General features: G+C 26.8%; 64 protein-coding genes (2 of these 64 only partly in view). 36 read left to right on the forward strand and 28 right to left on the reverse strand.

Annotated features, from left to right (window positions below):
• The first annotated feature begins 1,575 nt into the window (after positions 1 to 1,575).
• From NY022_RS06700 to NY022_RS06710, 3 genes are read left to right on the forward strand one after another with little or no spacing between them, the layout of a single operon-like run.
• Positions 1,576 to 1,827 carry a hypothetical protein gene (locus NY022_RS06700; RefSeq protein WP_324287469.1) on the forward strand — a complete coding sequence of 84 codons (252 nt, stop codon included), beginning with the start codon at positions 1,576 to 1,578 and terminating at the stop codon, positions 1,825 to 1,827.
• Between the two features lie 42 nt (positions 1,828 to 1,869).
• Entirely contained in the window at positions 1,870 to 2,244 is a 375-nt protein-coding gene (locus NY022_RS06705; RefSeq protein ID WP_267524654.1) for a hypothetical protein, read from the forward strand.
• Between the two features lie 23 nt (positions 2,245 to 2,267).
• The gene (locus NY022_RS06710; protein WP_267524656.1) at positions 2,268 to 2,411 is read left to right on the forward strand and encodes a hypothetical protein; all 144 of its coding nucleotides are present in this window, start codon (positions 2,268 to 2,270) and stop codon (positions 2,409 to 2,411) included.
• Between the two features lie 473 nt (positions 2,412 to 2,884).
• Here NY022_RS06710 and NY022_RS06715 read toward each other — a convergent pair whose 3' ends face one another.
• From NY022_RS06715 to NY022_RS06730, 4 genes are all read right to left on the reverse strand, one after another.
• Positions 2,885 to 3,067, reverse strand: a complete 183-nt coding sequence (locus tag NY022_RS06715; RefSeq protein WP_267524658.1) for a hypothetical protein — start codon at positions 3,065 to 3,067, stop codon at positions 2,885 to 2,887.
• Positions 3,068 to 3,423: 356 nt separating this feature from the next.
• Positions 3,424 to 3,999, reverse strand: a complete 576-nt coding sequence (locus NY022_RS06720; RefSeq protein ID WP_267524660.1) for a hypothetical protein — start codon at positions 3,997 to 3,999, stop codon at positions 3,424 to 3,426.
• 141 nt (positions 4,000 to 4,140) lie between these two features.
• Positions 4,141 to 5,271 carry a hypothetical protein gene (locus NY022_RS06725; RefSeq protein WP_267524661.1) on the reverse strand — a complete coding sequence of 377 codons (1,131 nt, stop codon included), beginning with the start codon at positions 5,269 to 5,271 and terminating at the stop codon, positions 4,141 to 4,143.
• 87 nt (positions 5,272 to 5,358) lie between these two features.
• Complete coding sequence (locus tag NY022_RS06730) at positions 5,359 to 5,979, reverse strand: hypothetical protein (RefSeq protein WP_267524662.1); 621 nt, start codon at positions 5,977 to 5,979, stop codon at positions 5,359 to 5,361.
• Between the two features lie 170 nt (positions 5,980 to 6,149).
• Here NY022_RS06730 and NY022_RS06735 point away from each other — a divergent pair, with 170 nt between their 5' ends.
• On the forward strand, positions 6,150 to 6,344 hold the full coding sequence (locus NY022_RS06735; RefSeq protein WP_267524663.1) for a hypothetical protein: 195 nt from the start codon (positions 6,150 to 6,152) through the stop codon (positions 6,342 to 6,344).
• A 200-nt stretch (positions 6,345 to 6,544) separates the two neighbouring features.
• Complete coding sequence (gene gltS, locus NY022_RS06740; RefSeq protein ID WP_267524665.1) at positions 6,545 to 7,846, forward strand: sodium/glutamate symporter; 1,302 nt, start codon at positions 6,545 to 6,547, stop codon at positions 7,844 to 7,846.
• Positions 7,847 to 7,858: 12 nt separating this feature from the next.
• On the opposite strand, the gene NY022_RS06745 is transcribed toward gltS, so the two are convergent.
• From NY022_RS06745 to NY022_RS06765, 5 genes are all read right to left on the reverse strand, one after another.
• Positions 7,859 to 8,164, reverse strand: coding sequence for an ArsR/SmtB family transcription factor (locus tag NY022_RS06745; protein ID WP_267524666.1), 306 nt, complete (start codon positions 8,162 to 8,164; stop codon positions 7,859 to 7,861).
• Between the two features lies 1 nt (position 8,165).
• Positions 8,166 to 9,188, reverse strand: a complete 1,023-nt coding sequence (gene arsB, locus NY022_RS06750; protein ID WP_267524667.1) for an ACR3 family arsenite efflux transporter — start codon at positions 9,186 to 9,188, stop codon at positions 8,166 to 8,168.
• Complete coding sequence (locus NY022_RS06755) at positions 9,178 to 9,576, reverse strand: arsenate reductase ArsC (RefSeq protein WP_267524668.1); 399 nt, start codon at positions 9,574 to 9,576, stop codon at positions 9,178 to 9,180. The genes arsB and NY022_RS06755 overlap by 11 nt, the downstream gene beginning before the upstream one ends.
• 9 nt (positions 9,577 to 9,585) lie before the next feature.
• A complete protein-coding gene (locus tag NY022_RS06760; protein ID WP_267524669.1) occupies positions 9,586 to 10,461 on the reverse strand; it encodes a permease in 876 nt (291 codons plus the stop codon).
• Between the two features lie 156 nt (positions 10,462 to 10,617).
• Positions 10,618 to 10,956 (reverse strand): TfoX/Sxy family protein, encoded by a 339-nt coding sequence (locus tag NY022_RS06765; protein ID WP_239803477.1) that lies wholly within the window; start codon positions 10,954 to 10,956, stop codon positions 10,618 to 10,620.
• Positions 10,957 to 11,048: 92 nt separating this feature from the next.
• Here NY022_RS06765 and NY022_RS06770 point away from each other — a divergent pair, with 92 nt between their 5' ends.
• From NY022_RS06770 to NY022_RS06805, 8 genes are all read left to right on the forward strand, one after another.
• A complete protein-coding gene (locus tag NY022_RS06770) occupies positions 11,049 to 11,234 on the forward strand; it encodes a hypothetical protein (protein ID WP_267524670.1) in 186 nt (61 codons plus the stop codon).
• A 32-nt stretch (positions 11,235 to 11,266) separates the two neighbouring features.
• Positions 11,267 to 11,419: a hypothetical protein gene (locus tag NY022_RS06775; protein ID WP_267524671.1), complete on the forward strand. Its 153-nt coding sequence runs from the start codon at positions 11,267 to 11,269 to the stop codon at positions 11,417 to 11,419.
• Between the two features lie 211 nt (positions 11,420 to 11,630).
• Positions 11,631 to 12,614, forward strand: a complete 984-nt coding sequence (locus tag NY022_RS06780; protein WP_267524672.1) for a DUF2156 domain-containing protein — start codon at positions 11,631 to 11,633, stop codon at positions 12,612 to 12,614.
• Positions 12,611 to 13,042 carry a GNAT family N-acetyltransferase gene (locus tag NY022_RS06785; protein ID WP_267524673.1) on the forward strand — a complete coding sequence of 144 codons (432 nt, stop codon included), beginning with the start codon at positions 12,611 to 12,613 and terminating at the stop codon, positions 13,040 to 13,042. Before NY022_RS06780 ends, NY022_RS06785 begins: the two co-directional genes overlap by 4 nt.
• Positions 13,043 to 13,107: 65 nt before the next feature.
• Entirely contained in the window at positions 13,108 to 13,548 is a 441-nt protein-coding gene (locus tag NY022_RS06790; protein ID WP_267524674.1) for a hypothetical protein, read from the forward strand.
• Positions 13,549 to 13,690: 142 nt separating this feature from the next.
• A complete protein-coding gene (locus NY022_RS06795) occupies positions 13,691 to 14,044 on the forward strand; it encodes a cation:dicarboxylate symporter family transporter (protein ID WP_267524675.1) in 354 nt (117 codons plus the stop codon).
• A gap of 40 nt (positions 14,045 to 14,084) precedes the next feature.
• Positions 14,085 to 14,978 (forward strand): dicarboxylate/amino acid:cation symporter, encoded by an 894-nt coding sequence (locus tag NY022_RS06800; RefSeq protein WP_267524809.1) that lies wholly within the window; start codon positions 14,085 to 14,087, stop codon positions 14,976 to 14,978.
• Positions 14,975 to 15,667: an aspartate/glutamate racemase family protein gene (locus NY022_RS06805; protein ID WP_267524811.1), complete on the forward strand. Its 693-nt coding sequence runs from the start codon at positions 14,975 to 14,977 to the stop codon at positions 15,665 to 15,667. Before NY022_RS06800 ends, NY022_RS06805 begins: the two co-directional genes overlap by 4 nt.
• Positions 15,668 to 15,869: 202 nt before the next feature.
• Here the strand turns inward: NY022_RS06805 and NY022_RS06810 are convergent, their stop codons facing one another.
• From NY022_RS06810 to glmS, 7 genes are all read right to left on the reverse strand, one after another.
• Entirely contained in the window at positions 15,870 to 16,649 is a 780-nt protein-coding gene (locus NY022_RS06810) for an ATP-binding cassette domain-containing protein (RefSeq protein WP_267524676.1), read from the reverse strand.
• Positions 16,646 to 17,497, reverse strand: a complete 852-nt coding sequence (locus tag NY022_RS06815; RefSeq protein ID WP_267524677.1) for an ABC transporter ATP-binding protein — start codon at positions 17,495 to 17,497, stop codon at positions 16,646 to 16,648. Before NY022_RS06815 ends, NY022_RS06810 begins: the two co-directional genes overlap by 4 nt.
• Positions 17,498 to 17,500: 3 nt before the next feature.
• Positions 17,501 to 18,343: an ABC transporter permease gene (locus tag NY022_RS06820; RefSeq protein WP_267524678.1), complete on the reverse strand. Its 843-nt coding sequence runs from the start codon at positions 18,341 to 18,343 to the stop codon at positions 17,501 to 17,503.
• Positions 18,343 to 19,347, reverse strand: coding sequence for an ABC transporter permease (locus NY022_RS06825; protein WP_267524679.1), 1,005 nt, complete (start codon positions 19,345 to 19,347; stop codon positions 18,343 to 18,345). Before NY022_RS06825 ends, NY022_RS06820 begins: the two co-directional genes overlap by 1 nt.
• 33 nt (positions 19,348 to 19,380) lie before the next feature.
• Complete coding sequence (locus NY022_RS06830; protein WP_267524680.1) at positions 19,381 to 20,973, reverse strand: ABC transporter substrate-binding protein; 1,593 nt, start codon at positions 20,971 to 20,973, stop codon at positions 19,381 to 19,383.
• Positions 20,974 to 20,989: 16 nt separating this feature from the next.
• Positions 20,990 to 22,570 (reverse strand): ABC transporter substrate-binding protein, encoded by a 1,581-nt coding sequence (locus tag NY022_RS06835; RefSeq protein WP_267524681.1) that lies wholly within the window; start codon positions 22,568 to 22,570, stop codon positions 20,990 to 20,992.
• Between the two features lie 177 nt (positions 22,571 to 22,747).
• The gene (gene glmS / locus NY022_RS06840) at positions 22,748 to 24,526 is read right to left on the reverse strand and encodes a glutamine--fructose-6-phosphate transaminase (isomerizing) (RefSeq protein ID WP_267524682.1); all 1,779 of its coding nucleotides are present in this window, start codon (positions 24,524 to 24,526) and stop codon (positions 22,748 to 22,750) included.
• A 92-nt stretch (positions 24,527 to 24,618) separates the two neighbouring features.
• Here glmS and mqnE point away from each other — a divergent pair, with 92 nt between their 5' ends.
• From mqnE to NY022_RS06860, 4 genes are all read left to right on the forward strand, one after another.
• Positions 24,619 to 25,683: an aminofutalosine synthase MqnE gene (gene mqnE / locus NY022_RS06845; protein WP_214116032.1), complete on the forward strand. Its 1,065-nt coding sequence runs from the start codon at positions 24,619 to 24,621 to the stop codon at positions 25,681 to 25,683.
• A gap of 215 nt (positions 25,684 to 25,898) precedes the next feature.
• A complete protein-coding gene (locus tag NY022_RS06850) occupies positions 25,899 to 27,248 on the forward strand; it encodes an NCS2 family permease (RefSeq protein WP_267524684.1) in 1,350 nt (449 codons plus the stop codon).
• A gap of 10 nt (positions 27,249 to 27,258) precedes the next feature.
• The gene (locus tag NY022_RS06855) at positions 27,259 to 27,699 is read left to right on the forward strand and encodes a phosphoribosyltransferase (RefSeq protein WP_267524686.1); all 441 of its coding nucleotides are present in this window, start codon (positions 27,259 to 27,261) and stop codon (positions 27,697 to 27,699) included.
• Entirely contained in the window at positions 27,696 to 28,064 is a 369-nt protein-coding gene (locus NY022_RS06860; protein ID WP_267524688.1) for an HIT family protein, read from the forward strand. The genes NY022_RS06855 and NY022_RS06860 overlap by 4 nt, the downstream gene beginning before the upstream one ends.
• On the opposite strand, the gene NY022_RS06865 is transcribed toward NY022_RS06860, so the two are convergent.
• Genes NY022_RS06865 through NY022_RS06880 form a run of 4 tightly spaced genes read right to left on the reverse strand, consistent with a single transcriptional unit; the run spans position 28,061 to position 32,327 of the window.
• On the reverse strand, positions 28,061 to 28,867 hold the full coding sequence (locus NY022_RS06865) for a metal ABC transporter permease (RefSeq protein WP_324287470.1): 807 nt from the start codon (positions 28,865 to 28,867) through the stop codon (positions 28,061 to 28,063). The genes NY022_RS06860 and NY022_RS06865 overlap by 4 nt on opposite strands.
• Positions 28,845 to 29,570: a metal ABC transporter ATP-binding protein gene (locus NY022_RS06870; protein WP_267524692.1), complete on the reverse strand. Its 726-nt coding sequence runs from the start codon at positions 29,568 to 29,570 to the stop codon at positions 28,845 to 28,847. Before NY022_RS06870 ends, NY022_RS06865 begins: the two co-directional genes overlap by 23 nt.
• A complete protein-coding gene (locus NY022_RS06875) occupies positions 29,567 to 30,874 on the reverse strand; it encodes a hypothetical protein (RefSeq protein WP_267524694.1) in 1,308 nt (435 codons plus the stop codon). Before NY022_RS06875 ends, NY022_RS06870 begins: the two co-directional genes overlap by 4 nt.
• Positions 30,840 to 32,327, reverse strand: coding sequence for a metal ABC transporter solute-binding protein, Zn/Mn family (locus NY022_RS06880; protein ID WP_267524695.1), 1,488 nt, complete (start codon positions 32,325 to 32,327; stop codon positions 30,840 to 30,842). The genes NY022_RS06875 and NY022_RS06880 overlap by 35 nt, the downstream gene beginning before the upstream one ends.
• A gap of 115 nt (positions 32,328 to 32,442) precedes the next feature.
• Between NY022_RS06880 and NY022_RS06885 the strand changes: the two genes are divergently transcribed.
• From NY022_RS06885 to NY022_RS06930, 10 genes are all read left to right on the forward strand, one after another.
• Complete coding sequence (locus NY022_RS06885; RefSeq protein ID WP_267524697.1) at positions 32,443 to 32,796, forward strand: Fur family transcriptional regulator; 354 nt, start codon at positions 32,443 to 32,445, stop codon at positions 32,794 to 32,796.
• The gene (locus NY022_RS06890) at positions 32,793 to 33,653 is read left to right on the forward strand and encodes a cytochrome-c peroxidase (protein ID WP_267524699.1); all 861 of its coding nucleotides are present in this window, start codon (positions 32,793 to 32,795) and stop codon (positions 33,651 to 33,653) included. The genes NY022_RS06885 and NY022_RS06890 overlap by 4 nt, the downstream gene beginning before the upstream one ends.
• On the forward strand, positions 33,650 to 36,304 hold the full coding sequence (locus NY022_RS06895; protein WP_267524702.1) for an EAL domain-containing protein: 2,655 nt from the start codon (positions 33,650 to 33,652) through the stop codon (positions 36,302 to 36,304). Before NY022_RS06890 ends, NY022_RS06895 begins: the two co-directional genes overlap by 4 nt.
• A 193-nt stretch (positions 36,305 to 36,497) precedes the next feature.
• Entirely contained in the window at positions 36,498 to 37,523 is a 1,026-nt protein-coding gene (locus tag NY022_RS06900) for a GGDEF domain-containing protein (protein WP_267524703.1), read from the forward strand.
• A gap of 8 nt (positions 37,524 to 37,531) precedes the next feature.
• Complete coding sequence (locus NY022_RS06905) at positions 37,532 to 38,353, forward strand: DUF3298 domain-containing protein (RefSeq protein ID WP_267524705.1); 822 nt, start codon at positions 37,532 to 37,534, stop codon at positions 38,351 to 38,353.
• Entirely contained in the window at positions 38,353 to 40,056 is a 1,704-nt protein-coding gene (gene ilvD, locus NY022_RS06910) for a dihydroxy-acid dehydratase (protein WP_267524707.1), read from the forward strand. Before NY022_RS06905 ends, ilvD begins: the two co-directional genes overlap by 1 nt.
• Before the next feature lie 185 nt (positions 40,057 to 40,241).
• The gene (locus NY022_RS06915; protein ID WP_267524708.1) at positions 40,242 to 41,618 is read left to right on the forward strand and encodes an anaerobic C4-dicarboxylate transporter; all 1,377 of its coding nucleotides are present in this window, start codon (positions 40,242 to 40,244) and stop codon (positions 41,616 to 41,618) included.
• A gap of 212 nt (positions 41,619 to 41,830) precedes the next feature.
• A complete protein-coding gene (locus tag NY022_RS06920; protein WP_267524710.1) occupies positions 41,831 to 41,959 on the forward strand; it encodes a hypothetical protein in 129 nt (42 codons plus the stop codon).
• A complete protein-coding gene (locus NY022_RS06925; protein ID WP_267524712.1) occupies positions 41,934 to 42,926 on the forward strand; it encodes a hypothetical protein in 993 nt (330 codons plus the stop codon). Before NY022_RS06920 ends, NY022_RS06925 begins: the two co-directional genes overlap by 26 nt.
• 1 nt (position 42,927) lies before the next feature.
• Positions 42,928 to 43,452 carry a hypothetical protein gene (locus tag NY022_RS06930; RefSeq protein ID WP_267524714.1) on the forward strand — a complete coding sequence of 175 codons (525 nt, stop codon included), beginning with the start codon at positions 42,928 to 42,930 and terminating at the stop codon, positions 43,450 to 43,452.
• Between the two features lie 46 nt (positions 43,453 to 43,498).
• On the opposite strand, the gene creD is transcribed toward NY022_RS06930, so the two are convergent.
• The 8 genes from creD to NY022_RS06970 form a co-directional block, all read right to left on the reverse strand.
• Positions 43,499 to 44,791 carry a cell envelope integrity protein CreD gene (creD, locus tag NY022_RS06935; protein WP_267524715.1) on the reverse strand — a complete coding sequence of 431 codons (1,293 nt, stop codon included), beginning with the start codon at positions 44,789 to 44,791 and terminating at the stop codon, positions 43,499 to 43,501.
• Entirely contained in the window at positions 44,791 to 45,216 is a 426-nt protein-coding gene (locus NY022_RS06940) for a hypothetical protein (protein WP_267524717.1), read from the reverse strand. Before NY022_RS06940 ends, creD begins: the two co-directional genes overlap by 1 nt.
• A 58-nt stretch (positions 45,217 to 45,274) precedes the next feature.
• Complete coding sequence (locus NY022_RS06945; protein WP_267524719.1) at positions 45,275 to 46,051, reverse strand: complement resistance protein TraT; 777 nt, start codon at positions 46,049 to 46,051, stop codon at positions 45,275 to 45,277.
• A gap of 84 nt (positions 46,052 to 46,135) precedes the next feature.
• Positions 46,136 to 47,575, reverse strand: coding sequence for a pyruvate kinase (gene pyk / locus NY022_RS06950; RefSeq protein ID WP_267524721.1), 1,440 nt, complete (start codon positions 47,573 to 47,575; stop codon positions 46,136 to 46,138).
• Positions 47,572 to 48,927, reverse strand: coding sequence for an FAD-dependent oxidoreductase (locus NY022_RS06955; RefSeq protein WP_267524814.1), 1,356 nt, complete (start codon positions 48,925 to 48,927; stop codon positions 47,572 to 47,574). The genes pyk and NY022_RS06955 overlap by 4 nt, the downstream gene beginning before the upstream one ends.
• Positions 48,928 to 48,968: 41 nt before the next feature.
• A complete protein-coding gene (locus NY022_RS06960) occupies positions 48,969 to 49,580 on the reverse strand; it encodes a type III pantothenate kinase (protein ID WP_267524723.1) in 612 nt (203 codons plus the stop codon).
• The gene (locus NY022_RS06965; RefSeq protein ID WP_267524725.1) at positions 49,577 to 50,494 is read right to left on the reverse strand and encodes a hypothetical protein; all 918 of its coding nucleotides are present in this window, start codon (positions 50,492 to 50,494) and stop codon (positions 49,577 to 49,579) included. Before NY022_RS06965 ends, NY022_RS06960 begins: the two co-directional genes overlap by 4 nt.
• A complete protein-coding gene (locus tag NY022_RS06970) occupies positions 50,491 to 51,000 on the reverse strand; it encodes a hypothetical protein (RefSeq protein ID WP_267524727.1) in 510 nt (169 codons plus the stop codon). The genes NY022_RS06965 and NY022_RS06970 overlap by 4 nt, the downstream gene beginning before the upstream one ends.
• 136 nt (positions 51,001 to 51,136) lie before the next feature.
• Between NY022_RS06970 and gatC the strand changes: the two genes are divergently transcribed.
• Entirely contained in the window at positions 51,137 to 51,415 is a 279-nt protein-coding gene (gatC, locus tag NY022_RS06975; protein WP_267524728.1) for an Asp-tRNA(Asn)/Glu-tRNA(Gln) amidotransferase subunit GatC, read from the forward strand.
• A gap of 51 nt (positions 51,416 to 51,466) precedes the next feature.
• On the forward strand, positions 51,467 to 52,522 hold the full coding sequence (locus NY022_RS06980; RefSeq protein ID WP_324287471.1) for a type IV pilus twitching motility protein PilT: 1,056 nt from the start codon (positions 51,467 to 51,469) through the stop codon (positions 52,520 to 52,522).
• A complete protein-coding gene (locus NY022_RS06985; RefSeq protein WP_267524730.1) occupies positions 52,519 to 53,085 on the forward strand; it encodes a CvpA family protein in 567 nt (188 codons plus the stop codon). The genes NY022_RS06980 and NY022_RS06985 overlap by 4 nt, the downstream gene beginning before the upstream one ends.
• Positions 53,086 to 53,087: 2 nt before the next feature.
• Positions 53,088 to 53,558, forward strand: coding sequence for a Fur family transcriptional regulator (locus tag NY022_RS06990; RefSeq protein WP_267524733.1), 471 nt, complete (start codon positions 53,088 to 53,090; stop codon positions 53,556 to 53,558).
• Between the two features lie 13 nt (positions 53,559 to 53,571).
• Complete coding sequence (lysS, locus tag NY022_RS06995; RefSeq protein WP_267524735.1) at positions 53,572 to 55,056, forward strand: lysine--tRNA ligase; 1,485 nt, start codon at positions 53,572 to 53,574, stop codon at positions 55,054 to 55,056.
• Between the two features lie 58 nt (positions 55,057 to 55,114).
• Positions 55,115 to 56,350: a serine hydroxymethyltransferase gene (gene glyA / locus NY022_RS07000; protein WP_267524737.1), complete on the forward strand. Its 1,236-nt coding sequence runs from the start codon at positions 55,115 to 55,117 to the stop codon at positions 56,348 to 56,350.
• Positions 56,344 to 56,889 (forward strand): DUF1882 domain-containing protein, encoded by a 546-nt coding sequence (locus NY022_RS07005; protein WP_267524739.1) that lies wholly within the window; start codon positions 56,344 to 56,346, stop codon positions 56,887 to 56,889. The genes glyA and NY022_RS07005 overlap by 7 nt, the downstream gene beginning before the upstream one ends.
• A 10-nt stretch (positions 56,890 to 56,899) precedes the next feature.
• Positions 56,900 to 57,671, forward strand: partial view of an SPOR domain-containing protein gene (locus NY022_RS07010; protein WP_267524741.1) — the 5' portion only. It continues 20 nt past the right edge of the window; 772 of the gene's 792 nt are visible here — the first part of the coding sequence; the start codon lies at positions 56,900 to 56,902; its stop codon lies beyond the right edge, outside the window.
• On the forward strand, positions 57,666 to 57,671 hold the beginning of the coding sequence (locus NY022_RS07015) for a shikimate dehydrogenase (RefSeq protein ID WP_267524743.1). It continues 768 nt past the right edge of the window; only the first 6 of its 774 coding nucleotides appear in the window; it begins with the start codon at positions 57,666 to 57,668; the stop codon falls past the right edge of the window. Before NY022_RS07010 ends, NY022_RS07015 begins: the two co-directional genes overlap by 26 nt.

The following is a 57,671-nucleotide window of genomic DNA, read 5'->3' on the forward strand; positions in this document are numbered from 1 at the left end:
TTTTTTTATTATTATATTCATTTATTACTTTAAAAACTATTTATTGGTTAGCCTTTTTAAAACCTTTACTTTAAATAATTTGCTTAATTATGTTTTTTAGTATGAGATTATAAAAATAGATATTTTAAATGATACTTATACAATATAGCTCTTACTTTTTTATATAGGTTTTTTATTTGCTTTAAGTAGTTTTAGTATATGCTAGAAGTATTTATAAGTTATATGTATAAAATATTTATATGAGTATGCTTATTTAATTTAAGTAGCTTTATATGTTTAAAGAATTATGTATTTAATAAGCTTAGATGATTAATTGTTTTTTAGGTAGCTAAAGTTAAAGCAATATGATAATAATATTTAGACATAAGCCATAATCTCATATGAAAACATCATTAAGGTAATATGAGTGGTTGAAAAATAATATTGGTAGTGAAGGATTGTAATTAAATATTATTTTTTCCAATTTTAATTAAGTAATATTATTGGTAGCAAATTTCTTATTTATGCTATCAAATCTTTATCTTTAATAAGCAATATTAGTAGTAAATGAGGTGTTTATACAATTAGGTTTATTTAAATAGAGTTTATTTAAAACAAAGTTTTTAAAAAACGAAGTGTCTAAGTTTTTAAAAATTAAGCTTATATAAAATTTGGATTTAAATTCTTTTGCAGTAATTAGGGCTTAGATTGTTTTTAGAAGATAAGTAATTAGTACTAAAATGTTTTTATGCTAAGTTTAATCAGTGATTTAAAGTAATAAAAATTAAACTTAATTAAATACTTTAGAGTAAGTTAATACCTAAGCTTAGTAAGTAATTAAATTAATTAGATTGATTATATAAAAGTATTTATTACGCATATAAAACATAATTAGGATATAAGTTTTTAGTGTTGGGGGGGGGTAGATTAAGTTTTATATAGGTTCAAAATATTTGAATAATAAAACTATATAAACTAAATTTATACCTTTACAGGATAAATAATGTTTTTAAAAGCTTTTTTAATGAAATAAATAAGCTGTGGATAATATAGATTTAATGATGTTGGGTAGTGAATTTAGATAAAGACATGTAAGAGCAGTTTTTAAAAGTCCTTGAAAATTCAAATTCTTATGAAGACGCTATGAATAAGCTTTTAAATCAAGATATAAAACAAGACAAGCTAGAAAACATAATGGCTCAAGTTTTAACAAATATTAGTTTAAAAGGCTTAAGTGATGAATGATTTAAGCGATGTATTTAAACTAAACCCTTTAACGCAATTAAATACTTTAATGATGAATTACCTAAAGATTATGATTTAGATAAACTTCGCTTTAGTGCATATAATCACACATTTTTAATAAGTGGGATAAGTGAGATAGAAATGCTTAAAAGAATGCATAGCATACTTAAAAAGGCTTATTTAATGGTGCAAGCTTTAAAGATTGCGTAAAAGAGCTAGAAAGCATTAGCGGACTTCATAAACACCATTTAAAAGTTGTCTTTAATCAAAACCTAAGATAAGTATATGGTTTGGCAAGATTTAAAAAAATAACTTATAAGCGATAAGCCTTACTTAAGATATGTAGCGATTATGGATAATAGGGTTAGAGTTGCCCTTAAAGTCTTTTACGGGTTAATTTTACCTAAGGAGCATTATTGTTGGCGTAATAATTATCCACCGAATGGCTGGGGTTGTAGGTGTAAAACACAGGTTTTAAGTCTTGATGAAGCAAAAGATAATGAAGCTATAAATTTTTATAAAATATATTATTTTATAAATATTTTTATTTTAAAAATAATACAAGCTAGTTTAAATGTGAAATTTTATTTTATGTATTATTAAATTAAGCAAATATATAATTTACAAAAACAAATAGGAAAGTTTATGAAAAAATTATTTTTTATATTTTTATGTTTTATGATTTTAAATGCTGATATAAAAAGCTTAAAAGATAGCTGTTATGATGGAGATTTTGAAGCTTGCGGGACTTTAGCTTTAATGTATGCTAAAGGTGATGGTGTGAGTATGGATAAAAAAACAGCAGCATTTTTTTATGCACAAGCTTATAATATTTTATCCGAAGAGCCTAAAAGTGAGTCTAATTTTCATAAACAAAACGCAGCTAATTTATCAATAATAATTTCTGATATTTCTGCTTTTTATGTAGCACAAGGTAGATTTGCTAAGATTAGCGATATGACTTATGCACCTATAAATCCTAATGGAGAGTTTTTAATAAATGGTATTGTGCTTGTATAAAAGTAAGTGCTAAAAATAGTATTTTGCGTATTAAAAATATAAATGCAAATGATAAAAATTGTAAAGAATTTTTCGCAAGTGATGAAGCAAAAAAGCTGCTAGATAAAGATTTAAATGAAGTTAGTGAGATTGAATATGACTTTAGTGATAATAAAATCTTATTTTAAGAATTATTATAAAAATTATGATTGTATAAATTTATAAAAGTAGATTGTTACTCTTTAAAAATCAAATTCCTAATTGAAATTCTAGAGCATTAAAAGTATTTAAAAGCTAAGTTTAGCTTAATTTTATTGTTAAAATAAATTAGACACTAAAATGTTTGAAATTCCTTAATATGTTTTAAGGTAAAATTTTAATTTTTAAGAGTTTAAGTTATTGCATTTTATTAATGAAGCTTGGAATTTATCCTTAAAATAAATTCCAATAAATCTTAAATTGTAATAACTAAAATTAGCGTTCCATATACCAAGTATTATTTATCTTTATAAGGTTCATTTCTTTAGAAAAACTTTCACCATTATTAAATGTTACTTTAATCTAACTCCAGCTTCGCCTCCTAACTCATAGTCTAAGCTTGTTTCTATTGATTTAATACTACCCATTTCTTTAATGCTCTTTGCTTTATAAGACATTTTTTCTAATAAATTTTTTTATCTTCTGATTTAAAATTAAAGCACTTAACAGCTTGTTTATCTTCTTCAATCACTAACTTCAAACATTTTTTAACTACAACATCTGGAGTATCATCAGCTTTAGGAGTATCACTCCCACAAGCAACTAACATAGATGCAAATATTGCAAAACTTAATAATTTTTTCATTTAATCTCCTTTTGATTTGGTTTAAAGCTTAATGCTTTTTGTAAAATCAGTATAATACACCCTCCCCCATTCTTAATTTTTGTTTAAATTGTATTTAAATTTATTTTTTTGTATTTTAAATGTATCAAGTATAAAAGTTAATTATTTTAAATATGGGTATTATTTATAGTATGAGCATACATTGATATTAAATAATAAATTATATGTTTAATTATAGGTGTATTTATTTAATTTTAAATAATTAGCAAAATTATTAAAACAATTTCAATTACCCTAAATTTTCTTATTTATATAGGTTATTAGTAGTATAAGAGATTAAATTAATTACACAAGTAGTTATACAAACTTTCTCCTTATTAATGTTTGCTTCTATCAACTTTAATTGCGATTTTTGTAAAATCACCCCTTATATTATCATCATCTATTAGATTTGTAATGACTGCTTTATATGTTTTATTTTCAGGTATAAAGTAAAATCCAAGATATCTTATTGCTACATGAACCTTTTCATTTTTAATATTTATACTTATTCTACCACTTACTCTTGTATTTTCATTTGGTGTAGCGACTTTATCAAATACTAATATCTCATCACCATCTTTAGTAAGCTCATATATTTTAATATCGAGAGCAAGTGGATAATAAGGATTATTTCGTATATCATTTTCTAGTTTTTCATCGTATAAATGAACTGAGTAAAAATTCTTACCTACTTTACCATATTCAAAACGCAAAGGATAAAAAGCATAAAGTCCTAAATGCTCTCCTATATCTTTTCTTTGTGGCTTAAAGATTATTTCAAATTTAGTGCCTTTTTTGCTTAAATCAAATAAAGTATATATGGGAGTTTTTGGTATTTTATCTTTATGAACAAATTCAAAAGCATTTAAATTAAAAACTAGCATAAGTAATAAACAAATTTTTTTAAGCATTTATTCTCCTTTATTTTTTTCATATCATAGCATTATTTAAGAATATTTTTTGGTTTGTAAATGTATTTTAGAGTTGAAATATAATTTTTAAATTCTTAGAATTTAAATATTTTTATTGCTTTATTTTGCTATATGTAAAAATTACTTATTTTTCATCTCATTATTATTAATAAAATTGTCTATAAATATATCATTGCATTCTTCACCACCACGCACACTTATATTTTTATTGCATAATTCTACACCAGCTGCTCTCTGAAATGGAGAAGTTTTGTCAAAGATTATAGCATATAAAGAAAAAGGTGTGCCGGTTTTATAAGCGAGAATACTCTGAGCTATTTTTTTATTATTAATCCTATCTTTTATATAAGCAAAGTATTCAAATTTAGTCCAAAGTTTATCTTTTATATCAGGATAATCACATATATATTCATAATCAGAATTTGTGCATTTTACATATTCATATCTTGATAATTCATTTTTATCTATCTCTACTCTTGCTATACATTTACCTTTGTAGAATTCTTCAATTTTGACACTCTTTTTTCTATAAGCTTCCATCATATCTATAATTAGATATCTTATTCTAACTTCTGGCATATTATGTTTTTGTATTAAATATTTTATTAAATCTTTTATTTCAGTAGGAATTTTTTCATGAAACATATTTTTTCTTAAATAATCTTCCCAAAAAACATTACTATTACCTGCTAAATATTTTTTATAATATTTATTATATAGTTCTAAAAATTCTTCATACTCTACAAAACCTTTAGTTCCATCGCTTCTATCATATTCCAATGTAAACAATAGCTTATACTCTAAATCTTTTGAAACCATACAATTTTTATCATCTTCATTGCTTGAATAAAATCTAAAATATTTTCCATTATTTATAGGATGGTCGCTTATTTCCTTATATTCAATATATTTTATTTTATTATCCAAAAGTGATAGCATATAAAAATCTGGTAATATAGAGCCAATCCATCCTCCTATATAATATTCGCTTATTTTATATCTCTCTTTATCCATAAGATTAACCTTATATTCACCAATATATAGCGAATTTCCTTTAAAAGTCTCAAGGTATGTATTTGTAGCATATTTATTAGCATTGTAATAAAAAACAACATTTGTTATAAATATATCACCAAAAAATGCAAAAAACCAAATAGCAAACCACATTAGTTTTCTTTTAAAACCTTTTGGTTTAATTAAAACAATAAAAAATGTAATAAGCACAATAATATGCAATAAAATAAATTCCATTTTCAACACCTAATTATTTTTCATATCATAGCATTTACTTAAATAAAAATATCAAAGTTATAGAATTTAAATTAAGTATTTTCGTTTTTAAAGCTTTTCATAAATATAACCATATTTATCAAAATAAATTTTAAGCTCTTTTATATTGATATTATGATTATCTTTAAAATACTTTTCAAGCTCGTGATATTTTTCAATGCTTAATATATTTATAATCTTTTCATCTTGCAATAAAATTACCGAATCCATTACCTTATAGTATTTTAGTTTAAGCGTAAATATGTAATAAAATAATTTAAGAATAAAATTTATAAAGTATTGTAAGATAGTAGCAGGTAGCAAAAAAATCCATAAAATTTGAATTACTTCATGGGGTTTTTGTGATTTATGATGAACTACCGAAAAGCTTTTGTATATCTTAAAAGGCTTATTTAAATCAATACTTTCTAAAACTTCGCCATTATTTAGATAATTAATGGTATTTTTAGTAATTATGATTTCTCTTTTACACTTTATAAAAGGTCTTATGTAAGGTAGTGCTAAAAATGGCATAATTATAAAAACATTTCTATAAAGTGAAGAGCTAGGATTATCTGTTAGAAAATACGCAATATAACTTATTATCATACAAACAAAAGCAGGTAAAAAATCAAAAAATGCATTAATATCCTTGATAATTAGCGGCTCTTTATCGTAATCTCTTTGCAAGTCATATTCCTAAATTCCTAATTTAATATAAAAATTATAGTGAATTAAATTATTTATTTGTTTTTAATTATAATCTTATTAATTTTCTTTTAAAAAATATTTTTTTTAAGTTTATTTTAATGTTTTCATACTAGAATTACGCCACATTTTTAATTTAAAAGGAGAAAAAAATGAAAAAGTTATTATTTTCAACAGTTATTTTAGGTGCATTATTTTCAGTAAATGCTATCGCAGAAGAAAATGCTGAAGCAGCTCAAGCTCCAGTTGTAGAACAAACTCAAGCAGTAGAAAATACTGATGCAAATGCACAACCAGCAGCAGAAGAAGTAGCTCCAGCAGCAGAAGAAAAAGCAGAAAGCAAATAATTAATTTTTTAAGCTATCGCATTGCGATAGCTCTTCTAATTCTTAACAAAATATTAAAAATAACACTAAAAATAAAAAATAATCTTAAAGCTTTACGAATTTACACAGTTGAGATATTTTTTTATAATTTATTATTGTATTTTATATTAAATTTATTATTTTAAGACAAAATTAAAAGATTTTCTTAATTAAGGAGAAGTATGGAAAAGGTAAATTTTGGTATTGCTGCACTACTTAATAACAGCAATGGTTCTAGTGTGCTTGAGCTTAATTTTTATAGCACATTTATTTGTATTATGTTGGTTCTTATTTTAGGAAGAGTTGTAACAAATTGCTCTAGCTTTCTAAGAAATTATGATATCCCAGAGCCTGTAACTGGTGGTATCATAGTAGCATTTATTTTATTCTTATCTAGTTATTATGCAAATTTTACTGTAAAATTCGCAGAAGATATAAAAACCCCACTTTTATTAGCATTTTATGCAACGGTTGGGCTTAGTGCTGATTTTAATAGTATTAAAAAAGGTGGAAAATTGCTAATAACTTTTGCGATTGCTGTTTTTGCTCTATTAGTAGTTCAAAACGCAATTGGTGTTGGAGTAATGAGTGCTATGGGTGAAAATCCATTAATAGGCTTACTTGGTGGCTCAATCACACTTAGTGGTGGACACGGAACTGGTGCTGCTTGGGGAGCTACATTTCAAGAATCACCTTATAATTTCGCACAAGCAACCGATATAGCAATGGCGTGTGCTACTTATGGACTTATTGCAGGTGGTTTAATTGGTGGTCCTATGGCTAATTACTTAGTAAAGAAATTTAATCTAAAAAGCGATGAAATAGAAAGTAGTGAACAATCAAGTGATGAAGCATTTACAAGTCCGCAAAAAGTAAGATTAATTACAAGCTATAGTTTTATTACAAGCTTAAGTTTAATTGCTCTTGCTTTAGTGATTGGTAATGCGATTGATTATGCGTGTCAAGCAGCAAATGTAGCTACAAATAAAGAAAATGGCTTTTTAAAATTTTTAGATAGCATGCCAACATTTGTATGGTGCTTATTTTCAGGTATTATTATTAGAAATGGCTTTAGCTCACTAAATATTCATAAAGTATTTGATAGAGAAGTAGGTGTGATAGGAAATGTGGCTTTATCATTATTCCTTGCTATGTCAATTATGACTTTAAATATCGTTGAACTTATAAAATTAGCTGTTCCTATTACTATTTTATTGGTAATTCAAACGATAGCAATTATTATTTATGTAAGATATGTAACCTTTGTTATTTGTGGCAAAAACTACGCAGCAGCTTGCCTTGTAGCAGGACATTGTGGCTTTGGTATGGGTGCAACTCCAACTGCGATTGCAAATCTTCAAGCAGTAACAAATCACTTCGGACCTTGCAAAATAGCATTTATTATCGTTCCTATTATGGGTGGATTTTTAGTAGATATTGTAAATGCTCTTGTTGTTAATGGCTTTGTTGGATTTTTATTTTAATTCCTAGATTTTCTAGGAATTACATTCTTTTGGGGTTTTTAAATCAGGTAAAGTAAAATTAGCCTTTTTTAAAAGCTCTAAAATCTCTTTAGTATTTTCATAATTTATCTCATAATAAATAAACGCCCCACTTCTACTAGCTATCAATAAATCAGCATCTTTTAATATCTTTAAATGCCTTGAAATCCTAGACTGAAGCATTTCAAAACTCTCACATATCTCACATACGCAACATTTTTTGTGAATATCTAAAAAAGCTAATATTTTAAGCCTAGTTTCATCATTTATAGCTGCTGTATAATTTAATAACTTCTTCATTTTAATCCTTAAATTTATTTTTATTAATATTAACAATTTTTACCAAAACTAACATTAAAGGCACTTCAATTAAAACCCCTACAACACAAACTAAAGTAGCAAAAGAACCAAGTCCAAACAAAGCAATACTAACTCCAACAGCAAGTTCAAAGAAATTTGAAGCACCTATTAATATACTAGCTGAAGCAATATCAAAAGGTAATTTTAATTTTAGTGCTAAATAAAATCCTAGTAAAAATACTAAAAAAGTTTGAATAAGTAAAACTACCGAAATTAGAATAATTAAAATAGGATTATTTATGATATTTTGCCCTTGAAATACGAAAATAATTATTAAAGTTAATAAAAGTCCTAAAATCGTAAATTTATCAAATTTAGGCAAAAACAAATTCTCATAATAATTTAAGCCTTTTTTGTTGATTATTTTATTTCTTATAAAAATACTTATAAATAATGGTAAAAATACATATAAAATAGTAGATAAAATAAGCGTTGTAAAAGAAATACTAATATCATTACGACTTAATAAAAATGAAGCTATAGGCACAAAAGCAAACAAAATTATCAAATCATTACTAGCAACTTGTATTAAAGTATAATTAGCATTAGCACGAGTTAGTCTAGCCCATACAAATACCATAGCAGTGCAAGGTGCAACCCCAAGCAACACAGCTCCAGCTAAAAGTTCATAATAATTTTCAAATTGATAAATATATTTAAAAAATAAAATTGCTATTAAATACATTGAAATTGGTTTAAATATCCAATTTATAAACCAAGTTAAATATAAACCTTTTGGATTTTTAAAGCTATGTTTTAAACTTGCAAAATCAATCTTTAAAAACATAGGAATTATCATAATCCATAGTAAAACTAACATTACAAAAGATATATTTGCATATTCAAATGATTTTAAAAAACTTGCGAAATTAGGTAAAAAATAGCCTAATAAAGTGCCAATTATCATACATATAATCACCCAAAAACTTAAATTTTTTTCAAAAAAACTAATATCATTTTTCATCTAAAACTCCTATATTTTTTAAAAACTCATCAATTTTTTTATCAATTTCATAAATTGTTTTAATAAAATCTTTTTTACTATAATCACTCGGATCAGCTATACCAAAATCATATCTTGCAATATTATGCTTTAAGCTAGGACATTCTACATTACACCCCATAGTTATCACATAATCAATATCAGCAAGGCTATCAATTAGCTTTGATTTTTCTTTGCTTATATCTATATTAAATTCGCTTTTTAAATACCTAATAGCCTTAGGATTAATAGGCTTTAAAGATGTTCCTGCAGAATAAAACTCAATATTATTTAATCTTTTTGATTTTGCTAGAGCTTCGGCGATTTGACTTCTACAAGAATTATGCACGCAAATGAAAGCTACTTTCATAAAAACTCCTTAGTAAAATAAATAAAGTAAAATTCCAAAAATATTTGCCATTGATAAAATACTAAGTATAAATATTATCATCATACGAATTTTAAACATTGACTTAAGTAAAATTAATTCAGGCAAAGAACAACCCCCACCAGCTATTAAAAAACTAAAAAATATACCGATAGGAAACCCAACATTTATTAAAGTTACTCCCAATGGAATAATCAAGCAAGTTTGTATATAAAGCAACAAACCAACAAAACTAGCCAAAAATATACCATAAATTCCAAAACTAGATAAATAATCTTTAATAAATTCAACAGGCATAAAATTATGCAAAAAAGCACCTATTAACATACCAAATAATACATAATAAAAAATATCCTTATATGATTTTAAAGACTTGTATAAACATTCATACAAATTAAGCTTGGTATTTTGATTAAATTGAAATTCTTTAGTTACAATATCTTTTAATAGCAATCTTGCAGGTATTAAACCTATTAAATAGCTTATAATAAATACAAATATAACTATATAAATAATGTAATAAAAAGTTATGCTAAAACCAAATGCACTAAGTAGCATAGTAATTAGCATAGGATTAATTAATGGCGAAGTTAGTAAAAAAGCACTAGCTACTCCGTGATTAATATTGTTTTTAATTAAAGAATTAAAAACAGGTATAGTTGAACAAGAACAAAAAGTAGTAATTGAGCCTAAAAATATTGCTATAAAATATGAAAAAACATTATTTTTTAAATATTTATTAAAGCTATATCTTGAATTAATATAAAACATAATCATATTGATAAAAATAAATAAAAAGCTTATTTCAGCAGTTAAAAACAAAAACTCATAAAAAGTTTCTAATAATTTCTCACTTGTAAATTCCATAAAAATCCTTTTTCAAAATAAAATAATTTTGAAAATTTATTATAGTATTCTAAATATCAAGTTATCTTGATATATTATAAATATATTAAATACTTTTCACAAGATTTCAATCAAAATAGCTATGAGAATTTAAAATTAAGAATTTTTATAAATATTTTAATTACTAATACAATTTTTACTATTTTTAAGCTTCTTTTTAGGATTTGGCAATTCATCAACCATTGCTATTACAATCATACTCAAAAGCTCTTTATCTTCTTTATCAAACAAAACCATCTCATTTTTTGCACCCTTAAAAGGCAATAAAAAAGTAGGTTCATTTAAGTATTTCAACACTGATTTTGTAGGTTTTAATAGTAATTGATTATCAAAAATACCACCTATAACCTTATCTTTATAATACAGCATATATTCACTAAACATATATTTATATCTTATATTCAATCCATCAAACAAGTCTAAAACATACTCCAAATAATCCTTACTTGTAGCCATCAAAACTCCTTTAATAATTTTATATCAATTATATAAAAATTAATATATTTTTAAGAATGGGGGGGGGGTAAAATCTAATTTTAGGAGAAATTATGAAAATTTTATTATGGACTATTTTAATTTTAGTGGTAATTTTGGGATTAATATATATTTTTGGTTATTGGGATAAATTTATTGAAAATTTAATGTTTGTAGTTTTTTGCATACCTTTAGCATTTTATTATGGATTTGGGTATCTTATGGATAGTAGGTGTAAAGAGTGTAAGAAATTTTTGTAGTAAAATGTATTGATAGCGAAATTATAAAAGAAATGCATAGGTCAAAAGATGTAAAAATCAAAGAAAACGGAAAAGAAAGATATGTAAGAAAGGTATTTAGGATACGTAAGATTAAAGAATATTGTGAATGTAAAAATTGCGGGTATGAATTTATTAGATATAAAGATAAAAAAGAAGAAGTATAATGAAAACACAATATTTTAAATTTAATTAAAATTATTTTAGATTAATTTTTTTTGTTTTGTAAAAATAATAAAAATTGAAAAATTTGATATTTTACGATAAATGGTAGCTGTAAAAATACTCAAAAAGAGCATTATTAAATTTTATGAAATTTTGACTTGAAAACTTAAATTTAAAAGCTATAATTCGTGCATTTTTAATAAAAGGAAAGTTGTGGCGGAAATTAAAATTCAAGATTATACTTTAAAGGCATTTGATTTAAATACTAAAGATATTATGCAAAAATATTTAAATGAATTTGATATAAATGTGAGTGATTATTCTTTTTGTGCTAATTATATTTGGCTTTCTAAAGCTAGTGGATTTTATACTATTATTAACAATACTTTTTGCTTGTTTGTTATGAATGGCGGTGAGTTATCTATGCTTTTACCACCTTTAGGAAAGCCAAAAGATTGCTATGATACCATACCAGAATGTTTTAATATAATGAACGCTAATAATTCATCAAATTATTATTCTAAAATAGAGTATGTGTGCGATTCTTTTTTGGAGGGTTTTATAACATATACTCAAGAAGGCGAAGTAATTTTTAGTTCTTTGGATAATTATATTATAGAAAAAAAATTAGCTGATTATATTTATATAAGTGATGATTTAATAGAGTTAAAAGGTAATTCATATCATACTAAAAGGACAGAAATTAATAAATTTAAAAGAGTTTATCCAAATTATGTCATAAAAGAATTAGACCATAATGAACATTCAAATGATATTAAAATTCTTTTTGACAAATGGGTCAGTGATAGAATAAAATATGTTCCTAAAGCAGAAGTAGATGCATTTTTAGATGGAATTTATCAAGAAAGATTAGCTATAAAAAGATGTTTGCAAGATTATGAAAAATTAGAATTGGTTGGTTTAGTAATTTATATTGATGACGAATTAAAAGGTTTTACAATAGGTGAAAAAATTTGTAGTGATACCGCTAGTGTGTTAATTGAAAAAACAGATTTTGAAACTCTTGGTTGTGCTCAATTTATTTTTAGAGAATTTTCTAAATTTTTGAAAGATAAATATAATTGTAAATATATAAATGTTGGCGATGATATGGGTTTTGAAAATTTAAAAAAGGTAAAAATGTCTTATCGTCCTGAAAAGATTATTCCAAAATATACAATTTATCAAAAATTATGATAATTTTAGCTGATAAATCACATATTAATTCATTACTTGAAATAGAATATGAATGCTTTCAAAATGATTGTTTTAAATTAAGTAAGGATAATTTTTTATACCACATAAAAAAGCAAAATATCTTTGTTTTTTTATGTGATAATGTAGTAGCTGGTTATATATTGATATTAAGATATAAAAAATCTATTAGAATATATTCAATAGCTGTTAAAAATAATTATAAAAATATGGGTATAGGCAAAACATTATGTGATTATGCTATAGAATATTCTAAATTAAATTTAAAAAATAAATTATATTTAGAAGTTAGGGTGAGTAATTTTTCAGCTATTAAATTATACGAAAAGTTAGGGTTTAAATTTTACAAAAAGCTACAAAATTATTATTGTGATGAAGATGGTATAAAAATGTTTTTAAATATTTTTTAATATATATTTAAAGTTATTTATAAAATATCATTAGAATATAAACAAATTTTAACAAAAGGATGATTATGAAAAAAGTATTATTAAGTTTAACATTGGTTTCATCGTTATTTGCAGCAACTAATTGTGATAAAGTTTTAGATAAACTTGACACACAAATTGAAAAAGTTAAATCTCAGAAAAAACCAAATCCATTAAGGTTAGAATATTTAGAAAATCAAAAAAATGAGATTAGCAAAAATTGTGTTGATGGTAAAATAGATAGTATTAAATTAAAACAAATCAAAGCCGATACTAAATATGATTATGAAAGCAAAAAATTAAAAATCAAAGAAGATAAACTTGAAGCTAAAAAAGCTAAATTAAATGATGATTATAAGAACGAACAAGATAAGATAAAAGCTAAACAAGATAAAGAAGAGAAAAAATTAATTCAAAAAGAACAAAAAGCTAAGAAAAAAGCTGAAAAAATCGAGAATAAAGATATTAATAACGAAGTAGAACAATAAAATATTTCTAAGCCACTTTAATAAGTGGCTAAATTTACACACATTACTAATAAAAAATATAAAAAAATATAAAAGTATCATAATATTTATTATAATAAAATTGGTATTTAACAAAATACTTAATTTATTTTTAGGAGTTTTTATGTGTGCTAAAAAAGGTATATTTTCTTTTTATTTTCATACAAATTTATTGTATAGAATATTGTTTGCACTTGTTTTAGGTTCGTGTTTGGGTATGTTTATTGATAAAAACGATACTCTAATTAATTTTATATCTTTATTCGGTGATTTGTTTATTAGATTATTAAAGATGATTATGGTTCCTATCATTACTTTTTCTTTAATTATTGGAACATCTAGTATATCACCTGCAAGACTTGGGAAAGTCGGTTTAAAATCAATTTTATTTTATTTTTTTACATCACTTTGTGCTATTATCATAGGACTTGGTTGTGGTTTAGTTTTTAATACTGGGGGGGGGCTTAGAACTATCTAATGATATACAAGCTGTTGCAAAATCTTCAAACGCTCCATCAATAAGTCAAATTTTATTAAATATAATTCCTACAAATCCTTTTTCATCTATTGCACAAGGTGAAATTTTACCTATTATTTGTTTTTGTTTATTCTTTGGTATCGGACTTGCATATTGTAAGGATAGTGATGATTTAAGAATTAAAAATTCAGCAAGTATTGTTTATGATTTTATAGATGGTTGCGCTGAAATTATGTTTAAAATTGTTAAGTGGGTAATGCAATATGCACCTATAGGAGTTTTTGCTCTTATGTTTGTAGTATTTAATAAAAATGGTGCCGAAGCTTTTGGCTCGTTAGCAAATGTTACCATTTCGCTTTATGTAGGTTTAGCTTTACAAATATTTTTGGTATATTGTGTAATTTGCTTATTTATAAAAATTAGCCCATTAGATTTTTTAAAAAAAGTTCGTCCACCTATGATTACAGCTTTTGTTACTAGAAGTTCAAATGGAACTCTTCCTATATCTATGCAAACAGCTGAAAATGATATGGGAGTTCCTAAAAGTATTTATGGTTTTGTTTTGCCAGTAGGTGCTACTGTTAATATGAACGGAACAACTGTTTATTTAGGTGTGTGCTCATTGTTTATGGCAAATGCTTGTGGAGTAGATTTAACTTTTAATAATTATATAACTATTGTTGTTACAAGCTTATTAGCGGCTATAGGAACTGCTGGAATTCCTGGTGCCGGTGCTATTATGTTATTGTTGGTGTTAGAATCAATTGGTTTAAAGGTTGAAGGCATTGTTGCTATTGCTTATGGAATGATTTTTGCTATGGATGCAATACTTGATATGGGTAGAACATCTATGAATGTTGTAGGCGATATGATAGCTTCAGTATATGTAGCAAAAAGTGAAAATGAATTGGATATGAGCAAATGGCAAAAATGAAAACCATAGGAATTATTGGTGGAATGGGTGCTTTAGCTACTGCTGATTTATTTTATAAAATCATTAATGAAACAAAGGCTAGTAAGGATGGTGAAAATATCCCATTAATAATTGATAATAATACACAAATACCAGATAGAACAGAGTTTATTTTAGGTAATGGAGAAAATCCATTACCAGAATTGATAAAAAGTGCAAAAAGGTTGAAAAATTCAGGTTGTGAGCTTATTGTTTTAGCTTGTAATACAGCACATTTTTTTGCCGATGAGATAATAAAGCAAGTTGATATACAAATACTTCATATTGCTAAAAATACCATAAATGTAGTTAATCATAAATTTAAAAATGTAAAAAAAGTAGCAGTAATTGCTACAACAGCTACTAAAAAAACTGGTATTTATGATAAAGAATTAATCAAATTTGGATTTGAAAGTGTATATATTGATGATATTATGCAAAATGATATAATGTCTTGTATTTATGATGGTGCAAAAGCGGGTAAAATTACAGAATATTTGCCTAAATTTGAATCAATTTTAAATAGAATAAAAGCTGATATTTATATAGCAGCTTGTACTGAAATTCCATTATTTTTACCTTATTTAGAAAATAAATTTAATTTTATAGACCCTACGCTTGAACTTGCAAAGGAGATAATAAAATATTCTCGTGATATTAAAATTATTTAATTTACAAAATTTATTAAAATTGAATGAAGTTATTAGCCAAGGATAATTTACTTGGCTAAAATTGTAATTTATTTAAAATTAAAAAAATATGTAAGTTTAAAGCAGCAAAAACAACTAAAAAATTTTAATATAAAATTAATTATATATTTATAGTTTTGTTAGTATTAAAATAACCTATTATAGGTTATTTTAATAAAAGATTTTAGTTAATTTTTGGGATAGAATTAATAAGTTTTTTACTGAAATTATCTTTAGGGTTTTTAAAAATTTCTTCTACATTACCACTTTCTACAATTTTACCTGCGTTCATAACCAACATTCTATCACTTATGTGGCGAACGACACTTAAATCATGGCTAATAAAAATATATGTAAGTTTAAATTCATCTTGTAAATCTAATAAAAGATTTAAAACTTGTGCTTGAATGCTAACATCAAGAGCGCTTACAGGTTCATCACAAATTATAACTTCAGGTTTCATAATCAAAGCTCTTGCAATACCTATTCTTTGGCGTTGTCCTCCGCTAAATTCATGTGCAAATCTTTTTGAATATTCAGGTTTTAGTCCAACTTTAAGCATTGTATAATCTATCAAATCATTTCTTTCGTTAAGATTTAAATTTGTATTTAAAAGCAAAGGCTCTTCTATAATTTTTCTTATATTCCAACGAGGGTTTAAACTTGAATATGGATCTTGAAAAATCATTTGAACGCTTTTTCTGTAATTTTTCCAATCATTTTTGTTAAATTTTGTTATATTTTGATTTTTAAATAAAATTTCTCCATTTGTTGGTTTATCAATTCCTACTAAAAGTTTAGCTGTTGAACTTTTACCACAACCACTTTCACCGACTATTGCTAAGGTTTCGCCTTTAAAAACGTCAAAATCTATACCATCAACTGATTTTATTAAATCATATTTTAAAAACCCAGTCTTAATTTTATGATGGATTTTTAAGTTTTTTATACTAAATAATTTCATCTTAACTCTTTTTTAAATTTTAGATAATCTATATTTTCATCAACAAAACTAAGCCTACTTTTAGGAATTTTATTTATTGGATTTGCACCTAATAGTGCTTGTGTGTATGGATGCTTAGGATTATTTAATACAACTTGGCAGCTACCACTTTCAAGTGCTACACCTTTATATACTACTAAAATATCATCTGCTATTGTATTTACTACTCCTAAATCATGTGTTATAAATAATATTGACATTTTATATTCGTTTTGTAATTCTTTCATAAGTTCTAAAACCTGTGCTTGAATGCTAACATCAAGTGCTGTTGTAGGCTCATCAGCTATTAATAATTTTGGCTTACAAATTACAGCCATTGCTATCATAACTCTTTGTCTTTGACCACCACTTAATTTAAAAGGATAATCTTTTAGTCTTTTTTCAGGCTCTTTTATACCAACTTTATTTAGTATATTTATAATTTTTTCAATTCTATCTTTTTTATTTAAATTTGGTTCATGCTCTTTTAAGACCTCTTCTAATTGATAACCTATAGTTAAAACTGGATTTAAACTTGTCATAGGTTCTTGAAAAATCATAGCAATTTCTTTACCACGAATATTTCTTAATTTTTTTTCTTGTAACTTTAAAAGGTCTTCATTATTATATATAATTTTACCACTATTAATGACAGCGGTTTTTGCTAATAATCCCATAATTGCTAGACTTGTTACACTTTTTCCACTACCACTTTCTCCAACTATGCAAAGTGTTTTATTTTCTTTAAGTTCAAAAGAAAAATCTTTAATTGCATGAATTAATCCATAATCACTCTTAAAAGATATGCTTAAATTTTCTACCTTTAACATTTTTTATACCTTTGGATTTAATGCGTCGCTTAATGCGTCACCTACTAAGTTTATGCCTAAAACGGTAAGAAATATTGCTAGACCTGGATATAAAATAAGCCAATATGCCGTACTTATATATTCAAGTGAATTTGTTAACATACTTCCCCATTCAGCCATTGGTGGTTGTGCTCCTAACCCAAGAAAACTAAGTCCAGCAGCTTCAAGTATAGCACTAGCAAAACCCATTGTAGCTTGAACTATAATAGGGCTTAGACAATTTCCTAATATTACATTTAACATTAATCTAATATCACTTGAGCCATTTAGTTTAGAGGCAATTACATATTCTTTATTTTTTTCAGCCATTACTAAAGCTCTAATTATTCTTGCATAAGTTGGAATTCCTACAATTCCTATAGCTATCATTGCGTTATTAAGGCTTGGTCCTAATATTGCTACAACTACGATTGCTAATAAAATAGAAGGGATTGTTAGCATAATATCAATTAATCTCATAATTAAATTATCAATAAAACCACCATAAAATCCAGCTAACATTCCTAAAATAAGTCCAAATATTAATGATATTCCAACGCTAATAAAACCTATTTTGATAGATACACTAGCACCATATATTAATCTACTTAAAACATCTCTTCCAAATTCATCAGTCCCTAAAATATGTGTAAGTGAACCACCTTCGTTATAAAATGGAGGGATTAATCTATTTGCTAAGTTTTGACTAGCTTCATCAAAAGGAGCTATAAATGGTGCAAAAATAGCACAAAATATAAGAACCATTGTTATAAAAAGTCCAAAACAAGCAAAATAATTCTTTTTAAATTGTAAAATTATTCTATCCATCATTTTAGCCTTATTTTAGGATTTACAACTGCATATAAAATATCAGTAATTAAATTTATACTTACATAAATAATTGCAATAATTAAAGTTGTTCCTTGGATAATCGGAAAATCCCTTTGATTTACTGCATTTACGAGCCATTTTCCTATACCTGGCCAAGAAAATGTTGATTCTGTTAATATAGCCCCTCCTAAAAGTGTGCCCATCATAAGTCCTATTATTGTAATTACAGGTATTAGTGCATTTTTTAATGCGTGAATTAAAATAACTCTAATTCCACTAAGTCCTTTTGCTTTTGCTGTTTTTATATAATCTTCTTTTAATACCCCACTCATGCTTGCACGACTCATTCTAGCAATTATTGCCATAGGAATTGTTCCTAGTGCAAAAGCTGGCATCAAAATATGTTTAAATGCATCAAAAAAGGCTGGATAATCTTTGTTTAAAAGAGTATCAATTAGATAAAATCCAGTAATTTCATCAACCCAAAATTCATATCCAAGTCGCCCTGAAACAGGTAAAAGTTCTAAATAAATGCTAAATAAATATATAAGCATAAGTCCTAGCCAAAATACTGGCATAGAAACACCTGTAAGTGATATAAAAGTAGATAAATAATCAAATTTAGAATATCTATAAACAGCTGATATTACACCCATAATAACGCCAAAAATAATAGCGAAAAACATAGCTACAATTGCAAGTTCAGCAGTTGCAAAAAATCTTTCTTTAAATTCAACTAAGACAGGTTGCTTTGATTTTAACGAAACCCCAAAATCACCTTTAATTGCCTTAGAAATAAAATTTATATATTGTTCATTTAGTGGTTTATCTAGCCCCATTTCTTTATTAAATTTTTCTATGCTTTCAGCTGTAGCATGTTCGCCTAAAATCGCTAAAGCAGGTTCTCCTGGTGTTAAATGCAACATAGAAAAAACCAATAAAGAAACACCAAATAAAGTTGGAATTACCCATAAAATTCTTTTTATTAAATAGCTAATCATTATAATCCTTAAACTAGGCTAAAAGCCTAGTTTTTATTTTTCTATCCAAACGGTATGAAATCTTCTTTTACCAACAGGGTCAATTTCAAAACCTTGAATTTTTTTAAGCATAGGAACAACATTCACAGCATTTGCAATTGTTACCCAAGGAGCATCTTTAGCAAATATTTTTTGAGCTTCTTCATATAGTTTTACACGTTCTTCTTGATTTGGAGTTTCTTTTGCTTTAGTTACAAGGTTGTTAAACTCATCATTTTCCCACGCTGAATAGTTATTTGCTGGTAGTTTTGCTGCTGCTTTGCTTAATAATGCGTATAAGAAATTATCAGGGTCCCCATTATCTCCTGTCCAACCACTAAACATAATATCGTGTTCTAAATTTTTAGATTTTTCTAAGTAGGTTGTGTAATCATATGTAGCAATCTTTGCTTCAATTCCAATTTTTGCTAAATCAGCCTGAACAACTTCCGCAACTCTTTTTCCATCAGGCATATAAGGTCTTGAAACTGGTAGAACCCACATATTTGTTTTAAATCCATTAGGATATCCTGCTTGTACTAATAATTCTTTAGCTTTTTTAGGGTCATAATCATATTTTGCAATATCATTTGTATAACTCCACATACTAGGTGGGATAGGAGAATCAGCCACACTTCCTAAACCTTCATAAATTGCATCAACTATTGCTTTTTTATTAATAGCGTGATTAATTGCTTGACGAACTAAAGGATTTTTAAATTCAGCTCTTTTTTGATTCATAGCCATATATCCTACATTCATACCTTCTTTTTTCATTACTTTTATATTTGGGTTTTTTTCTAGATCTTTTAATTCTGCTGGATTTGGAAAATCCATTACTTGAATTTGTCCTGCTTTAAGCTCTGCTGCTCTAACGCTAGGATTTGGAATTACACGAATAATTAGTCTATCAAGATGAGGTTTTCCTCCCCAATATTCTTTGTTTGCATTGAATATCATTTTGTCATCTTTCTTCCAATCAACTAACACAAATGGTCCTGTGCCTACTGGAAGTCTTGTGATATCTTGAGCTTTATTTTTAGCTAAAAGTTCATTTGCATATTTTTCACATAAAATACTAGCAAAATCCATTGCCATATTTGCTAAAAACGGAGCTTCTCTTTTCTTTAGTGTTACTTTTACTGTATATTTATCTATTTTTTCTACATCTTTTACGATATTATCCATATCCATAGCACTCCAATAATCGTGTGGACCATTTATTTTATTATATGGATGTTTTTCATCAAATTGTCTTTTTAGCGAGAATACAACATCATCAGCTGTCATTTCAACTTTTTCATTAAAATATTTTGTCGGAGCAAAATATACTCCTTCTCTTAAATGAAAAATATATGTAAGCCCATCTTCACTTATCTCATAACTTTTTGCAAGTGCAGGTTCTATTTCTGTACTACCCAATTTAAATTGAACTAAAGTATCATAAACCTGTGTAGTTCCATAAAAACTTTCACCATCTGTAGCTTTTGATGGGTCAAGTGTGCTTGAATCTCCACTTCTACCAAAAACTAAAACACCACCATCAACTGGATTAGCATAAAGCATATTAAAAGCAACTAATGAGCTTAACAAAAACATTTTTTTCATTTTTTCTCCTTTTAAATTATTTTTTAATCCAAACTGTATCAAATCTTAAACCTCCGATATTATTTACTTCAAAACCTTCAATATTTTTTTGCATAGGATAAATATCGTAAATATTTGCTAAAGTAACCCAAGGCGATTCTTCTCCAAATATTTCTTGTGCTTTTTTATACAATTCTTCACGTTCTTTTTGATTTGAAATTTCTTTTGCTTTTGTAATTAATGCATCAAATTCATCGTTTGACCAAGCAGAAAAATTACCAGCAGGTTTTATAATTGCATTTTTACTTAACATTATATATAAGAAATTATCAGGGTCTCCATTATCTCCTTGCCAACCATTCATAGACATATCGTGTTCTAAATTTTTAATTATTTTTAAATAAGTTGTAAAATCATAGTTTTGTATTTTTACATTAATTCCAACTTTTGCTAAATCAGCTTGTATTGCTTCAGCAGCTTTTTTGCTATCTTGCGATGGTCTAGATAATAAATTTATACTAAAACCATCAGGGTATCCTGCTTTTATTAGCAATTCTTTTGCTTTTTTTGGGTTATACTCATATTTTTTTATATTTTCATTAAAACCCCACATTGATATTGGAACTGGGGAATAAGCTACTCTTGCATAATCTTCATATACTGTTTTTATTATTGCTTCTTTATTGATAGCATGGTTTATAGCCTGTCTTACAAGTGGATTTTTAAACCATTCTTTTGTCATATTCATTGACATATAATATACATTTACACCAGGCTTTTTTTCAATTTTAATATTTTCTATTTTTGCTAAATTTTCAAGTTCAGTAAAATTTGGTTTATCCATAATATGAATTTGCCCAGCTTTAAGTTCGGCTGCACGAACACTTGCATTAGGAACTACTTTTATTATCAATCTATCTAAATAAGGTTTTTTATCATCCCAATAATTTTTATTAGCCTGTAGTACTATGGCGTCATCTTTTTTCCAACTAACAAATACAAAAGGACCAGTTCCAACAGGATATCGATTTAAGTCAGTAGCTTTATTTTCAGATAAAAGCTTATCAGCATATTTTTTGGAAACAATACTCATAAAGTCCATTGCCATATTCGCTAAAAATGGAGCTTCATTTTTTTTAAGAGTTATTTTTACAGTATAATTATCAATTTTTTCTACATCTTTTACTACATCATTCATACCCATAGAAACCCAATAATCATAAGAACCAGTAATGCTATGATAAGGATTATTTTCATCAAATTGTCTTTTTAGCGAGAATACAACATCATCAGCTGTCATTTCAACTTTTTCATTAAAATATTTTGTCGGAGCAAAATATACGCCTTCTCTTAAATGAAAAATATATGTAAGCCCATCTTCACTTATTTCATAACTTTTTGCAAGTGCAGGTTCTATTTCTGTTGAACCTTTTTTAAACCTTACTAAAGTATCATAAATTTGTCTTGTTGCATATATACTTTCAGCATCAGTAACATGTGCAGGGTCTAGCAAACTAGCATCTGAAGTTCTAGCAAATACCAATGTTCCACCATAGTTAGGGTTTGCGTAAAGCATATTAAATGCTATTAATGAACTTAACAAAAACATCTTTTTCATATTTTTTCTCCACCTATTCAATATATGTTTTAAATTTACTTTAAAAATGATAATTTGCATAGCATATTATAAGAAAAATAAATTGTATGTGTAAATTTGTAACATTAATTAAAATATATTATTAAATTATGTTTAATTTTAATGTATTTAAAATTTATGGTTGCAAATTATTAATAACTATTCAACCGTTACGCTTTTTGCTAGATTTCTTGGCATATCTACATTTGCACCAACACGATTTGTAATTTCTAGTGCAAATAATTGCATAATTACCATCATTTCAAAAAACTCGCTTAGATAATGTTCTTGTTCGCTTGTTTTTATAAAATCATCAGCTTCGCTAAACTCAATAGGAGAAATTGCTAAAATATTTGCATCTCTTGCACTTAATTCTAAGACATTTGAGCGAGTTTTATCATATAAAATATTTTTTGGCATAAATGCAATTGTAAATAATTCGCTATCAGCAAGTGCGATAGGACCATGTTTCATCTCTCCTGCTGCATAGCCTTCTGCGTGCATATAGCTTATTTCTTTTAATTTTAATGCTGCTTCAAGTGCAAGTGGATAAAATAAATCTCTACCTATAAAGAAAAATCCGTGTCCGTGTAAGTATCGCTTGCTTAGGCGTTTTAATTTATCGTGAGTATTTTTATTTACTTTTAATACATTAGATAAATCCTTAATAGCAAGTAATTCTTTTTTAATATCTAAATTAGGATTTTTATTTAAATACAATGCTAGTAGCCATAGATTTAGCATTTGAGCGCAAAATGCTTTAGTGCTTGCTACACTTTTTTCAATCCCTGCACGAATTAAAATACAATAATCAGCTTCTCTTGCTATGCTTGAATTATCAACATTGCATAATGCTAAAGTTTTAAGCCCAGCATTTTTTGCTATTTTTAAAGCTTCAAGAGTATCAGCTGTCTCGCCGCTTTGAGATATACAAACAAATAAAGCGTTTTTATCTAAAAAGCCATTTTTATATCTAAACTCACTTGCTATTTCTACACGGCATTCAATATTAGCACTTCTTTCAAAAATATAGCTAGATGCTAATGCTGCGTGATAGCTAGTGCCACAAGCACAAATTATGATTTTACTAAAGTCTTGATTTAAATTCTTTAATTCATCAAAACATACTTTATCATTAATAATTCTTCCTATTAATATATTTTGAACGATTTGACTTTGCTCGTAGATTTCTTTTTCCATAAAAGTATCAAACCCATCTTTTAAAGCACTTTCTTTATCACAATTTAATTCTTTAAACTCAACAACGCCATTTAATAAATGAATTCCATTTTTATCTAAAAAGCCAAAATCTCCATCGTTTAAATAAGCAACTTGTTTGCAAATTCCAACCAACGGAGCATCACAAGATGCCATATAAAACTCACTATTATTTGAGCCTTTTCCTATTATTAGTGGTGCGTTTTTCTTAGCAAAAAATATAGTATTCGGAGCTTTTTTTGTGATTAGTAATATTGCATAAGCTCCATCAATTTTTTTAATAACTTCACTAAAAGCTTTTTCAGGACTTAAAGTATTTGCGTATTTTTCAAATAAATGAACAATTACTTCTGTATCTGTTTGCGAATTAAAATGTGTGGTTTTTAGTTCTTCTTTTATTTCTTTATAATTTTCTATAATTCCATTATGTATTACGCAAGAATATTCGCCGTAATGTGGATGAGAATTTGTATCATCAGGTTTTCCGTGAGTTGCCCAGCGAGTATGACCTATAGCTACACCTTCATCATGAAAGTTTAGATTTTTCATAAAATTTGCTAGGTTCTCTAGTTTTCCAGCTTTTTTAAAAAAACTCAATTCGTCTTTTTCCAACACAGCCATACCAGCACTATCATATCCACGATATTCAAGCTCTTTTAATCCTTTTAATATAATTTCTTTTTTTTCTAATTGTCCTAAATACCCAACAATTCCGCACATTTTTAATCCTTTAATAATAAAAATTACGCTAATTTATAGTAAGTTGTTAAACAAAGATAAATATAATCACTTTTCTTTTTTAAGGATGGTAAATGGATATTTTAGAAGCGTTAGACGAAGGTAAAAGATTAAGCGAAGAAGATTGTTATAAGTTATACGATTTAGATTTGCAAGTCTTAGGATTTTACGCTAATAAAAAGAGATTAAAACTTCACGGAAAAAAAGTTTATTTTAATTGTAATCGTCACATAAATCCTACAAATATGTGCGTTGATACTTGTGCTTTTTGTGCATTTTCAGCTCATAGGCACAATCCAAATCCATATCATCTAACACACGAAGAAATCTTAAAAATAGTTGATGATACCGTTACTCGTGGGACAAAAGAAATACACATTGTTTCAGCTCACAATAAAAAAGGTGGTTGGGAATGGTATTTTGAGATTTTTAGAAAAATTAAAGATAAATACCCACATTTACATATTAAAGCAATGACAGCTGCTGAAATTAATTTTATTGCAAAGAGTTTTTTTGATGGAGATTATTCTGCAGTAATTGACAAAATGCTTGAATATGGAGTTGATTCTATGCCGGGTGGCGGTGCTGAAATTTTTGATGAAAAAGTTAGAAATGAGCTTTGTGCTAGCAAAGTTAGTTCTGATAATTGGCTTAAGATTCATGGGCTATGGCATCAAAAAGGAAAACAAAGTAATGCAACTATGCTTTTTGGACACATTGAAAGTCGTGAGAACAGAATTGACCATATGCTAAGACTAAGAAAACAACAAGATATCAGCAAAGGATTTAATGCTTTTATTCCGTTAGTATGGCAAAAAGACAATTCATTCTTAAAGGATTTAAAACCGCTTGGAAGTATAGAAATTCTAAAAACTATTGCAATAGCAAGGCTTGTTTTGGATAATATTTCTCATATTAAAGCTTATTGGGCGACTTTAGGATTAAACCTTGCAATGGTGGCTCAAGAATACGGAGCAAATGACCTTGATGGAACAATAGAAAAAGAAAATATCCAAAGTGCAGGTGGTGCAAAAAGTGCGAATGGCATTACGCTACAAGACTTCATAGACAATATCAAAACATCAAATTTAATTCCAATAGAAAGAGATAGTTTATACAATGAGATTAAGGAATATTGATTGGAATTAATATACTACTTATGGTTGTATTTTAAGAGGATTAAACTTAGCTTATATTCAATTGAAAAAATAAATTTATATAACAATATTCAAAACTTACACAAAATTAATACAAATCACAAAACAAGGAAAACAAAATGAGTTAGTTTAATTTTAAATTTTGTAGGATTTAGTTGCGTTATGCTAGAAATTTATTTTTTAAAGGAATTATCCAAATGGACTTTTTTAAATTAAAAGAAAATAATACAAATGTCAAAACCGAGTTTAATGCTGCTTTAGCAATATTTTTATCTATGATTTATATTATTCCTACAAATGCTTTTATAGTTCATAATGTAGGAATTAGTATAGAAGCATTGATGATAGCTACTACCTTAGTAACTATAATAGCAACCGCATTTACAGGACTTTTTGCTAATACTCCAGTTGCTATGAGTACTGGAATGGGGCTTAATGTTTATTTTACATTTTCAATGTGTATAGGACAAAATATACCTTGGCAAACCGCTTTAGGTGCTGTTTTTATTAGTGGTTTTATATTTTTAGTTCTTTCGTTTACAAATTTTCGTATTTTTATTTTACAAAGTATCCCAGAAGATTTTCGCCGTGCTATTAGTGCTGGTATAGGTTGTTTTATTGCATTTATGGGAATGAATCAATCAAAAATAGTTCAAGGAGATTCAGTAACACTTATTAAAATAGGAAATTTTGCTGACCCTAATGTGCTTTTTTGTTTATTTGTTTTATTTTTAATATTATGTTTTTGGGTATGGAAGGTTAAAGCTGGATTTATTTTAGCGGTTTTAATAGGAAGTGTTGTTGCTTGGACTTTTAACATAGGTGGTGCGACTTTACCTAAAGAATTTGTAGCTATGCCAAATTTTAGTAGTAATGGTGGTTTAATGGAAATTTTTGCAAAACTTAACATAATGGATGCTTTAAGTTTATCTATAATGCCAGCAGTAATGACGCTTTTTGTAACTCAATTATTTGATAGCATAGGGACAATCACAGGCATAGGTATTAGGGGTGGTATATTTAAAAATAAAAAAAGAATTGATGGTAGTGTAGATAAAGTAGGAGATAAAAAAATAGGAAGAACTTTAATAGCTGATGCTGCTGGAACTTGTGCTGGTGCTATTATAGGGACTTCAACAGCTACTGCTTTCGTTGAAAGTACTGCAGGGGTTGAAGCGGGTGGTAAAACTGGACTTACAAGTGTATTTGTAGCCTTATTATTTTGCCTTTGTATATTTTTCTTGCCATTTTTTAAAGCTATTCCAGCAAATACCATTTATCCTATTTTGATAATGGTTGGAATTTTAATGTTTATGGAAGTTAGCAATATTGATTTTAAAGATCCAGCAAATAGCGTTGCAACATTTTTTACAGTAATTATGATGCCGTTTACTTATTCAATTACCACAGGTATTGCTTTTGGTTTTATTTCTTATGTATTAGTTAGATTATTAAGAAAAGAATTTAATAAGTTAAGTGGTGGTATAATCATCATATCAATTATTTGTATGGCAGTATTTTTGCTACAATTTATGAAATTTAATTAAAGGAAAAACTATGTATCAATATACTTATGATGAATTTAAAAAGGATTTTGTTCCATTTGCAAAACGTATTAAGGATGAGTTTAATCCAGATGCTTTTGTAGGGGTTGCTCGTGGTGGTCTTACACTTACTCACGCATTAGCAACTGCACTTAAAAGTAGAAATGCTTATATTTTAAACAGTATTCATTACGATGGACAAAAAAAGTTAGATACTATTGAAATAACAAATATTCCAGACCTTAGTAATGCTAAAAAAGTTTTATTAATAGATGATATTGTTGATAGTGGTGAAAGTCTAGACGCTATTAAGAAAAAAATTTTAAAACTTTACCCACATTTAGATATTAAATTAGCTGTTGTATTTTATAAACCTAAAGCTATCATAAAACCTGAATTTTGTATAAAAGAAGCTAAAGAATGGATAAGCTTTTTTTGGGATTTTGAAGAATGATTTATGAAAATAGTTTTTGCTATATTAAACGCCATGAGAGTTCTATTCCGTGGCTAGAAATTCATGCAAAAGATGGATATAAAGAACTTAGTGATAATGAAGAAATAAGTTTAAAAATCTTTAAATTAGCTATTCTTATAGAAAAAGAAATGATTAAATTTTATAATCCAACTAAGATTAATCATGCATCGTTTGCAAATTACTTGCCTAAAGCTCACTGGCATATAATGGCTAGATTTAGTGATGATGGATTTTATCCTGAAAGTATGTGGGGAATTAGACAAAATGATGGCAAGGACTATAGTAAAGATTTTGATAAATTTATAAATATTTTATTAGATGAGGTTAAAAAACAAGGCTTTTAAGCTTTGTTTTTTAATATTTTTATTAAGTATGCAATAGCAAAACCAAAACAAGCTAACATAATGATACAAGCACCGCTACTAAGGGCATAAGCTACACTTAAAATTAATCCACCTAGACAAAAAATAAGTGATAAAATACTTGAACTTATCATCATACTAGCTAAACTACTACAAAACATTGACGAAATATAACTTGGGATACAAAGCAAGGCTAAAATTAAGACCATTCCAACAACTCTTAAGCTAATTACTATACAAACAGCTGAAGCAACGATTAGCATATAATAGATAAAATTTGCATTTACACCACAAACTTGACAAAATTCCTTATCAACACTAACACCAACTAATTGTTTATAAAAAATAATTGTCATTAGTATAAATACAATATTAGCGATAAACATTGTTATTAAATCAATATTTTCAACAGCCACAATGGCACCGAATAAATAGCTAAAAATTATAGTATTTGAATTTGGGCTTAAATCGCTAAGTAATATTCCAACACTCATTCCAAATGCCCATACTACGCCTATTACAGCATCTTGATTTTGATAATTTTTTGATAAATATGCTATTAAAATAGCACAAAACACTACAAACCCTAAGGAGCTTAGCATTGTATTTATTCCAAAATATAAAGAAATTCCAAGCCCACCATAAGCAGCGTGAGAAATTCCACCTACCATTGCTACAAGACGATTGGTAAAAACTAACGAGCCAATTATCCCACATGCAATACTAACTAAAATTGTAGCTAATATCGCATTTTGTATAAAATCAAATTTTAGATATTCCATAATTTTTCCATAGTTCTAATTCACATAAATGTTCTTTATGATTTGCTAAATGTAATAAGCGATTTTTATCAATTCCACAAATATCATTATGAATGTAACAGGTTTTTTGTATATTTATTATTTTATTTGCATATGAGCTAAGCAACATTACATCATGACATACACAAAGAATACAAATTCCATTATCATTTAATTTTTTTAATAATTCAAAAATTTCAATTTGTCCTTTAGCGTCAATACTAGCAGTTGGTTCATCTAATAATAACAAATCACAGCCACTTAAGATTGCTCTAGCTATTAATACGCGTTGTTGCTGACCACCGCTAAGATTTGTAAATTTTTTATTGACATAATCTTTCATTCCTACTAATTCTAAACACTTTGTTGCTTCAAGTTTATCTTGCTTTGATGAAAAAAAGAAAGCAAATTTATTTAATTTTCCAGTTAAAACTAAATCAATTACGCTAATAGGAAATGTTGGGTTTATTTTGTGTGCTTGAGGGACATAGCTTGTTTTTTTTGCATTTATAGTAATTTTTCCGCTATTAGGTTTTAATATACCTAATATTAGTTTTAACATTGTGCTTTTACCACCACCATTAGCACCAATAATTCCAGCAAAATCGTTTTTTTCTATCTCGTAATTAATGTTTTCTAATACTAATTGATTTGAGTATGAGAAATTTACATTTTCTATTTTTATCATTGTGACAATCCTATAAATAATCCTAAAAAGAATACAAAAACTAAACTTAAAATTTCTATTTTTTTAGAAAATGTAAATCTAGTTACTATAAATGCACTTAAAAATATAGCCAAACTCATTCCTAATGCAATTAAAATAGCACAAATGAATGCTTTAGCACCTAGGCTAGATAATAAACCTAATACTAAAATAAGTCCAGGGCAAGGCATTAAACCTATTATAAATGCTGAAAAATTATCTAATGTATTAGGGCTTTTAATTATTTTTAAAATTTTACTATCTTGTTTTTTAATGCTAAAATTTTTTAAATTTGTTATATTGTTTGATTGTGTAATTTTAGTTGTTTTTATTTTATGAATTTTAATATATAGTAAAATCAATGCTAAAAAAGATATCAATAATCCTGAAATTCTACCTAGATTAAGTAGGTCAAATATTGATAAAAAGCTAGATATTATAAATGCTGAAATAAGATGAAAAAATCCAACTTTTAAAGCAAAGCCAATTATTTTTCTTTTTGAATTCATAAAATAACTAGCACTTAGAGTTTTTCCATGACTAGGTAATAAAGCGTGTAAAAATCCATATATTAAAGCTAGTGGATAAAATAAAATATTATTTTCTTTAAGTAATAAAATTAATTTTTCCTGTAGTAAAACTAAAAAATCTAATATATTTTTATATATTTTTTTTAAGCTTTGTATTAATTCATTATTAGTTTCTTTTTGCACTATTTTAATTATTTGTTTTTTATCTTTAATTTGTGTTTTATTTGATACTATTTGATAATAAGCAGCGTTTAAATTTATATTTTCATCAATTATAAAATTATCTAGTTTATAGGTATTTTCCTTAATTAAAAAATTAAAAAATCCGTCCTCATCTTTTATATTAAACACTAATACTCTATCAATTTGTGGTGTAAAATCATAATCTAAATCGTATTCTAAGAATAAAACTTTATCAAATTTAACATTAACATTTTTTACATTAAAATTTATTTTTTGAGTTTCACCTAATGGTAAATCATAATATTTTAATGAGGTTAAAAAATTTTTAGGTATTAAATAATCAAGTAAATTTACTCTTATTTCTATTAATTCTTTTCCATCTAATTTTTTATCATTATTTTTATCAAAACCATCTAATAATGTCTGTGAAAAATTAGATGAAAATTCCCATTTGATTGATTTTCCCATAAAACTTACATGTGCTGTAGGTGTATATAAAGCACACAAAGCACATGCAAATATTTTTAAATTTAAAAAATTAATTAGAACAATTATCTTTAAGAATTTTAGCAAATTTTATAAGCTCCTCTAGAAAATTAGGTGCAAGCGGGTCTATTTGTACTATTTTTAAACCACTTTCTTTGTGAATTACATTTATTAGTTTATCACTAAATTGTGGAGCTTTTAAAACAAGACAAATCTTTTTATCTTTCGCAGCCTCCACTATTTTTGCTAATTTGTTTGCTTTTATCTCCTTACCTTCAAATTCTACGGTATATTCTGATAAATTATATCTATTAGCAAAATACCCCCATGAAGGATGCGCACTCACAAAACCTTTCGTTTTTAAATCTTTTGTTAAATCATAAAGTTTTAAATTTAACTCATCAAGTTCTTTTTGAAATTTTTCTAAATTTATATCTATTTCTTTTGTGTTTTCAGGCATTGCTTCTTTTAGAGCATTAGCTGAATTTTGTGCTATTTGTTTTAATAAAATAGGGTCAGTCCAAATATGTACATCTAAGCCTGAGTGGTCGTGATGATGACCCTCGTGTCCATCGTCTTTATCGTGATTATGTTCATGATGATTTTCATGATGATCGTGATGATTATGTTTGTCATCTTTTTTATGTTCTATATGATGAATTAAATCTTCTTTTATCTCATCAATATTCATATTTTTAGGATAGTATGTAGGCCAATTTATCATTTCTTCTAATAATTTTTCTTGGCTTTCATCTCCAAAGAATATATGAAAATGTTCTAAATCTTTAGTTGGTGCTATATTATGGTCGCTAAATTGAACAAATTTAGGAGTACCATTATTTTGTGTAGCTTCAAATAAATATCTTACACCTTTTTTACCTGATTCGTAGGTTAAAATTTTATATCCTACATATTTGTATTGTGATTTTTTGCTAATTCCATTTTTTATAAATTCCATTCCATCTTTATTGATGATTATTTTTTCTACATCGGTTTTATAGCCATCTAAATAGTAATTTTTATAATAATCTTTAGTTTTATTTTCACTTGCATTAGCTTTTAATTCAAAAAAATCATCTAGTGAGCCATCAAGTGCATAAGGATAAATTGATTTCCAATCACCATACCAATCGCTTAAATCTCTATTTTTTACATCTTTATCATCAAATTTTCCATTATAAACATCATCGTTATGATTGTGATGATGGTGTTCATCTAATTCTATTTGAGAATATTTATTTTTTTTGATACCTTCGTTTGTATGAGCTATTTTTATATTTGTATTTTCAGCAAGTCTTTTAAGCCAAACATCTTCAACTTCAACACCTATTCCTAAAAAAACTTTAGCTTTGCTAAGTTCTATCATTTGTGCTGGTTTTGGTTCATATGTATGAGGGTCAGCTCCTGCTGGCATAAGTACTGTAACTTTTGCATCTGGTAGTAATTTTTTTACTATCATTTCTTGTGGTAATATACTAACTCCTACATTAGTTGCTAAAGCATAGCTCGTAACAATGCTTAAAAATAATATTTTTTTCATAATAAAGCCTTTCATTTTTAATGATTTAAAGTGTAGTATAAAGTTGCTTAAATGCAACTTAGTTGCATTAATGTAAGATAGTTTATTTTTAAGTTTTTTATGCTATTATTCCGAAATGAATTCATTAAAATTATTAAAAGAACATGATATTAGTATTACAGAATTTAGAATTTTATTGTTAGATGAGCTTTTGAAAGCTAAAGAACCTATGTGTTTTGATGAATTTAAAACAAAAGCTAATAAAACTACATTTTATAGAACTATGGAACAATTTTTGCAAAAAAAAATAGTACATAAAGTAGAACTTGATGGTAAAGGGTATTATCAAATAAATAAAGGCAATAATGCTTTATTTATTTGTGATATTTGTCATCATACTCAGGATTTGCCACTTCCAAAAATTGATAAGGTAGAAGTAAATTCTGTGCTTGTAAAAGGAGTTTGTAAAGATTGTAAAGGTAGTGAATGAGAAAAATTATATTATTGTTTTTTTGCATTTATTTATTTGCAGCAAATATTTATAAACCACTTAAAGAAATTCCATATGATGAAGATTTAGCATTAATTGGTAAAAGGATGTTTTTTGATATAAATTTAAATTCTTCAAAAGTATCTTGCAATACTTGTCATGACTTAAATTTAACTGGTTCAGGTTCTAATAATTCAGGTATAAACACTGATAATTTATTAAACCCACCGACTGTTTTAAATATTGCATATTCTAATTTATTTTTTAAAGATGCAAGTGTTAATAACTTATACGAACAAGTAGAACAAACTTTATTAAGGGATATGCACTTAGATAAAAATGACCTTGATAATATATTACAAAATAATGTCACATATAATGTTTTATTTGAAAAAGTCGGCTTAAAGGCAAATACAAATAGTGCTATTTTAGCTCTTGTTGAATTTGAAAAAGCATTAGTAACACTAGATTCACCATTTGATCTTTTTTTAAAAGGAGATTCTTTGGCTATTAGTGAGAGAGCTAAAAATGGTTTAAAATTATTTAATAAATATGGTTGTTTAGCATGTCATAACGGTGATAATTTTGGGACTAATATGATATCTAGTGTTAATAATGATTTTTTTCAGCACTGTGAATTTAGTGATAGTGAAATGGTAAAAATACCTACATTAAGAAACATAACATTAACAGCACCATATTCTTATAATGGTGGTTATCATTATTTAGAGGATATTATAAGAGCAAAAACTGCTTGTCAATTAGGAATTATTATGCCTGATAAAGATGTGGATGATATAATAGAGTTTTTAAAAACACTAGAAGGAAAAAGACCTAGGATTTTGGATAAACAATGAATAAAGAATATAGAGATATAGAAGTAAAAACATTTGCACTTAATATTTTTAAAATTTTGACATTTTGTTTGGTTGTTTCTTTACTTATATGTAGTGGTTTATTTTTTTATAAACTTAATAGAATTAATTTTAACAATTTAATAGACAAAAAAATTCAAGATATCATAATAGAACAAAAAGAATTAATGTTAGATATTGAAAAACCTAGCGTATATACTAATTTTGATATAAGTGGAAAAAGATTATCTAGCCTTAATGTAAAAAGTGTAGATTTGATACAAACATTACAAGGTAGGGATAAAATTACTGATGAGCAGTCAATTAAATTAGAAAAATCTTTAGATGATTTAAAAAAATACATAACAGATTTTAATGCTTTATTAGGAATTAGTTTTAGCGATTTTAAAAGTTTTAATGTCATATATTCTCAAGTAAAATTAATGGAAATAAAGCAGGGTGTTTTGGAATTTGTATTTACAAGCAATGTTGATTTAACAATGCTTAATGAATATGTAAAAGAAATAGAACATTTAATTTTAGAAAAAGATAATTTAATTAAAGAAAATAATGAAAATATATTTAAATTACAGGGTAGTAATGATAAAAAAAATATAAATAAAATAGATGATTATATTTATAAAAATGACATTTTAGATAATGAAAAAATGTTTTTACTACTTTCTAAAAAATTATTGCTGGGAGTAAAACAATTAAGATTACAAAAAGAGAAAATTGTAAATTTTAAAGATTTTATTAACACTATAGAAATAATACGAGATGATATTATAAAAAGTAGTGAAAGATTACAAAAAACTAAAGAACAATTAATTTTAGTATATTTGGTTATTTTTATATCTTTAATTTTTGTTTTAGGAGTATATTTTAAATTCAATTATGAATTAAATTTGTTATTACAGATTTTATATAAGGCTTTTTTAAATTCTCCAATTCAACAGGTTTTAATTAATAGAAAAAACAATGTAGTTACTCCTGATTTTGTTAATGATAATTTTAGTTTCAATTCATTTATATTGACTGAACAAAGTGATGATACTAAAAAAACTCAAGCTATAAATTTTTATGATTCACTTAGCAATATTATAGATATTAGTGATAATAAAGGATTTGATTTTGGCACATTAGTAGAAGAAAATCACAACAATATTCAATTATATGATGAAAATAGTGTGGTTAGTAGAAGGGATACTAGGTATTTTTCAGTTTTTAGGAAAGTTATAGATCGCAATTATGAATTGATAAATAAGGTTGATGTAACTAAGAAAATTTTGCAGATTAGAGATTATAGAACTAAACTTTACAATATGCAAACAAAACTTGATACTGATAGTTTAACCGGATTATTATCTTTACAAGCTTTACAAGATAGAGAATTAAAAAATGATAGAGCTAATAAAAACAATATCTTTTTATATTTGAAAATTGATAATTTTAATGATTTTAGGTTAAATTATTCTACTATATTAATTGATGAAATTATAAAAGTTTTTGCAAATTCTTTAAAAAATGCTTTAAATATCAAGGATAATGATGAGGTATTAAAAAGTATAGATATTTATCATTTACACATAGACGAATTTTGTATAGTTTATAAAAATCAAGATGAAGCTATCAAAGCAGCCGAACTTATACAAAAGCATTTTACTATTAATAGTTATGGTGTAGATAATTTTTCTTTAGGTAAAAAAAATAAATTTGAATTAAAAATTAGTTCAGGGGTTGAACTTAAAGATTTAGAATTAAATATTGGTATATCAAGTGATAGGGATATTAGAAAATCAAATCAAGAAATTATCAATCGTTTAGCTCAGGCAATGTTAGCAAGTTATGAAACTATTAGAACAAAAGAGCCTTATTGTATTTACAAAGAGGGTTTAAATATTGAAAAACAACATGTAGAACAGCAAAAAATAGTATCTCGCATTAGACATGCACTTGATAATGATAAAATTTTTGTTGTATGTCAGGGCGTTCATAATTCTTTGACTAGAGATATATCTTATTATGAAGTATTAGTAAGAATTAGGGGTGAAAATAATGAGATAATATACCCTAGTACATTTTTAGATGTAGCAAGAAAAGTAGGTCTTTATAAAGATATACAAGAAGTTGTTATTAATAAAGTTTTTGATTTGATAGATATTTATCCTAATGAAAATTTTAGTATAAATTTAGCTAATTCTGATATTACAAATAAGGAAACTAATAAGTTATTTAGAAGAAGATTAGAAAAATGCTCTCGTCCAGAGGCTTTATGTGTAGAGATATTAGAAAGTGAAAGTATTGATAAATATGATGATTTATCTAATTTTTTAGAATTTATATCTTTTTATGGTTGTAAAATCGCAATAGATGATTTTGGTAGCGGGTATTCAAATTTTTATAGGTTATTAAAAATTAAATTTGATTATTTAAAAATTGATGGTTCAATTATTGAGAGTTTAATAGTTGATGAAAACGCTAGAACGGTTCTTGAAACTTTGGTTAGTTTCGCACATAAGCAAGGCTATGAAGTTGTCGCTGAATTTGTTAAAAATCAAGAAATTTTAAAAATAGTTCAAGATTATGGAATAGAAAAAGCTCAAGGTTATGAATTAAGTAAACCTGAGGAGCCACATAATATTTTTGTTTAACTTGATTTTATAATTTATAAACTGTATAAAGATAGTAAAATATATTTAAGTTGGATAAAAATTTATTTTTAGTATTTTATATAAATAAAATATATTTAAAAAATAATATTTTTTCTATATTTTAAATATTTATTTTTTTAATTAAGTTTTTTATATTAGTATGTATAATGCTATGAATTTTTAAGGATACAAGATGAATTATTCTTTGTTAAATGAAATTTTATATTCATTACCAGTCGCTACTTTAGGTTTTGAAATACTTGTATTCATAGGTTCTATTTATTTTAGAAAACATAATATAACTTTTCTAGTTTTGTTATTTTTGTCATCTAGAATTATTTGTATTTTTTTGGCTAATAATTTAGCTCACGCATATATATCAATATTTTCACCAATTGTTTTTGCAATATTAGTTAGTCTTAAGAAAGATTATTTAAATACAAAAAGTCTTTTACCAGCTTGTTTGATAGTAATTTTATATATTTTATTAGCATTATTTATTCAAAATTTTGATTTTATTAATAAATTACATGAACTTAAATTTATAAATCAAACTTTTGCATATTCTGATTTTTCTTTTGCTTTATTTTTCTTTTTGATGATTTATGTGGTTATTTTAAGAAAAATTAATAATTTTGAATGTTTTTTACAAGGTGCTTATATAACGGCTTATACGCATTTTTTATTTTATGAATATTTTAATAGTTTTAATTTAAGTTATTTTGAATTAGGTTCTTTTGTATTTTTAGTGGCTATTATTTATCAGGGGTATAAGTTAGCTTTTTACGATTCTCTTACTAATGTTTATAATCGTAGGGCTTATGATGCTTTGCAATTATATTCAGGTGATATTATTGCTATAATAGATATTGATTTTTTTAAAAATATCAACGATACTTATGGTCATGAAGTAGGTGATATAGCATTAATGAATTTATCAAAAATTTTAAAAAAATATTCTAAAACATATAGATATGGTGGTGAAGAATTTATTTTAATTTTCAGAGGAAAATCATACGACGAATGTATAAAAAAATTAGAAAATTTAAAGAATGAAATTGAAAATAATAAATTTTTTATTAAAGATAATGTAATAAATTTCACTATTAGTATAGGGGTTTGTATGGTTTCAAATTCTAAATTTGGAGCTTTTGAAAATGCTGATAATAGATTATATCAAGCTAAAAAAGATGGTAGAAATAAAATAATATTTAATTAAGAGGATATATGAAATTTATATTTTTGATTATTTGTAGCTTGGTTTTGAATGCTGCTAGTTATATTTTTGAAGATGATGAAAAATATGTCTTATTTAATGATGACGCTATACTTTCAATTACCAAAAAACAGAGTTTTGATAAAACAGGGCTAGTTTATAGAGCTGCTAGTGATATTTATAAAGAACAATCACAAGAAAATCTTAATCTAATAAAAGAGCTAAAGTTTCATGCAAAAAAGCTAAAAAATGAATTTAAAGTGCTAAATAAATATTATTATTACTGTTTTGATACTGATTTTAAAGGATGTGAAGAATCTTACAAATATTATGATGAAAAAGCTTATTTTGATGAAGAAGGATTAAAAGAAGCAAAAGAACGAGAATATTATATAGAAAATGTAGTTTATATTAATTATTTAAAAGATGATTTGATAACTTATTGCTACGAACATAGTGACTATTTAGGCGGTGCTCACGCTCAGTTTGGCTATGGGTGTGAGAGCGAGTTTGATGGCAAGGTCTTAGGAACTGATGTTTTTAAAGACACAGATAGCGTTAATAAATTTACTAGATTAGTTGCTAATGAGCTTTTAAAAGCACATAATGATGGAAAAATCAGCATATTTAAAGATACAATAGAAGATGTTAAAGCAAATAAAAGCTTTTTACATTCTTTGCCAGTGTTTTATCAAGATGGCATAATGGTATCTTTTTCGCCTTATGAAATCACACCTTGGAGCGATGGTGTGATTATAGTTTTTATACATAAAGATGATTTAAAAGGTATTTTAAAAGATGAGTATTTTAAATATTTTAAAAAGGAGCAATAATGAGAAGTGATACTATTAAAAAAGGTTATACAAAAGCACCAAGTAGGTCATTATTAAGAGCCGTTGGGCTAAAAGATGAAGATTTTGCAAAGCCATTTATTGGGGTTTGTAATAGTTTTATAGAGATTATTCCAGGGCATTTTTATTTAAACAAATATGCTGAAATTATCAAAGATGAAATACGCAAAAACGGCTGTGTGCCATTTGAATTTAACTGCATTGGTGTTGATGATGGTATTGCTATGGGGCATAGCGGAATGCTTTATTCGCTTCCTAGTCGTGAATTAATAGCAAGTAGTGTTGAGACGGTTATGAACGCACATAGCCTAGATGCAATGATAGCTATTCCAAACTGCGATAAAATTACTCCAGGTATGATTATGGGGGCTTTAAGAGTGAATGTGCCTACTATTTTTGTAAGTGGTGGAGCGATGGCTGCAGGTAAGCTTAAAGATGGTTCTCAAATTGATTTAAATACAGCGTTTGAAGCAGTTGGCGAATACGAAGTAGGTAAAATTGATGAAGCAAAATTAAAAGAAATTGAATGTGCCGCATGTCCTGGAGCTGGAAGTTGCAGTGGAATGTTTACTGCAAATTCAATGAATTCTTTAATGGAAAGCCTTGGCATTGCGCTTAAAGGAAATGGAACTATTTTAGCTTTAACTTCTGAAAGAGAAGAATTATTAAGAAGTGCTGCAAGAAGAATTTGTGAGATTGCAAAGAGCGAAGAGCTAAGCGAAAAATACAAAATTAGAAATATTTTAAATAATAAGAGTTTAAAAAATGCTCTTGTTTGTGATATGGCAATGGGTGGTAGCACGAATACAATTTTACACACTCTAGCAATTGCAAAAGAAGCTTATGCTGATGAGATTGATTTAAAATTAATGCACGAAATCGCTCAAGATACACCACATATAGCTAAGGTTAGCCCAAGTCTGCCAGGAACTCATATGCAAGATGTAGGAAGTAGTGGTGGAATATATGCAATAATGAATGAAGTTAGCAAAAAAAGTAAATTCTTTAGCAAAGATGCACTTACTATTAGTGGAGATAGTATAGGAGAACTGATTAAAGATAGTAATCCTGATGGAAAGGCTATAAAAACTTTAAATAATCCATACTCTGAGCGTGGTGGATTATGCGTATTATTTGGCAATATCGCAAGAGAAGGTGCGGTAATAAAGGCAGCCGGTATCGTTGGTGATAAGGTTTTCCGTGGTAAATGTGTTTGCTTTAATTCTCAAGATGAAGCAATAGCAGGGATTAGCAGTGGAAAAGTGGTTGCTGGAGATTGTGTAGTAATTCGCTATGAAGGTCCAAAAGGTGGTCCTGGAATGCAAGAAATGTTAAGCCCAACAAGTCTTATTATGGGTAGGGGCTTAGGTGCGTCGGTTGCATTGCTTACTGATGGTAGATTTAGCGGGGCGACTCGTGGTTTTAGTGTAGGGCATTGCTCGCCTGAAGCTGCTGAAGGTGGCGAAATAGGGCTTATTAAAGATGGAGATTTAATAGAAATTGACACTATTAAATGCACTATAAATCTATTAATTGATGATGAAGAAATGGCTAGAAGAAGAGCAGAATTTAAGCCTATTAAAAAAGAGCTTAATTCAAGATGGCTTAGAATGTATCAAAAGCTAGTTAGTAATGCTAGTAGCGGCGGTGTTTTAGACCTTGATGGTTTGAATGAAATGAAATAATTGATTTATTCTATTTTTATTAATCACCCACTTGTTTTAATAAGTGTGTGATTAACTATTATTTGCTTAAATACTATAAATATTTTTTAAATAAAAAATTACAACTATTCAATTAAAATTTAATTATTATCAAATTTAGCTTAGTTTAAAATATTAATTAATATAATTTATTTAAAGGAGAAATTATGAAAAATAATATCTATTTATTATCAGCAATAGCACTTGTGGTGTGTTTTGTTGCGTATTTATTTGGCTTTTTAGATTTGGCCATTGTTTTAGTTGCTATTTTTCTAGGTGTTAGACTTGGTGGAATTGCTATTGGTTATACAGGTGGTATAGGAATTATTGCTTTAGGGATTTTTTGTGGTTTAAAACCAGGCGAAATTCCAACTTCGGTAATTTTAATCATTATGTCAGTAATTGCAGCAATTTCGGCTATGCAATTAGCAGGCGGGCTTGATTATTTGGTGCATATTGCTGAAAAAATACTTAGGAAAAATCCTAAAAAAATCAATTATTTAGCTCCTAGTATTACTTATTTTTTAACTATTTTAGCAGGGACAGGGCATACTGCGTTTTCTATGATACCAGTAATTGTTGAGGTTGCAAAAGAGCAAAATATTAAGCCAAAAGCTCCACTTAGCCTTGCAGTTGTATCAAGTCAAATAGCAATTACTGCAAGTCCTGTTAGTGCAGCTGTTGTTTATCTTAGTGGTGTTTTAGAAGGGTTTGGATATTCATATTTGACATTACTATGTGTGTGGATAGGTAGCACTTATTTAGCTTGTATGCTTAGTGCGTTTTTAGTAACTAAGTTTTCAAATTTAGACCTTAGTAGTGATGAATATTATCAAGAGTTATTAAAAAAAGGTGAAATTGTAAAAAAAGAAAGTGCTAAAAAAGAGATTATAAAAGGTGCAAAAGAAAGTGTAGCTATATTTATAATCGGCGTTTTAGCTGTGGTTTGTTATGCTACATATATTTCAGGTTTAAAAGCTGATGAGATAATCATTTCAAGAGATAGTGCTATTATGTGTGTAATGCTAAGTATCGCAACATTAATAGTATTAACAACGAAAATTAACACTTCAAAAATTATTGATACAAGTGTATTTAAAAGTGGTATGAATGCTTGTGTTTGTGTTTTAGGTGTTGCGTGGTTAGGAGATACTTATGTAAGTGCTCATTCGGCTGAGATTAAAGAATATGCAAAAAATTTAGTAGAGCAATATCAATTTTTATTAGCCTTTGCATTTTTCTTCGCTAGTATGCTTTTATATTCTCAAGCAGCAACTGCTAAAGCAATAGTTCCATCAGTAGTGGTTGCACTTGCTTTAAATGAAAATCCAGAAAATGCAAAAATAATCATCGCTTCTTTTGCGGCGGTATCAGCGTTATTCGTACTACCAACTTACCCAACCTTACTTGGTGCTGTGGGAATGGATGATACAAAAACTACTAGAATAGGAAAGTATGTATTCAACCATTCTTTCTTTATCCCAGGCGTTTTAATGATTGTTCTAAGTGTTGCTTTAGGATTTTTATTTGTGAGATTTATTTAATTTTTTATCGCAGTAAAAACTGCGATAAATTATTTTTAAATTTATTGAAGTAACAATTTTAAATCATTTGCTTTTATTATATGTTGTTAGATTTGAAAAATTTTGAAAAATTATAATAAATTTATAATTTATTTATATAATTATTAATATTTTTTTAAATTTAATTAGTATTTAAATAATATAATAAAAATACTTTATAAAAAAGGAGATGCATGAAAGGAAGAATTACTTGTTATTTAGATAGTAAGAATTTAGGCTATATTTTAGGCGAAGATGATAAAACTTACGCTTTTAAAACTAGCGATTTGTTAAATTATGAGTTGGGGGGGGGCGTTAGATAATATAGAAGTTGAATTTAGTGAAGATTTAAGCCCGAGTGGTTATATAGCCACAAATATTAAACTTTTAGAGAATCCAAAAACTAAACAAATACAAGAAAATAAATCTTATAATAATTTTTCTCATAATTTTTCTAATCAAAATAATTTTGATAATGTTAAAAAAAGTTTTAACAATGCAAATTTCAATATTAAAGAATATGAATTGCTAGAAGGAATTTATCTTAGTAGAACTTATGAATTTTTAGATGGAGAATTAATTTATGCTAGTTCTTATGAGCTTAGCACCACTTCTAGTTCAAGTACTGAAGATTCTTTAGAAAAATTAAAATCAGTTGCAGTAAAATTAGGTTTTAATGCATTGATTGGCTTAGAAACTGATAGTGAGGTTGAATTTAGTATAAGCACTTCATCTAGTAGAGGTTCAATTAGTCAAAGTGCTTTTGGTGATAGTATTGCAAATATTAATACGATAGGTGCTGGTTGTGATTTAACAAAATATTATGCTAAGGCAAGATTAGGGCTTATAGGGGTTAAAAGTGAAACTCCTAGTAATATTGATTTAAATGAAATAAGACTTAGAATTGACACTTTTAATAGTGTTGCGAATGTTACTAGTTCTTTTTATGACGATTGTTCTAAATATGCAATGAATTTTAAAAATATTAAAGGTTTAAAATATGCTTTAATATTTGTAATTGCTATTTTATTTTTTATTATTTTTCTAGCTTCGCTTGCCGGTGGGATACCATTTTTTATCTTAATACCTTTAGTTTTTGCTGTATTTTGTCTTACTATTGTATCTATAGGTACAGTATTTTATACATTTTTTAATAAACAAAAAACAAAAAAAGCAATATTAGAAGATTATGAAATTTATGAAAAAATAAAATCAATACTAGGCGATGAAATATATTATTCTATGTTTGCAAATTTAGATGATATTAAAATAAGAAAAATAGGAGCATAAAATGAACGGTGTAGAAAAAATAAAATCATTTGGTTTAGATAAAGTAGATGAATTCACTCTAATACATTTATATTTAAGGGCCAGTGATAGGCAAAAACAAAAATTATTAAATTATAATGTTCCAGATAGAGATTTTGTAAGATTATTATCATTTATATTGCTAGATAGCATATATTATTCTATAACTCTTACTGTCATTAGAGTTATAGCTATGGCTGCTATATTTACTGCTAATATGAAAAATTTTAGTGATGCACATACGTATATAGGGGTTAATTATTCTAATTTAATTATGGTGCTAGGAATATCAATAATTGTATTTTTTGTATTAGGTTCTTTTACAAATAAAAGATTTGAGAAAAGTTACAAAGAAGCTTGCAAAGTTCATGCTTTTCATAGTAATTTATATTTTAAATTTGATAAGACTAATGCAAGTAAAATTCTTAAAACTTTCGCTGCTAGTAGTAATAATCCATTTGTAAATGGACTTGCAATGTTAGCAGATGAAAAAATCAAAAAACTTTAAATATTGAAACTTTAAAATAAGATTAAGGTAAATTTATTTACCTTAATTATTCTTGTTTTTCTATAAAATTATCAATGTTTCTAGTAATATACATTATTGCATATAATACTAACATTATTAAAATTGTTCCTGTGATTAGTGCGAATTGCTCCATTTGAAGCACTGAAAATAATACAGCATAAACCCCACCTAAAAACGCAAGCATTCCTAAACCATATTTTGTATTTTTTGTTATTGCTTTTATGTATAGTGCGTTTGGGATTGCAACCATTAAAGTTGCGATAATATAGGCAAATTCAAAACCAAAATATTCAGACATAGAAAGTAAAACTAAATAAAATAAAGTTAAAGAAAAACCAACTACGCCATATTGTATATAATGTGTGGTTTTTTTGCTAATAAATTCAAAAATATATACTACAAAAAGACTAAGCATAATAAAAAGCATACTATATTTTGCTGCTCTAATTACTTGTCTATAATGAGTTACGCCTTGATATAAATTTACACCTATCATATTATCGTCTAAATATGTATCCATCTCATTTATATCTTTTTGGAAATTTCTAGTAAATGGTGTGATTTCATAGTTTGCTATGAAACCATTTTCTTTTATTTCTTTAGTATTTGGTAGTGTCCCATAAAAACTTGGTTTGCTTTCAAGCGAATTAATATTTACGATATTTTTATCAGCCAATGGCACAATATCAATACCTTGAGAACCTCTTAGGGTGAAAGTTATATCATAATCTATGTTATCATTTTGTAAAATACTTTCATTTAGTAAGGCTGAAATTCCATAGACTAAATTTTTATTGTTTGAATTTGTTCCTGCTATTGGTTTTAAATCTTGTCCTAAAACTTTTAGTTGCGCTACACTTGTTAAAGATTTTACGGAATTAATTCCTAATGCTATGTAAATTTCATCACAATTTGCTAATAATTTTTCTTTAATATTTTTAAAATTTCCTGTAATTTTTACATTAGCATTATAAACAGAAGTTTTATAAATTCCTCTTTGTCTAATCTCATCATTTAATTGTATTTCAATATTTGATTCACTTGGTAAAATAATATGTGTTTTTTTGATTTTTTCATATATAGTTTCATTATCTTCGTTTTTTCTTTCTCTTGTGATTTCATAAGGTGCTACTAAAAACACACCAGATATTTTTTGTTTTAAACCCCATTCATTGCCTAAATTTCGTGCCATTGCATCGTAGGTATCACTTCTTTCATAGCTTATTGAATTTATAAAATATAGTGGGATTTGAAGTAGTATTGTTATTAAAACTAAAAATCCAATTTTTTTGCCTATACTATTTGTCTTTAAATTCATTATTTATCCTTTATTTTTATATTAAATGGAAAAGAGATAGCTTCTTCTCGTATTATTTTATCATTAATTTGCATTTTTAGTATTAGATTAATTTCTCCGTTTAAATTATTTTTTGGTATAGAATAAATTTCATAATTTTCATTAACAAAATCACTAAATTCGTCAGGTAAAAGCCATATTAAATTTATTCCATTGATTTGTTTTAAAAATTTTAGATTTGTAATAATTTTGTTGTCTTGTATAACAAATTCTATGTTAGTAAATTTTATATTTTTTATTATATATTTTTTAGTTTTTTCAAAATGCTCGTTATATGATACATCGCCTTTAAAATTTATTAATTTGTATGGCTTTATAACATAACTAGCATTTAAAAAATTTGTTATAAAAAAAGTTAAAAAAATGTTAAAAAATATTTTATTCATAAGCTTCCTTTGCATAAATTATACAAAATAATTTATTAAAGGAAGTTAATTAAATTTTTTAAAATAAGCCAGAAATTTGGTTAGCTATTTTATCCTCTAAAACAGGGATAGCCTCTTCTAATTTTAAGTGTATTTTAATAGCTTCAGCAAACATCATTGTGTTTTTTTCAATATAGTTAGTTTCATAGCTTTGTGAATTTGATTGCACCATATTTGAATTTAAATGTCCTGAATTATCACTATGCACATTACCAGCTAGAGAATTCATAAATCCAGCTCTTTTACTATCATTTACGCTAGATTGACCTTGGGTAGTTCCAGTTGAAGCTAATACTTTTCCAGTGGCTTTTTGTTTTATATTAACATCTACTTGCATTTGATATATGGTATCTTCAGTTAATTTTCCTATAAGTCCACCAGCTAAAGCAATAGCACCAGTAGTAGCTACTGCACCTGTCATGGAATTAGAATTATATGCTGCAACGCCTAATCCAGTCCCAGCACCTATACCAGCACCTATACCAGCGTTATTTTCTTTCTTTTTGTTACAGTATAAAACATTTGTGCTAAGAATAAATATGGCATTTTCTGGGTTGTCTACTACTATATAGCCTTTTTGTTCTAGCATGTATTTTAATTTGCTTTCTAAATTTATATTTTGACCGCTTGTATTTTTGATATTTAAAAATATTAGTTTTTTATCTTTTGCAACTGGGTCAATAAATATTGATTGTGTCATTGTAGCATTTGTTTGAAGGTTTGTGGTTACACAACCTGAAAATAAACTCATTGCAATTAAAGAACCTAAGGTTAGTTGTAAACAATTTTTATACATTTTATCTCCTTGAAATAAATAGGGGTTATTATACCCCCCCCATAATTAAAATACACTTAATTTTTTAAATTTAAAGAAAATACTTTATAAATTTAAATAATAATCAATTTGTTCTTTTTCTAAAACTCTTATTAGGTTTGTACTACCTACCTTTCCTACTGGGTGTCCTGCGGTTATAACATAGGTTTTATTTTTATCAATTACGCCTTTTTCTACACCAACCTTAATACAATTTTGTAATAATTCGTGTAAATTTTCTGATTTTTCAACTACATAAGCATTACTAAGTCCCCATGAAATACTTAATTTTCTAAGCGTTTTTTCACAATGGCTCATTGTTATTATTTTAGTATTAGGTCTATATCTAGCTATTTTTCTAACACTTCCACCACTACTTGTAAGGCAAATTATAGCATCAGCCTTTATGTTTTTTGCTAAATGCACGGCTGATGAAGCTATCGTGTCAGTTACATCAACTTTTTCGTAATCAAATTTAAAATAAGGGTAAATATTTTCAACCTCATTTATTGTTTGAGCCATAATGCTAACCGCATTAACAGGAGAAATTCCTACGGCACTTTCTTCACTAAGCATAACAGCATCACTTCCATCTAATACAGCATTTGCTACATCGCTAATCTCGGCACGAGTAGCATTTTTTGCATTTGTTAAAGATAGTAGCATTTGCGTTGCTGTAATTACTGGTTTGCTCATACTATTTGCTTTTTTTATAATTTCTTTTTGAATGCTAGGCACTTTATAAAATGGCACTTCAATTCCCAAATCTCCACGAGCAACCATTATCCCATCGCTTATTTTTAGAATTTCATCAATATTTTCAACAGCATCAAATTTTTCAATTTTTGCAAAAATAGCTGGTGTATTTTCATAATTTTTTATCAAATTTTTAACATTTTTAATATCATTTTCGTTTTGAACGAATGATATAGCTATAAAATCAACATTATTTTGAACGCCCCACATTAAATCATTCATATCTTTTTGTGTGATTACATCTATGTTTATCTTTGTATTAGGGAAATTTATCCCTTTATTTGATGATAATTTTCCTTCATTTTGAACTTCGCATTGCAAATAATTTTCATTTATGTCATTTACTATAACTTTTATTGAACCATCGCATAAAAAAATCGCCTCATCTTTTTTAACAGCACCTAGAATTCCATTGTAATTTGTGCTAACTTGGTAATGATTTTCGCTTATTTGTTTAGCAGTAATATCATGACGATAGATATCTAATCTATCATCTTTTTTGAGTATAAAAGGCTCTGGCAATTCTCTAACACGAATTTTAGGTCCTGATATGTCTTGTAAAATTCCTATATTTACACCAAGTTCATTTGATATCTTTCTTACTTTTAATAAATTTTGTAAATGATATTCATGAGAACCATGTGAAAAATTCAAGCGAAATACATTAACTCCAGCTTTTATCATATCCCTTAAACAGGTTTCATTATCACTAGCAGGTCCTATTGTTGCTATTATTTTAGTTTTTTTCATACATCAGCTCTTAGTTCTTTATTGAATAATTCTTCATTAAATTCAAGTTTTAAATAATTAACTGCAAGTTTTAAATCTCTTAAAGCATTACCCATACAGCTAGTTGCACCTGGGCTTGGGGTCATATTAAAGATTATTCCTTGATTTTCAGGCACAATACTTGCTTCACCTAGCATTAATTTTTTTTCAGTTTTATTTAATACTTGTGGGCGAACTCCACCAAAACCTTTTGCATAAGTTATATCATCGGTTGTAAGGCTTGGGACGATTTTTCTAGCATCTTTTACAAATAATCCCTTATTTAACCCTGGTACTTCAAATAAGAAATTTCTTAAAATATAGTTTCTAATAGTGCTATCTTTCATTAAATCAAATAATATTTTCATAACTGCACTATCAAGTCTTAGGGTTTTGAAGAATTCAGGTAAGCTTTTTAGCCCATGGTATCTTTCAAGTTTAGGTAATGCAAGTGCAGTTGGACCAAAACGAGTATTCATATCACATAAAATATCAGGGTCGCCGTGTAATGCTGCAAAAGGTAATTTTGGATTTTGAACCATATAAACTTTACCATTTAATAAATGTTTTTTAGTTAGATAAAAACTACCAGCAACAGGTAAACATGCATAATCGTGTCCATAGCCCATTTTATGTGCTAAAAATAATGAGTGAGCTCCTGCATCAACCACAACGAAATTTGCACTAAATTCATTGCCACTAATACTTCTTATGTAAAAAACATCGCCTTTTTTGTAAATGCTAGTAATTTCTTCGTTAAAAAATACTTCATTATCAGGTCTTACTTTTTTAGCTTCTTCTACTAAGCTAATACTCATTTTGCCGTAATCAACAGTTGTATATGTATCGCCAACTAACGAACCCATCGCAAATATTTTTTCAGGTCTATCGCCCCCACCTAGAGCTTCTACTACTTTAGGTTCAATTTTTTTGATTTCTTCTTTGTCAAATTTTCTTATGTAAGGATATAAATTTTTAAATTCTTCATATCTTTTTTCCATAAATTCGCACTCAGTTTCACCTACTGCTAGAGCCATTTTTTGATGTGAGAACATAAATTTATCTTGAGCATTAACTAATTTTCCATAGTTTATAATCATATCAGCGTTAGGTTTTACTTTTGATGCTTTTTCATAAGTATAATTTGTTTCAATATCACCACAATGTATTGTTTGTGAGTTACTTGTACCTTTTGAATTAAGAGTGCTTAATGCATGATATTTTTCAATTAAAGCAACTTTTTTAGCATTTGTGTATTTGCTAAGTTCATAAAATAAAGCTGCACCACTGATACCGCCACCTATAATTGCTATTTCAAAATGTTGTGCCATAATAGTCCTTTTTGTTTTTATTGAAAGATAATAGTTTTATTTATTTACAAATTCAAGTCGTTAATTAATTTTTGCATACCCTTGAATATTAAATTTTCTTCGATTATTGGATTATCAAAATATTTTTGTAAGATACTAGAATCTCCACCTGTTAGATATATAGTGTCATTGTTTGCATATAATTTTATGCTAGTTATTATGCTTGTAATAATTCCATAGCTAATTGCGTCTTTTGTGGTGTTTGGTAACGATTTTAAATTTATATCAGTGTTTAATGAGTATTCTAATCTAGGAGAAATATTTTTATAAGTATTTAAATATGCTTGAATACCAGGAAGAATAAATCCACCTAAATGTTTTCCATTACTCATTTTATCAACTGTAATCGCACTACCAGCATCAACAATAATACCTGTTTTTATATAATAGCAAGACGCTATTCTGTCGATTCCTAAGCCTTTATAATTACTATCAAGAATAAAATATGGCTCTAAATTTATAAAATTATTAGGAAATGAGTTGAAGTTGTTATTTACACTTATATAAAAGACTTTCTCTTTATAATTATTTAAATTAAAATCTTTTATTAAAATTCTTTGCGTGTGGTTATTATTATAAACACACGCAGTTGTATTGCCAATATCTATTAGGGTCATTGTAATTCATAGCTTTTATTGTTATAAAATAGAATGTTGTCTTTAAAGTAAGCACCTTTTTTAACTTTTCCATTTAGGTCATATACAGCTAATTCTTTTAAATTTTCATCTAGTTTTATCAAATATCCACCAAATTCTAATGCGTATAAATTTGAATTATAAAAATGCACTGCATTAAAATTTGCATATTTAAATTTAGTGCTTATCTTTTCTTTTAGTAAGTAGTCATATTTAATTATTCTACCATCGTTTGCTAATACATAAATGTCATTTTTGTTTGTAAAAACTTTTTTGATATTTAAAATTTTTATGTAGCTTTTATTATCTACTATTGTAAAGATTTTGCTAGAACTAGCAGCTACTAAACTATCTTTATTTGTATCAAAAAATATTATATTATTGAAAAAATCTTGAGTGCCCACATTTATGCTTTTAAAGAATGTGTTGTTATCATTATTAAAAATTAAAAGCTTACCATCTAAAGTAGGAACTATTATAAATTTACCATTAAATTGTGGATTTGCTAATTTTTTTATAATACCGTTAGCTTGACCATAATTTTGAGAAAATAGGTATTTTTTAGCTGATAAATCATAAATTATTACATTGTTTAGTGCATCAACCATAATCGCTTTATCATTGTTTATATCTATACTAACTATTTTTGCTGGGAATTTTTCATCATATATTATTTCATTATCTTTTAATCCTTTTAAAAAACCTAAGTTATTAGATATAAAAACTACTTCATCTTTTTTGTTTATTATTTCATAATTTTTAAATTTACTTAATAAACTGTCATCTTTAACTTTAATTTGTTTTAGCTCTTGTGTGTTTTTTGGTTCGTAGTATTGTTTAGAACTTGAACAAGCCATTAATAATATTGATAATGCTATTAGAGAATATTTTTTCATTTGTTGCCTTGATAGTGTTTTAAATTATTTGCGATTTTGTAAAAAGCAGAGTTGTTTGTTATAGAATTTAGCAATACATTTGCTTCTTCAATTTTATTATCTTTTAATAGTTCAAATGCATTTTCTAAAGTCTTTAAATCTTTTAAAAAGTATTTAGATTCCATAGTCCTTGCCTTGTATATATCTATTAGTAATAAATTTTCTTTATCTGGTTTAAATTCCGATAGTTCTTTAGAATATTTATCATCTAACAAAGTTGCAAAATATAAATTAGGATTTAATTCTTTTAATTCTTGTAATTTATTTTCATCTTTTTTTTCTAGTAATGATATGTAAAGATTATTAGCTTTGATTTTGTTATTTTCTTGTACTTTTTCGTAAATTGTATTTGCTATAAAATATACCACAACAGCTAATACTAAGAGTATTATAGTAATTTTATATTTTTTAATAAAACGCTCTACTTTTATACCTAATTCCGTAGCACTATATGAATTTTCTTCCACTTTTATTTCCTTTAATTTTATATTAAATTAAGCTACTAATTCTAACAAATTTTTGTAAATCTATATAAATTTAATCCTATATTAAATTTTTATTATATAATCAATTATAAAATTTCAGTCGCAAAAAGGTTAAATTATGATAATCAATGATGAATTATTAAAAAGATTAGAGAAATTATCATCTTTAAAATTAGATGATAAAGTAAGACAAGAATTAATTTGTGATTTTGATGATATATTGAAATTTGTTGATGTTTTGAATGAAATTGATACAAAAAATTTGAATTTAGAAATACAAAATTACACACCTTTAAGAGAAGATACACCTAAGAAAGCAGATGTTATAGATAATGTTTTACAAAATGCTCCATCTACAGTCGGACATTTTTTTTCAGTGCCTAAAATTATAGAATAACAGGAGAATATTATGTTGGATAATGAAAATTTTAACAATTCAAGAGAACAAATGTTAGAAATGAATCCGCTACTAACATTTATGAAAGCGGAAAATGCAAGTGACCTACACTTAATCCCAGGTAGAAAACCTTTACTTAGGATTCATGGTTTATTAAAAGATTTGGAATTTGATATATTAAACCAAACCATTATTAAAAATTCTTGCTACAGCATTATTTCAGATGCGCAAAAAGCAATCTTAGAAGAAGATAGAGAACTAGACTTCGCTTACGCAGTAGAGAGTGTAGGACGTTTTAGAGCAAACTATTATTATGTTGAAGAAGGAAAACTTGCAGCTGCTTTTCGTTTAATCCCTGAAAATGTACCAAGTCTTGATGATTTAAAAGCACCAGCAATTTTTAAGGAATTTATTAAAAAAGAAAAAGGATTAATTTTAGTTACAGGTCCGACAGGTTCAGGTAAGTCTACAACTCTTGCGGCTATGTTAAATGAGATTAACGAAACTGAAGGAAAGCATATTTTAACTATAGAACATCCAGTTGAATTTATGCATAAAAATAAAAAATCAGTTTTTTCATACAGGAACGTAGGGGTTGATACAAGAGATTTTAAAACTGCGTTAAAATATGCTTTAAGACAAGACCCTGATATTATATTAATCGGTGAGATGAGGGATAGAGAAACTATATCAGCGGCGATTACAGCGGCTGAAACAGGTCACTTAGTATTTGGAACCCTACATACAAACTCAGCTATGCAAACAATTAATCGTATCGTAGATAGTTTTAGTGGTGGAGAACAAGATCAAATTAGAAATATGTTATCGTTCTCTCTTCAAGCGGTAGTTGCACAAAGTTTAATACCTAAAAAAGGTGGTGGTCGTATAGCAATTCACGAAATTATGATTAATAATCTTGCTATAGCAAACCTTATTCGTGAAAATAAAAACCATCAAATTTATTCTCAAATGCAGCTAAACCAACAAGGTACAGGTATGAGAACTCAAACACAAAGTTTAGTTGAAGCAGTTCGTGGGGGATTAATTACTAGGGAACAAGCTTTAAGATATAGTACGCAATACAATGAGTTAGTGAACTTGATATGAGTAATGGCTTAATATTAGACTTTGTTATCATTGGCTTAACATTAATAATCGGTATAGGTGGAATTTTATCCGGACTTATTAAAGAGGGCTTTGGCTTAGCTGGTATTTTAATAGGTGTATATGTAAGTACTAGCAAGTCTAAAGTAGCAGGCGATTTAATAAATCAATATGTATATAAAACTGATAATGAGTTTTTATTAAATTTATTAGGTTTCATATCAGTTTTAGTTATAGTGTGGAGCGTTTTTATAATTTTAGGTAGAATAATTTCTAAATTAGCATCACTTAGTGGTTTAGGGATATTTGATAAAATTATGGGTTTTATTTTTTGCTCGGGTAAGATATTTATAGTTTTTTCTATAATAGCTTCTTGTATAAATGCAATGCCTTTTTTAAACGCAAAAACAGAAAAGATATTTAGTGATAGTAAAGTTTATCCTGTTTTAATATCGCTTGGAAATTCTATAGCAAATATTGAAATAGTTCAAAATGCTATAAAATCTAAACAAATAGATATAAATGAAGAAAGTAAAAAACAATTAATTATGAAAGAAGGAGAATAACAATGGTAAATATGGAAAATATGGAATACGATTTGCTACTAGAAGAGTTTAAAAAAGCTCTTAGACAAAGTAATTTAAAATATACTAAGCAAAGAGAAAGTTTATTAAAATTGCTTTATAACACTGAAGGGCATCATACTCCTGATGAATTATATGAGGCTTTAAAAGCTAGTGGAGATGATCAGAATGTAGGTATAGCTACAATTTATAGAACTTTAAATTTATTAGAAGAATCAGGAATGGTAACTTCAATATCATTTGGCGCAGCTGGTAAAAAATTTGAATTAGCTAATAAATCTCATCATGACCATATGATTTGTAAGTCTTGTAATAAGATTATTGAATTTAAAGATGATGTAATAGAACAAAAACAATTAAAAATTGCAAGAGAACACGGATTCAAATTATCAAGTCATTTAATGCAACTATACGGAATTTGTGCTGATTGCCAAGATAACAATAAAAGAAAATAAGAAAGGTAAAAATATGTTTGAAAACCCACTAGAACAGCAAAAAATTAGTAAAGCTAACGAGCTAAGGTCTTTAGGTATTAATCCTTATTCTCATTTTGTAACAAAACCGATGAGTATAAAAGAATTTAAAGATAAATATGATTTCATAAATGAACTTGAAGAAAAAAAAGCAGAAGAAATCTGTGAATTAATCGGTAGAATTAAATTTATGCGTGATGGTGGGAAAGCCGTTTTTGCGAACATTGAAGACTTTAGTGGCTCAATTCAGATTTATTTTAATAAAAGCACAATTGATGAAACTTGGTTTGATAATATTAAAAAACTCATAGAAGTAGGCGATATTATCAAAGTTCGTGGTTATGCTTTCGTAACAAAAAAAGGCGAATTTAGTATTCATGTAGATAAATTAGATTTAGTTACTAAAAGTATTTGCGTATTACCTGAAAAATTTCACGGCTTAGTGGATATGGAAAGCCGCTATAGACAAAGATATCTTGATATGATTATGAATGCTGAAATTAGACAAGATTTTGTTAATAGAAGTAAGATTGTTTCATTTGTTAGAAGATATTTTGAAAATCTAGGATTTTTAGAAGTTGAAACTCCTATGATGCACGAAATTGCAGGCGGAGCTAACGCAAGACCATTCATTACCCATCATAATACTTTAGGTGTTGATAGATTTTTAAGAATTGCACCTGAACTTTACTTAAAACGCTTAATAGTTGGTGGTTTTGAAGCTGTATTTGAATTAAATCGTTGCTTTAGAAACGAAGGAATGGACCTTACTCACAATCCTGAGTTTAGCACGATTGAGTTTTATTGGGCTTATCATAATTATAAGGATTTAATGAATTTGACTGAAGATTTATTAAGCAAATTAATAGCTCACTTAGGACTTAGCACTACTATTACATACGATGATAAGCAAATAGATTTTAGCACTCCATTTGCAAAAATTCCATATAAAGATGCCTTAGTTCAAATAGGTGGTATTGATGCTACTATAGTAAATGATAAAGCTGCAATTTTAAAGAAATTAAAGGCTGATGGATTTGAAGCAAATGAAAAATTAGATTTAGGACATTTACAAGCAGAATTATTTGATAATTATGTAGAAGACAAGCTTATAAATCCTACATTTATTACGGATTTTCCAGTATCAATTAGTCCATTAAGTAGAAGAAGTGATGAAAATCCTGAAATAGCTGAGAGATTTGAATTATTTATAGCTGGAAAAGAACTAGCAAATGGATTTAACGAATTAAATGACCCACTTGATCAATACGAAAGATTTTTGGCTCAAGTAGAAGCTAAAAAAGCTGGAAATGACGAAGCATGCGAAATGGATGAAGATTTCGTAAATGCGTTAGGGTTTGGTATGGCACCAACTGCAGGTGAGGGCATAGGAATTGATAGACTTGTTATGATGCTAACTAACAAAAAATCAATCAAAGATGTAATATTATTCCCTGCTATGCGTCCTAAAAAGGATTGATAATTTCAATTTGTGAATGATTACTAGCGAGAATTTATATAAAAAAAAAGGGGTTAAGATGATATTTGATACAGAAATTAATGAAATTATAAAAGAAGAATTTAAAAGACAAAATGAGAATTTAGAAATGATTGCTAGTGAGAATTTCACTTTTCCTGAAGTTATGGTGGCTACAGGTAGTATTCTTACAAATAAATACGCAGAAGGCTATCCATCAAAAAGATATTATGGTGGTTGTGAAATCGTTGATAAAGCAGAAGTTTTAGCAATTGAGCGTTGTAAAAAATTATTTAATTGTAATTACGCAAATGTTCAACCCCATTCAGGCTCACAAGCAAATCAAGGTGCATACGCAGCATTATTAAATCCAGGAGATATTATTTTAGGAATGGATTTAAGTGCAGGTGGGCATTTAACTCACGGCTCAAAGGTAAATGCAAGTGGCAAAGTATATACTAGCTATAGCTACGGAGTAGATGAAAATGGTTATTTAAATTATGATGAAATTGAAAAAATTGCCCTAGAAGTAAAACCAAAATTAATAGTTTGTGGTGCTAGTGCTTATGCTAGAATAATTGATTTTGAAAGATTTCGTAAAATTGCTGATAAAGTAGGAGCATTTTTATTAGCTGATATTGCACATATTGCCGGTCTTGTAGTAGCTAATCTTCACCCAAGTCCATTTCCACACGCTCACATAGTAACTTCAACAACTCATAAAACTCTAAGAGGGCCAAGAGGTGGGATAATAATGACTAATGATGAAGAACTTGCAAAAAAAATAAATTCAGCAATCTTTCCTAACCTTCAAGGTGGTCCATTAATGCATATTATTGCAGCAAAAGCAGTTGGATTTAAATATAATCTTGATGAAAGTTGGAAAACATACGCTAATCAAGTTATAAAAAATTGCAAGGTATTAGCCGATGAATTGCTAAAAGAAGGATTTAAATTAGTAAGTGGTGGAACTGACAATCACTTGTTGTTAATGGATTTTAGTGATTGTGAATTTAGTGGAAAAGATGCTCAAATAGCATTAGAAAAAGCAGGTATTACAGCTAATAAAAATAGCGTTCCTAACGAAAAGCGTTCTCCTTTTATTACAAGTGGATTAAGACTTGGCACTGCTGCACTTAGTGCTCGTGGTATGAAAGAAGAAGAAATGAAAGTAATAGCACAGACAATAAGCCTAGTGCTAAAGAATTTAAATAACGATGAAATTATAAAAAAAGCAAAAGAAACTACGCTAAAATTAAGCGAAAATTTTCCTTTGTATGAAAGTTTAAAATGCTAACTAGTAATGACTTAGCTTTAATTAAAATGATAAATTCTCATTATTTTATAAAAAGGGATACCATTGTAAACAAAATTGAATTCAATGGTAGAATGTTTTTTAATAAATTTGAAAAAATTAATGAATTTTTGTCATTACAATTAATAAATAAGCATTTAGAAAGTAAAATTATAATAGCACATAATTTAATCAATGCACAAGATAAAGTAGAAAATATTGTGTTTGATTATAATGGTTTTAATACTGAAAAATTTTGGCATAGAGCACAATTATTATTAAGAGAAGAAGGTTTTATTAATTTTACAGCTTATAAGAGTAAAACACCAGGACACCTTCATTTATATGTTCATAAAGGACATACATCTTTTATTGAGGGCTGTGGTCTAGCTAATAAATTAAGTGCGATGTTAGCTCAAAAAATGCCTATGGAATGGAGAATGTTTCCAACTTTAGATTTACCTAGAGAATATAACATTTTAGCATTACCTTATGAAATTTATCAAAAAGAGCGTGGAGCATCTTGGTCAAAACATATGTAAAGGATTTGAAATGCAAGAACAAAAGTTTGAAGATTTAGTAATTGATAATAATAGTAAAAAAAATAAACAAAAACAGATTATTTTTAGATTTATTGTGTTTTTAATATTTATTTTAGTATTTGGTATTATTTATAAGATTATTTTTGGTGTATCGCCAGATAAAGAATTGCCAGTTGTTGATAATATTGAAAAACAACCAATAAAAGAAGAATTTGAAGAATTAAAAGCAAAAAACAATGAAAGTTTTGATGATTTTAACACTACTATTCAAAGATTGAAAAATGAGAATTCAGTAGTAGAGATGGATGAGAAGAAATCACAAGAAGTACAGAATATAGTTAATGAGATTAATACGGTAAATGAAAGCATTGTAGAAGAACCTGTAAAAGTAGTAAATGAAGTAAAAAATGCTGTAAATGATGAGAAAAAAGATAAAACACCTGTAAAAAAGGTAGTAGAAGAGAAAAAATCTAATGTTAAAAAATTAAAAGAGACTTCGGTTTTTGATACAATAGATGTTGTAAAACCTAATAATGAATCAAAGAAAATTGAAAAAACAAATAAACCATCTACTAGTTCAAGTGGAAGTTATGTTCAAGTTTATGCTAGTAAAAATATTGATTTAAAATCTCATGAAATTAAAAAATTAGATAGTTTAGGGTTGCAATATAAAGTAGTTACCGATGATAAGGGTATGAGTAGAGTTATCGTAGGACCTTATTCTAATAGTGAAAAGGCAAATGCTTTAAAATTTATTCGTGAAAAAGTAAGAAAAGATGCCT

Origin of the sequence: Campylobacter sp. MG1 (assembly GCF_026616895.1) — a bacterium.
Classification (GTDB): Bacteria; Campylobacterota; Campylobacteria; order Campylobacterales; family Campylobacteraceae; genus Campylobacter_E.

Excerpts from the sequence above, each read along its gene's own strand:
- NY022_RS06700 (WP_324287469.1), top strand. The coding sequence starts at position 1,576 with ATGGATAATAGGGTTAGAGTTGCCCTTAAAGTCTTTTACGGGTTAATT.
- NY022_RS06705 (WP_267524654.1), top strand. The coding sequence starts at position 1,870 with ATGAAAAAATTATTTTTTATATTTTTATGTTTTATGATTTTAAATGCT.
- NY022_RS06715 (WP_267524658.1), bottom strand. The coding sequence starts at position 3,067 with ATGAAAAAATTATTAAGTTTTGCAATATTTGCATCTATGTTAGTTGCT.
- NY022_RS06720 (WP_267524660.1), bottom strand. The coding sequence starts at position 3,999 with ATGCTTAAAAAAATTTGTTTATTACTTATGCTAGTTTTTAATTTAAAT.
- NY022_RS06725 (WP_267524661.1), bottom strand. The coding sequence starts at position 5,271 with ATGGAATTTATTTTATTGCATATTATTGTGCTTATTACATTTTTTATT.
- NY022_RS06735 (WP_267524663.1), top strand. The coding sequence starts at position 6,150 with ATGAAAAAGTTATTATTTTCAACAGTTATTTTAGGTGCATTATTTTCA.
- gltS (WP_267524665.1), top strand. The coding sequence starts at position 6,545 with ATGGAAAAGGTAAATTTTGGTATTGCTGCACTACTTAATAACAGCAAT.
- NY022_RS06745 (WP_267524666.1), bottom strand. The coding sequence starts at position 8,164 with ATGAAGAAGTTATTAAATTATACAGCAGCTATAAATGATGAAACTAGG.
- arsB (WP_267524667.1), bottom strand. The coding sequence starts at position 9,188 with ATGAAAAATGATATTAGTTTTTTTGAAAAAAATTTAAGTTTTTGGGTG.
- NY022_RS06755 (WP_267524668.1), bottom strand. The coding sequence starts at position 9,576 with ATGAAAGTAGCTTTCATTTGCGTGCATAATTCTTGTAGAAGTCAAATC.
- NY022_RS06760 (WP_267524669.1), bottom strand. The coding sequence starts at position 10,461 with ATGGAATTTACAAGTGAGAAATTATTAGAAACTTTTTATGAGTTTTTG.
- NY022_RS06765 (WP_239803477.1), bottom strand. The coding sequence starts at position 10,956 with ATGGCTACAAGTAAGGATTATTTGGAGTATGTTTTAGACTTGTTTGAT.
- NY022_RS06770 (WP_267524670.1), top strand. The coding sequence starts at position 11,049 with ATGAAAATTTTATTATGGACTATTTTAATTTTAGTGGTAATTTTGGGA.
- NY022_RS06775 (WP_267524671.1), top strand. The coding sequence starts at position 11,267 with ATGCATAGGTCAAAAGATGTAAAAATCAAAGAAAACGGAAAAGAAAGA.
- NY022_RS06785 (WP_267524673.1), top strand. The coding sequence starts at position 12,611 with ATGATAATTTTAGCTGATAAATCACATATTAATTCATTACTTGAAATA.
- NY022_RS06790 (WP_267524674.1), top strand. The coding sequence starts at position 13,108 with ATGAAAAAAGTATTATTAAGTTTAACATTGGTTTCATCGTTATTTGCA.
- NY022_RS06795 (WP_267524675.1), top strand. The coding sequence starts at position 13,691 with ATGTGTGCTAAAAAAGGTATATTTTCTTTTTATTTTCATACAAATTTA.
- NY022_RS06805 (WP_267524811.1), top strand. The coding sequence starts at position 14,975 with ATGAAAACCATAGGAATTATTGGTGGAATGGGTGCTTTAGCTACTGCT.
- NY022_RS06810 (WP_267524676.1), bottom strand. The coding sequence starts at position 16,649 with ATGAAATTATTTAGTATAAAAAACTTAAAAATCCATCATAAAATTAAG.
- NY022_RS06815 (WP_267524677.1), bottom strand. The coding sequence starts at position 17,497 with ATGTTAAAGGTAGAAAATTTAAGCATATCTTTTAAGAGTGATTATGGA.
- NY022_RS06820 (WP_267524678.1), bottom strand. The coding sequence starts at position 18,343 with ATGGATAGAATAATTTTACAATTTAAAAAGAATTATTTTGCTTGTTTT.
- NY022_RS06825 (WP_267524679.1), bottom strand. The coding sequence starts at position 19,347 with ATGATTAGCTATTTAATAAAAAGAATTTTATGGGTAATTCCAACTTTA.
- NY022_RS06830 (WP_267524680.1), bottom strand. The coding sequence starts at position 20,973 with ATGAAAAAAATGTTTTTGTTAAGCTCATTAGTTGCTTTTAATATGCTT.
- NY022_RS06835 (WP_267524681.1), bottom strand. The coding sequence starts at position 22,570 with ATGAAAAAGATGTTTTTGTTAAGTTCATTAATAGCATTTAATATGCTT.
- glmS (WP_267524682.1), bottom strand. The coding sequence starts at position 24,526 with ATGTGCGGAATTGTTGGGTATTTAGGACAATTAGAAAAAAAAGAAATT.
- mqnE (WP_214116032.1), top strand. The coding sequence starts at position 24,619 with ATGGATATTTTAGAAGCGTTAGACGAAGGTAAAAGATTAAGCGAAGAA.
- NY022_RS06850 (WP_267524684.1), top strand. The coding sequence starts at position 25,899 with ATGGACTTTTTTAAATTAAAAGAAAATAATACAAATGTCAAAACCGAG.
- NY022_RS06855 (WP_267524686.1), top strand. The coding sequence starts at position 27,259 with ATGTATCAATATACTTATGATGAATTTAAAAAGGATTTTGTTCCATTT.
- NY022_RS06860 (WP_267524688.1), top strand. The coding sequence starts at position 27,696 with ATGATTTATGAAAATAGTTTTTGCTATATTAAACGCCATGAGAGTTCT.
- NY022_RS06870 (WP_267524692.1), bottom strand. The coding sequence starts at position 29,570 with ATGATAAAAATAGAAAATGTAAATTTCTCATACTCAAATCAATTAGTA.
- NY022_RS06880 (WP_267524695.1), bottom strand. The coding sequence starts at position 32,327 with ATGAAAAAAATATTATTTTTAAGCATTGTTACGAGCTATGCTTTAGCA.
- NY022_RS06885 (WP_267524697.1), top strand. The coding sequence starts at position 32,443 with ATGAATTCATTAAAATTATTAAAAGAACATGATATTAGTATTACAGAA.
- NY022_RS06890 (WP_267524699.1), top strand. The coding sequence starts at position 32,793 with ATGAGAAAAATTATATTATTGTTTTTTTGCATTTATTTATTTGCAGCA.
- NY022_RS06895 (WP_267524702.1), top strand. The coding sequence starts at position 33,650 with ATGAATAAAGAATATAGAGATATAGAAGTAAAAACATTTGCACTTAAT.
- NY022_RS06900 (WP_267524703.1), top strand. The coding sequence starts at position 36,498 with ATGAATTATTCTTTGTTAAATGAAATTTTATATTCATTACCAGTCGCT.
- NY022_RS06905 (WP_267524705.1), top strand. The coding sequence starts at position 37,532 with ATGAAATTTATATTTTTGATTATTTGTAGCTTGGTTTTGAATGCTGCT.
- ilvD (WP_267524707.1), top strand. The coding sequence starts at position 38,353 with ATGAGAAGTGATACTATTAAAAAAGGTTATACAAAAGCACCAAGTAGG.
- NY022_RS06915 (WP_267524708.1), top strand. The coding sequence starts at position 40,242 with ATGAAAAATAATATCTATTTATTATCAGCAATAGCACTTGTGGTGTGT.
- NY022_RS06920 (WP_267524710.1), top strand. The coding sequence starts at position 41,831 with ATGAAAGGAAGAATTACTTGTTATTTAGATAGTAAGAATTTAGGCTAT.
- NY022_RS06925 (WP_267524712.1), top strand. The coding sequence starts at position 41,934 with ATGAGTTGGGGGGGGGCGTTAGATAATATAGAAGTTGAATTTAGTGAA.
- NY022_RS06930 (WP_267524714.1), top strand. The coding sequence starts at position 42,928 with ATGAACGGTGTAGAAAAAATAAAATCATTTGGTTTAGATAAAGTAGAT.
- creD (WP_267524715.1), bottom strand. The coding sequence starts at position 44,791 with ATGAATTTAAAGACAAATAGTATAGGCAAAAAAATTGGATTTTTAGTT.
- NY022_RS06940 (WP_267524717.1), bottom strand. The coding sequence starts at position 45,216 with ATGAATAAAATATTTTTTAACATTTTTTTAACTTTTTTTATAACAAAT.
- NY022_RS06945 (WP_267524719.1), bottom strand. The coding sequence starts at position 46,051 with ATGTATAAAAATTGTTTACAACTAACCTTAGGTTCTTTAATTGCAATG.
- pyk (WP_267524721.1), bottom strand. The coding sequence starts at position 47,575 with ATGAAAAAAACTAAAATAATAGCAACAATAGGACCTGCTAGTGATAAT.
- NY022_RS06960 (WP_267524723.1), bottom strand. The coding sequence starts at position 49,580 with ATGACCCTAATAGATATTGGCAATACAACTGCGTGTGTTTATAATAAT.
- NY022_RS06965 (WP_267524725.1), bottom strand. The coding sequence starts at position 50,494 with ATGAAAAAATATTCTCTAATAGCATTATCAATATTATTAATGGCTTGT.
- gatC (WP_267524728.1), top strand. The coding sequence starts at position 51,137 with ATGATAATCAATGATGAATTATTAAAAAGATTAGAGAAATTATCATCT.
- NY022_RS06980 (WP_324287471.1), top strand. The coding sequence starts at position 51,467 with ATGTTAGAAATGAATCCGCTACTAACATTTATGAAAGCGGAAAATGCA.
- NY022_RS06985 (WP_267524730.1), top strand. The coding sequence starts at position 52,519 with ATGAGTAATGGCTTAATATTAGACTTTGTTATCATTGGCTTAACATTA.
- NY022_RS06990 (WP_267524733.1), top strand. The coding sequence starts at position 53,088 with ATGGTAAATATGGAAAATATGGAATACGATTTGCTACTAGAAGAGTTT.
- lysS (WP_267524735.1), top strand. The coding sequence starts at position 53,572 with ATGTTTGAAAACCCACTAGAACAGCAAAAAATTAGTAAAGCTAACGAG.
- glyA (WP_267524737.1), top strand. The coding sequence starts at position 55,115 with ATGATATTTGATACAGAAATTAATGAAATTATAAAAGAAGAATTTAAA.
- NY022_RS07005 (WP_267524739.1), top strand. The coding sequence starts at position 56,344 with ATGCTAACTAGTAATGACTTAGCTTTAATTAAAATGATAAATTCTCAT.